This is a genomic window from Arenibacter latericius DSM 15913 (assembly GCF_000424985.1).
Lineage (GTDB): Bacteria > Bacteroidota > Bacteroidia > Flavobacteriales > Flavobacteriaceae > Arenibacter > Arenibacter latericius.
On the sequence record NZ_AUKX01000032.1, the window covers coordinates 1 to 57,671 of the forward strand.

48 protein-coding genes and 2 tRNA genes (1 of these 50 running past the window's edge) are annotated in these 57,671 nt (G+C 37.1%); 22 read left to right on the forward strand and 28 right to left on the reverse strand.

The window, feature by feature from the left end; all coding sequences use genetic code 11:
- The coding region (locus tag H344_RS21425) for a transposase (RefSeq protein ID WP_240484970.1) at positions 1-283 on the forward strand (283 nt) is incomplete at its 5' end.
- A 155-nt stretch (positions 284-438) separates the two neighbouring features.
- On the opposite strand, the gene H344_RS0110560 is transcribed toward H344_RS21425, so the two are convergent.
- Positions 439-510, reverse strand: a tRNA-Gln gene (locus H344_RS0110560).
- A 287-nt stretch (positions 511-797) separates the two neighbouring features.
- Between H344_RS0110560 and H344_RS0110565 the strand changes: the two genes are divergently transcribed.
- Positions 798-4,130: a glycosyltransferase family 117 protein gene (locus tag H344_RS0110565; protein ID WP_026810295.1), complete on the forward strand. Its 3,333-nt coding sequence runs from the start codon at positions 798-800 to the stop codon at positions 4,128-4,130.
- 72 nt (positions 4,131-4,202) lie between these two features.
- Here the strand turns inward: H344_RS0110565 and H344_RS0110570 are convergent, their stop codons facing one another.
- From H344_RS0110570 to H344_RS0110580, 3 genes are all read right to left on the reverse strand, one after another.
- Positions 4,203-4,499 carry a thioredoxin family protein gene (locus H344_RS0110570; RefSeq protein ID WP_026810296.1) on the reverse strand — a complete coding sequence of 99 codons (297 nt, stop codon included), beginning with the start codon at positions 4,497-4,499 and terminating at the stop codon, positions 4,203-4,205.
- Between the two features lie 91 nt (positions 4,500-4,590).
- Positions 4,591-5,820, reverse strand: coding sequence for a metallophosphoesterase (locus tag H344_RS0110575; protein WP_026810297.1), 1,230 nt, complete (start codon positions 5,818-5,820; stop codon positions 4,591-4,593).
- 54 nt (positions 5,821-5,874) lie between these two features.
- Positions 5,875-6,600 carry a copper homeostasis protein CutC gene (locus tag H344_RS0110580; RefSeq protein WP_026810298.1) on the reverse strand — a complete coding sequence of 242 codons (726 nt, stop codon included), beginning with the start codon at positions 6,598-6,600 and terminating at the stop codon, positions 5,875-5,877.
- A 42-nt stretch (positions 6,601-6,642) separates the two neighbouring features.
- Here H344_RS0110580 and H344_RS0110585 point away from each other — a divergent pair, with 42 nt between their 5' ends.
- From H344_RS0110585 to tsf, 6 genes are all read left to right on the forward strand, one after another.
- The gene (locus H344_RS0110585; protein WP_026810299.1) at positions 6,643-7,638 is read left to right on the forward strand and encodes an isoaspartyl peptidase/L-asparaginase family protein; all 996 of its coding nucleotides are present in this window, start codon (positions 6,643-6,645) and stop codon (positions 7,636-7,638) included.
- A gap of 42 nt (positions 7,639-7,680) precedes the next feature.
- The gene (gene polA / locus H344_RS0110590; RefSeq protein ID WP_026810300.1) at positions 7,681-10,527 is read left to right on the forward strand and encodes a DNA polymerase I; all 2,847 of its coding nucleotides are present in this window, start codon (positions 7,681-7,683) and stop codon (positions 10,525-10,527) included.
- A gap of 540 nt (positions 10,528-11,067) precedes the next feature.
- On the forward strand, positions 11,068-11,523 hold the full coding sequence (gene rplM, locus H344_RS0110595) for a 50S ribosomal protein L13 (protein ID WP_026810301.1): 456 nt from the start codon (positions 11,068-11,070) through the stop codon (positions 11,521-11,523).
- On the forward strand, positions 11,523-11,909 hold the full coding sequence (gene rpsI, locus H344_RS0110600; protein ID WP_026810302.1) for a 30S ribosomal protein S9: 387 nt from the start codon (positions 11,523-11,525) through the stop codon (positions 11,907-11,909). Before rplM ends, rpsI begins: the two co-directional genes overlap by 1 nt.
- Positions 11,910-12,146: 237 nt before the next feature.
- Positions 12,147-13,184 (forward strand): 30S ribosomal protein S2, encoded by a 1,038-nt coding sequence (rpsB, locus tag H344_RS0110605; RefSeq protein ID WP_026810303.1) that lies wholly within the window; start codon positions 12,147-12,149, stop codon positions 13,182-13,184.
- A gap of 96 nt (positions 13,185-13,280) precedes the next feature.
- Positions 13,281-14,105, forward strand: a complete 825-nt coding sequence (gene tsf, locus H344_RS0110610; protein ID WP_026810304.1) for a translation elongation factor Ts — start codon at positions 13,281-13,283, stop codon at positions 14,103-14,105.
- 290 nt (positions 14,106-14,395) lie between these two features.
- Here tsf and H344_RS0110615 read toward each other — a convergent pair whose 3' ends face one another.
- A complete protein-coding gene (locus tag H344_RS0110615) occupies positions 14,396-16,288 on the reverse strand; it encodes a M61 family metallopeptidase (RefSeq protein ID WP_051254259.1) in 1,893 nt (630 codons plus the stop codon).
- Between the two features lie 207 nt (positions 16,289-16,495).
- On the opposite strand from H344_RS0110615, the gene pyrH reads away from it, so the two are divergent.
- From pyrH to rpoN, 5 genes are all read left to right on the forward strand, one after another.
- Positions 16,496-17,203, forward strand: coding sequence for a UMP kinase (gene pyrH / locus H344_RS0110620; protein WP_026810306.1), 708 nt, complete (start codon positions 16,496-16,498; stop codon positions 17,201-17,203).
- 41 nt (positions 17,204-17,244) lie between these two features.
- Positions 17,245-17,799, forward strand: a complete 555-nt coding sequence (gene frr / locus H344_RS0110625; RefSeq protein ID WP_026810307.1) for a ribosome recycling factor — start codon at positions 17,245-17,247, stop codon at positions 17,797-17,799.
- Between the two features lie 281 nt (positions 17,800-18,080).
- Positions 18,081-20,498 (forward strand): efflux RND transporter permease subunit, encoded by a 2,418-nt coding sequence (locus H344_RS0110630; protein WP_026810308.1) that lies wholly within the window; start codon positions 18,081-18,083, stop codon positions 20,496-20,498.
- 75 nt (positions 20,499-20,573) lie between these two features.
- Positions 20,574-22,007 (forward strand): asparagine--tRNA ligase, encoded by a 1,434-nt coding sequence (gene asnS / locus H344_RS0110635; protein WP_026810309.1) that lies wholly within the window; start codon positions 20,574-20,576, stop codon positions 22,005-22,007.
- A gap of 40 nt (positions 22,008-22,047) precedes the next feature.
- Positions 22,048-23,505 carry an RNA polymerase factor sigma-54 gene (gene rpoN / locus H344_RS0110640; RefSeq protein WP_026810310.1) on the forward strand — a complete coding sequence of 486 codons (1,458 nt, stop codon included), beginning with the start codon at positions 22,048-22,050 and terminating at the stop codon, positions 23,503-23,505.
- Between the two features lie 599 nt (positions 23,506-24,104).
- Here the strand turns inward: rpoN and H344_RS0110650 are convergent.
- From H344_RS0110650 to H344_RS0110685, 8 genes are all read right to left on the reverse strand, one after another.
- Positions 24,105-24,794, reverse strand: coding sequence for a porin family protein (locus H344_RS0110650; RefSeq protein ID WP_026810312.1), 690 nt, complete (start codon positions 24,792-24,794; stop codon positions 24,105-24,107).
- A gap of 88 nt (positions 24,795-24,882) precedes the next feature.
- On the reverse strand, positions 24,883-25,365 hold the full coding sequence (locus tag H344_RS0110655) for an ExbD/TolR family protein (protein ID WP_026810313.1): 483 nt from the start codon (positions 25,363-25,365) through the stop codon (positions 24,883-24,885).
- Between the two features lie 21 nt (positions 25,366-25,386).
- Positions 25,387-26,016, reverse strand: coding sequence for an ExbD/TolR family protein (locus H344_RS0110660; RefSeq protein WP_026810314.1), 630 nt, complete (start codon positions 26,014-26,016; stop codon positions 25,387-25,389).
- A 14-nt stretch (positions 26,017-26,030) separates the two neighbouring features.
- Complete coding sequence (locus H344_RS0110665) at positions 26,031-26,474, reverse strand: hypothetical protein (protein ID WP_026810315.1); 444 nt, start codon at positions 26,472-26,474, stop codon at positions 26,031-26,033.
- A gap of 24 nt (positions 26,475-26,498) precedes the next feature.
- A complete protein-coding gene (locus tag H344_RS0110670; protein WP_026810316.1) occupies positions 26,499-27,248 on the reverse strand; it encodes a MotA/TolQ/ExbB proton channel family protein in 750 nt (249 codons plus the stop codon).
- A 76-nt stretch (positions 27,249-27,324) separates the two neighbouring features.
- A tRNA-Ser gene (locus tag H344_RS0110675) sits at positions 27,325-27,412 on the reverse strand.
- Positions 27,413-27,483: 71 nt separating this feature from the next.
- Positions 27,484-28,515, reverse strand: coding sequence for an asparaginase (locus tag H344_RS0110680; RefSeq protein ID WP_026810317.1), 1,032 nt, complete (start codon positions 28,513-28,515; stop codon positions 27,484-27,486).
- Between the two features lie 152 nt (positions 28,516-28,667).
- Positions 28,668-29,435 (reverse strand): TatD family hydrolase, encoded by a 768-nt coding sequence (locus tag H344_RS0110685; RefSeq protein ID WP_026810318.1) that lies wholly within the window; start codon positions 29,433-29,435, stop codon positions 28,668-28,670.
- Positions 29,436-29,472: 37 nt separating this feature from the next.
- Between H344_RS0110685 and H344_RS0110690 the strand changes: the two genes are divergently transcribed.
- Positions 29,473-29,913 carry a retropepsin-like aspartic protease family protein gene (locus tag H344_RS0110690; RefSeq protein ID WP_026810319.1) on the forward strand — a complete coding sequence of 147 codons (441 nt, stop codon included), beginning with the start codon at positions 29,473-29,475 and terminating at the stop codon, positions 29,911-29,913.
- 91 nt (positions 29,914-30,004) lie between these two features.
- Here the strand turns inward: H344_RS0110690 and odhB are convergent, their stop codons facing one another.
- On the reverse strand, positions 30,005-31,225 hold the full coding sequence (gene odhB / locus H344_RS0110695) for a 2-oxoglutarate dehydrogenase complex dihydrolipoyllysine-residue succinyltransferase (RefSeq protein ID WP_026810320.1): 1,221 nt from the start codon (positions 31,223-31,225) through the stop codon (positions 30,005-30,007).
- 93 nt (positions 31,226-31,318) lie between these two features.
- Positions 31,319-34,138: a 2-oxoglutarate dehydrogenase E1 component gene (locus tag H344_RS0110700; RefSeq protein ID WP_026810321.1), complete on the reverse strand. Its 2,820-nt coding sequence runs from the start codon at positions 34,136-34,138 to the stop codon at positions 31,319-31,321.
- 104 nt (positions 34,139-34,242) lie between these two features.
- Between H344_RS0110700 and H344_RS0110705 the strand changes: the two genes are divergently transcribed.
- Positions 34,243-34,773: a hypothetical protein gene (locus H344_RS0110705; protein ID WP_034256435.1), complete on the forward strand. Its 531-nt coding sequence runs from the start codon at positions 34,243-34,245 to the stop codon at positions 34,771-34,773.
- Position 34,774: 1 nt separating this feature from the next.
- On the opposite strand, the gene H344_RS0110710 is transcribed toward H344_RS0110705, so the two are convergent.
- The 3 genes from H344_RS0110710 to H344_RS0110720 all read right to left on the reverse strand — a co-directional run bounded on the left by H344_RS0110710 (position 34,775) and on the right by H344_RS0110720 (position 37,515).
- Entirely contained in the window at positions 34,775-35,131 is a 357-nt protein-coding gene (locus tag H344_RS0110710; protein WP_026810323.1) for a hypothetical protein, read from the reverse strand.
- Between the two features lie 150 nt (positions 35,132-35,281).
- A complete protein-coding gene (gene galE, locus H344_RS0110715) occupies positions 35,282-36,310 on the reverse strand; it encodes a UDP-glucose 4-epimerase GalE (protein ID WP_026810324.1) in 1,029 nt (342 codons plus the stop codon).
- A gap of 50 nt (positions 36,311-36,360) precedes the next feature.
- Entirely contained in the window at positions 36,361-37,515 is a 1,155-nt protein-coding gene (locus H344_RS0110720; protein WP_026810325.1) for a DegT/DnrJ/EryC1/StrS family aminotransferase, read from the reverse strand.
- A 93-nt stretch (positions 37,516-37,608) separates the two neighbouring features.
- On the opposite strand from H344_RS0110720, the gene H344_RS0110725 reads away from it, so the two are divergent.
- Both H344_RS0110725 and H344_RS22290 read left to right on the forward strand, forming a co-directional pair.
- On the forward strand, positions 37,609-38,844 hold the full coding sequence (locus H344_RS0110725; protein ID WP_034256437.1) for a 3-deoxy-D-manno-octulosonic acid transferase: 1,236 nt from the start codon (positions 37,609-37,611) through the stop codon (positions 38,842-38,844).
- A 201-nt stretch (positions 38,845-39,045) separates the two neighbouring features.
- Complete coding sequence (locus H344_RS22290) at positions 39,046-39,171, forward strand: hypothetical protein (protein WP_262482282.1); 126 nt, start codon at positions 39,046-39,048, stop codon at positions 39,169-39,171.
- A gap of 282 nt (positions 39,172-39,453) precedes the next feature.
- Here the strand turns inward: H344_RS22290 and H344_RS0110735 are convergent, their stop codons facing one another.
- Positions 39,454-39,747, reverse strand: a complete 294-nt coding sequence (locus H344_RS0110735; protein WP_051254260.1) for a hypothetical protein — start codon at positions 39,745-39,747, stop codon at positions 39,454-39,456.
- A 1,105-nt stretch (positions 39,748-40,852) separates the two neighbouring features.
- Between H344_RS0110735 and acnA the strand changes: the two genes are divergently transcribed.
- The 5 genes from acnA (at position 40,853) to H344_RS20055 (ending at position 46,056) form a co-directional block, all read left to right on the forward strand.
- Complete coding sequence (acnA, locus tag H344_RS0110745; protein ID WP_026810329.1) at positions 40,853-43,645, forward strand: aconitate hydratase AcnA; 2,793 nt, start codon at positions 40,853-40,855, stop codon at positions 43,643-43,645.
- A 49-nt stretch (positions 43,646-43,694) separates the two neighbouring features.
- A complete protein-coding gene (locus tag H344_RS0110750; RefSeq protein ID WP_026810330.1) occupies positions 43,695-44,111 on the forward strand; it encodes an OsmC family protein in 417 nt (138 codons plus the stop codon).
- A gap of 109 nt (positions 44,112-44,220) precedes the next feature.
- Positions 44,221-44,508: a hypothetical protein gene (locus tag H344_RS0110760; protein WP_026810331.1), complete on the forward strand. Its 288-nt coding sequence runs from the start codon at positions 44,221-44,223 to the stop codon at positions 44,506-44,508.
- 13 nt (positions 44,509-44,521) lie between these two features.
- Complete coding sequence (locus tag H344_RS0110765; RefSeq protein WP_026810332.1) at positions 44,522-45,190, forward strand: ferredoxin reductase domain-containing protein; 669 nt, start codon at positions 44,522-44,524, stop codon at positions 45,188-45,190.
- A 140-nt stretch (positions 45,191-45,330) separates the two neighbouring features.
- Complete coding sequence (locus H344_RS20055; protein WP_051254261.1) at positions 45,331-46,056, forward strand: class I SAM-dependent methyltransferase; 726 nt, start codon at positions 45,331-45,333, stop codon at positions 46,054-46,056.
- A gap of 112 nt (positions 46,057-46,168) precedes the next feature.
- Here H344_RS20055 and H344_RS0110775 read toward each other — a convergent pair whose 3' ends face one another.
- The 9 genes from H344_RS0110775 to H344_RS0110815 all read right to left on the reverse strand — a co-directional run.
- Positions 46,169-46,903: a sensor histidine kinase gene (locus H344_RS0110775; RefSeq protein ID WP_026810333.1), complete on the reverse strand. Its 735-nt coding sequence runs from the start codon at positions 46,901-46,903 to the stop codon at positions 46,169-46,171.
- A 412-nt stretch (positions 46,904-47,315) separates the two neighbouring features.
- Entirely contained in the window at positions 47,316-47,951 is a 636-nt protein-coding gene (locus tag H344_RS0110780) for a response regulator transcription factor (RefSeq protein WP_034256442.1), read from the reverse strand.
- A gap of 13 nt (positions 47,952-47,964) precedes the next feature.
- Positions 47,965-48,693: a sensor histidine kinase gene (locus H344_RS0110785; protein ID WP_026810335.1), complete on the reverse strand. Its 729-nt coding sequence runs from the start codon at positions 48,691-48,693 to the stop codon at positions 47,965-47,967.
- A gap of 28 nt (positions 48,694-48,721) precedes the next feature.
- A complete protein-coding gene (locus H344_RS0110790; protein ID WP_026810336.1) occupies positions 48,722-51,487 on the reverse strand; it encodes a PAS domain-containing hybrid sensor histidine kinase/response regulator in 2,766 nt (921 codons plus the stop codon).
- Positions 51,488-51,553: 66 nt separating this feature from the next.
- Entirely contained in the window at positions 51,554-52,984 is a 1,431-nt protein-coding gene (locus H344_RS0110795) for a hypothetical protein (RefSeq protein WP_026810337.1), read from the reverse strand.
- An 11-nt stretch (positions 52,985-52,995) separates the two neighbouring features.
- Positions 52,996-55,800 carry a hypothetical protein gene (locus tag H344_RS0110800; RefSeq protein WP_240484971.1) on the reverse strand — a complete coding sequence of 935 codons (2,805 nt, stop codon included), beginning with the start codon at positions 55,798-55,800 and terminating at the stop codon, positions 52,996-52,998.
- A gap of 8 nt (positions 55,801-55,808) precedes the next feature.
- Positions 55,809-56,600, reverse strand: coding sequence for a fimbrial biogenesis chaperone (locus H344_RS0110805; protein WP_240484972.1), 792 nt, complete (start codon positions 56,598-56,600; stop codon positions 55,809-55,811).
- Positions 56,601-56,686: 86 nt separating this feature from the next.
- On the reverse strand, positions 56,687-57,259 hold the full coding sequence (locus H344_RS0110810; RefSeq protein ID WP_026810340.1) for a hypothetical protein: 573 nt from the start codon (positions 57,257-57,259) through the stop codon (positions 56,687-56,689).
- Positions 57,260-57,598: 339 nt separating this feature from the next.
- Positions 57,599-57,671, reverse strand: partial view of a hypothetical protein gene (locus H344_RS0110815; RefSeq protein WP_034256446.1) — the 3' end only. It continues 485 nt past the right edge of the window; only the last 73 of its 558 coding nucleotides appear in the window; its start codon lies off the right edge, out of view — the gene reads right to left on this strand; the stop codon is at positions 57,599-57,601.

Consider the following 57,671-nt stretch of genomic DNA (forward strand, 5'->3'; position numbering starts at 1 on the left):
GAATCTATCTTGGATATTCAACAATACAAAAGACAAAACCTCGGCACTCATAAGATTAGCGAAATGGGACGAAAAAGTGAGGCAGGCCAGCTTCAAAAGCTTCAGCACCATATCCAGGACAATGTCGATCCATTATCAAAATATCCTGAACTACTTTGACAACAGAAGCACCAACGCCTCGGCAGAATCATTCAATGCCAAGATAAAAGCATTTAGGGCACAGTTCAGGGGTGTCAGGAACGTAGAATTCTTCTTATATAGGCTGACAACTATTTTTGCTTAAATCCTTAATCCCACAACTTTTTGACTTGATCCTAAATCCTTAATCCCACAACTTTTTGACTTGATCCTAAAAAGCACACTACCGAGAATACACTCAACAAAATACTACAGAAAAGAAAAACCCTCTGACTTCAATGAAATCAGAGGGTTTACTTGTTGGCCTACTAGGACTCGAACCTAGAACGACTGGACCAAAACCAGCTGTGTTGCCAATTACACCATAGGCCAGTGCCTTATTTGAGCGTGCAAATTTAGAACAAAGTTTCACTTCCACAAATTATTTTACATCATTTTTTCAAAAAAGTTTAAAATTCTTTTTCACCCCCCAGAAATGATCTACCTAAACCTCTCTTAACCCATCAATAATCCCCCTTAAAAGACCCACTACTTTTTATCTAGAACAGTACTACATCCATCAGAACGATAGTAGGATACACATGTTAAAGGTTTTTGAATTTATATCCATATATCTTATTTAATTCTTAAATTCGCCTTTTTCTCAAACAGCGAACCAAATGTTTTCAACAAACTTTAAAAAATGGGACACCATCACAGGATGGTTTGTTTTTTTTATAGCCCTAATAGTCTACACACTTACCCTAGAACCCACTGCTAGCTATTGGGATGCAGGGGAATACATATCTACTTCGGCAAAGTTACAAGTAGGGCATCCACCAGGAGCCCCTCTTTTCCAGATTATAGGAGCATTTTTCGCCATGTTTGCCTTGGAAGCAGATCAAGTAGCAAGAATGGTAAACATGGTTTCGGCCTTTTCTAGCGCCTTCACTATCCTATTTATGTTCTGGACCATTACCAATCTTACCAAGAAACTTATCGATAAAAAAGAAGAACTTACCAATAGTAAGGCTATAGCAATTTTAGGCAGTGGACTAGTAGGCTCCTTAGCCTTCACGTTTTCCGATAGTTTTTGGTTTAATGCTGTAGAGACCGAAGTGTACGCTATGGCCAGTTTAATTATGGCACTACTCCTATGGCTTGGGCTTAAATGGGTAGATGACCTTCACAACCCTAGAGGCCATAAGTGGATAATTCTAATTTCTTTTGTAGTTGGACTTACCTTCGGAATACAATTTATGGGATTCCTAGCTATTCCTTCTATTGCATTATTATACTATTTTAAGACCTATAAGACTACTACTATAAAGAACTTTCTATTAGCTAATATTGTAGCAGTAGTTATATTATTACTAGTTTATAAGTTCTCCCTTACCTATGTATTAAAGCTTTTTGGATGGAGCGAGGTGTTTTTCATCAACACTATTGGCCTACCATTCAATTCGGGCACTATAATAATGGGCCTTATATTCATTGCTGCTTTTTATTTTGCCTTACGATATACTAGAAAAAACAATTACACTAGCGCAAACACTATAGTGCTTTGCCTAATGTTTTTATTCCTAGGATTCTCTTCATGGCTAATGCTCCCTATTAGAGCCAATGCTCATGTGGTGATTAACGAAAACGATCCTTCTGATGCTAGATCACTTTTAGCATATTATAACAGAGAGCAATATCCCGGTGTTGATAGCCCCATTTACGGTGCCTACTACTCCAATGGTTTTGCTTCCCCAGGTGAGGAAATAGACGAAAAACCCAAGTACGAAAAAGACCTAGCTACAGGAAAATATATTATTGTAAACAAATACAAAAATGCACTTCAAGGCCCCAACCCGGACCATGTTGGATTACTTCCTCGTTTATGGAGCGATCAAAATGCGGAGAATTACATGAAGTATTTTTATCCGCTAGATTTTAGAATTAAATCTAGCTACCTAGGCAACAGCGAACTAAAGGCAGCTGTAGACCAATTTAGAGAAGGCTATGCTAGAGGCGAAATAGATACTAGTCAATACATACGATTCCTAAGGGAATTTAGCGAATACATAGACGTTATACCTCCTACATTGATGCAGAACCTTAGCTATATGTTCAAGTTTCAGTTCAATTATATGTACTGGCGTTATTTTATGTGGAATTTCGTAGGAAAACAAGACGACATACAAGGGAGATATGACAACCATGGAAACTGGCTAAGCGGCATTAACTTTGTAGACAGCGTTAGACTAGGAGATCAAAACAACTTACCTAGCGACATTAAAAATAACAAAGGAAGAAATACCTACTTTTTTCTACCCTTGCTTTTAGGTATTATCGGTCTTGTATTTCAAATCAGTAAAAACCGAAAGCAATTTTGGGTACTATTTGTATTCTTTATGTTTACCGGCCTGGCCATCCAATTTTATACCAACCCTGGTATCTTTCAACCCAGGGAGCGTGACTATTCCCTTGTGGGATCGTTCTATATATTTGCCATATGGATTGGACTTGGCGTATACGGACTTTTTGAGGAATTTAGAAAGCTTCTGAGCCCAAAAATTCTGGCTCCAGCAATTACTATGGTCTGCTTATTAGCAGTACCAACAGTTATGGCAGTCCAAAACTGGGATGATCACGATCGATCTAATCGATACACTGCAAAAACCACTGCAATGGCCTACTTATCCTCTACACAGGAAGATGCTGGTGCCATTCTGTTTACTATTGGAGATAATGACACCTTCCCACTATGGTACGTACAGGAAATAGAAGGATACCGAACCGATGTTCGCGTGGTAAATACTAGTCTTTTTGCTACAGACTGGTACATAGACCAAATGAAAATGCAGGCCTATGAGAGCGAACCCATCCCATCTCAACTTACTCATGAGCAGTATAGATTTGGAACTAGAGATGCTATTTACTACCACGGCTTATCGGAGAACCGATGGAATATTAAGGATTTCATGAATTATATTGGTAGTGATAGGGATGAAACAAAGTTCAAGAGCATACTTCAGCGACAAGGCGCCGACCTAAGTCAGTATTCTGAAAACAACCTAGATGTTGTGTTTTACCCCACCAACAAGATTAGAATTCCAGTGAACAAGAAGAACGTTTTGGAAAGCGGTCTTGTTAAACCCAAAGACTCTGCTCTTATTGTAGATTACATAGATATTGACCTTCCAAAAAGCGCCCTGCCTAAAAACAGGATCTTAATGCTAGACATTATCGCTAACAACGATTGGAAGCGTCCTATATATTTCTCTGGCGGAAGTTTTGATCCAGCCGAATATATTTGGATGAAGGACTACTTACAGCTTGATGGATTGGCATATAAGTTAGTTCCTATAAAAACCCAGAATAGAAATAGCTATGAAATGGGAAGGATAGATTCTGACTTAATGTACGATATTGTAACAAAATGGGAATGGGGCAACTCGGGCAGCTCAGACATCTATCACGACGTTCAAACCCGTACCCAGTCTTTGTCTTTCCGTGGTAATTTAGCTCGATTAACCGAGACCTTAATTCAGGAAAATAAGATAGAAAAAGCCAAAGACATTATTAATATCGCCATGGAAAATATGCCCGTGGAGCACTTTGGATATTATGCATTTGTAGAACCTTTTGTAGACGGCTATTATAAAGTAGGCGAAACCCAAAAGGCACGAGAGCTTTACAATAAACTAAGGACTATTTATAGGGAACGACTAGATTATTACGCCGGACTTCCTTTTGAACAGCAACGTTTATTTTTAGACGACATTATAGCTGATTTGGAAGGTTACAGTAGAAATATAGACATACTAATCACTAACAGAGACAAAGATCTAGCAGAAAAGGAGACTACTACCTTTAATGAATATATAGCTAAGTTTGACCGCTTTTATAGAGACGACTCTGTTGAAGACCTGTTACCTCCTTCCGATGATCCAAAGGAAACAGACTCTAGTTCCATGGACGTTATTCCAGAACAAGAACTAGACAGCATACCAGCTTTTGATTAAAAGATAGAACATAAAAAAACCGGGAAGTTAATTCCCGGTTTTTTTATGCTCTATTTAAAATTAAAATAAGAATTAGATGTATTCATTTAAGATTCCAATAAGCGTATTAGCATCTTGCTCACCACTCTGACGCCACACCATTTCTCCCTTTTTATAAATCATTAAGGTTGGAAGCCCATTAACTCTAAGCGCCTGAGATAGCTCTTTATTCTTATCCACGTCTATTTTTATCACCTTTCCCTTATTCCCTAGCGCTGCAGCAACATCCCTCAATACCGGTTGCATTAAGATAGACTGCTCATTCCATTCAGCGTAAAACTCCAGCAAGACCGGACCGCTAACGTCAATTAATTCTCCAAACTTCGACATATAGTTTTCATTGAGTTATAATTCAAAAATAAGAAAAAATGTCAGAATACCATCGGCAGCACTGCAATAGTATTTATACACCCTATCTATTTTAGGATATGGCCTTCTTTTTTAAGGTAATCACAGTAATCTCTGGCCAAATACCAACCCTCCCCGGATATCCTAGAAAACCAAAACCACGATTCACATTAATCAATTGCCCCATTTCCTCATATACTCCAGCCCAATATTTATATCGCCATTTTGCCGGACTCCATTTTACCCAACCAGGAATCTCTATTCCAAATTGCATCCCATGAGTATGCCCGCTTAAAGTAAGATGGTAATGATAAGGATGCTTCAGCACTTCATCCTCCCAATGTGAAGGATCATGACTCATTAAAATTTTAAAATCCTTCTCTTTAATATTTTCAGTTGCTTTATTAAGGTCACCTGCTTTTTTAAAGCCTCCCCTACCCCAATTTTCTACCCCAACCAGAGCTATTTTATCGTCTCCTTTTGTAAGGTACCTACTTTCATTTAGCAATAGATGAAACCCCATTTCTCGCTGAAAATCCTTAAGCTCTTCCAAGTTATTACTTTTTAGTTCTTCGGAATCCCATTCTACATAATCCCCATAGTCATGATTCCCTAAAACAGAATATTTTCCATCTTTCGCCTTAAGAGAGGCTATAAGGTCTTTCCAAGGCAGCATTTCTTCAGCCTTATTATTAACCATATCCCCAGTAAATAACAAAAGATCACTGTTTTGCTTATTAATAAGATCTACCCCATATTCTATTTTCTTCCTACTATCGAAACTACCACAGTGCAAATCGGAAATCTGAGATATCTGATAACCATCAAAACTATCTGGTAAATCCTCAAATTCCAATTGATATTTTAACACCTTAAAATTGTACTTACCCTTATACATCCCATAGAGAAGAGAAGAGAAAGGCAAGGCTGCAATTCCAAGTGCCAACATACTTAAAAAGCGTCTTCGCTCTGGTAAATTAAAAACTTTTGGGGTTCCATTTATTTTTAAATAAAGCCCAGAAAGCAATCGGAAAATATCCTCTGAAAAAAGGAAAATAATAGTAATAGCTTTAAAGGAAAGCATGGCCAACAAGAACCCAAATGCATAACTCTTTGGAACATTTAGCACTCTGCCCGAGTTATCTCCTACCGTAAACTGATAAATAAAATTCCCCAACACCAAAAGAGAAAGGAGCATATACCCATAATACACTACAGGAAACCTAGTTACCGTTCTTAGCGCCTGAAGAGTATAGATTCCCAGTGTAACATATAGAATAACAAATATAATCCATCTTAACATAGAGTAATTTTTACTCAAAGATATTGGTTTCCAACCACTACACCTTTCTTTTACCTATTCTTTAACTACACGCATTACATTTTTCAACACCTCTAAATTACTTACTCCCACCTCATTATCTCTTAAAAAACTAGGGGTACTCATAGGAATTTCTGGAACCTCTTCCAAAGTCTTATGAAAACGGATTCCTGATAAGTGGACTGCTCCAAACCCATTTTCTTTAAACTGATGCACGTTGGTATCTCGTATTCCACCCCCAGGCATAATAACAATTCGATCCGTATTATTGTGAAGCTCCAACAACTGATTCATGCCTTCAACAGATGATTTCTGTTGTCCACTACTTAGAATGGCATCTACCCCAAACCTTTCTAACTGCTTTAAAGTAGCAATAGGGTCTTTCACCCAATCTATAGCTCTATGAAAAGTAAAATAAAGTGGTTTAGAAAGCTCAACCAACTCTTTTGTCCGCTCCACATCCAAGGAAAAGTCCGACAACAACACTCCAGAAACAATACCGTTAAATCCTAACTCTTTACACATTTCAATATCGTGCTTCATTATTTCGAACTCCCTTTCCGTATAAGTAAAATCACCACTTCTAGGTCTTATTAGTACATTTACGGGAATAGTGATATACTTTCTTATCGCTTTTAACAGGCCATAGGACGGGGTTACCCCTCCCACTCCGAGTTCTGCACACAGTTCAATTCGGTCAGCACCAGCTTTTTGGGCGTTTAAAGCAGATTCTAAGGAATTGGCGCATACTTCTACAATCATATTTCTTATATTTAGGACCTTAAAAATAAGTAACAAAATCCAATGAAAAGAAGAAACTTCCTCAAAAACTCTACCCTTACTACAGCGGGTATGATTTCTGTTCCCTTCCTAGCCTCTTGTCAGGAGAACCCGAAACAAAAAACTGCGGGCACCGACAGCAATAAAACAATTAAACCTATTGCTATTTGCACTTGGAATTTCATGAATGCCACCGCAAAAGCATGGGAAGTGTTAGAAAAAGGCGGATCATCATTAGATGCCGTAGAACAAGGAGTAATGGTAGAGGAAGCAGATCTTAACAACGAAACGGTAGGTAATGGAGGAAGACCAGATAGAGATGGACGCGTTACCCTAGACGCATGCATTATGGACAAAGACGCCAATTGCGGGGCGGTACTATGCATGGAAAACATAGCACATCCAATTAGTGTGGCTAGAAAAGTAATGGAAGAGACCCCCCATGTGATGCTAGTAGGGAAAGGAGCAGAACAATTTGCCTATGAGCAAGGTTTTAAAAAAACCAATCTACTTACCGAAAAAGCTAAAAAAGAGTGGTTAGAATGGAAGAAAGACTCCCAATATGAAACCATTATAAACATAGAAAATCACGACACCATTGGAATGCTAGCTATTGACAAAGACGGGGATATTGCCGGAGCATGTACAACTAGCGGAATGGCTTATAAAATGGCAGGTCGTGTAGGCGACTCCCCCATTATTGGTGCAGGGCTATTTGTAGACAATGAAGTTGGTGGCGCTACTGCTACCGGAGTTGGAGAAGAAGTAGTTAGAACAGTAGGTAGTTTTTTAATCGTAGAATTAATGCGTCAAGGAAAATCACCACAAGAAGCCTGTGAAGAAGGGGTAAAACGAATTATGAAAAAAAACAAAGACCGTGAAGATTTTCAAATCGGTTTTATCGCTATCAATAAAAAAGGGGAAACAGGTGGCTATTGCATCCATCCTGGATTTACTTATCGCACTTACTCCGAAGAAGGGCATATTAACAACCCCGCAGAATCCTTTTTAAAGGGGTAATCATTAATCATTATAATTTCACTTCGGAAACAAACCAATAAAATGGCAGAACAAAAAAGACTTTTTCTATTAGATGCTTACGCCTTAATTTTTAGAGGATATTACGCCCTAATTAAAAACCCAAGAATAAACTCCAAGGGAATGGACACCTCTGCAATTATGGGGTTTATGAATTCTCTATTAGACGTAATAAGAAGAGAAAAGCCAGATCACTTGGCCGTGTGTTTTGACAAAGGGGGCAGCGTAGAGCGCTCAGATTTATTTCCTGAGTACAAAGCCAATAGGGATGCTACCCCAGATGCTATAAAAATTGCCGTACCCTATATTCAAGAAATCCTAAAAGCTATGCATATCCCAGTGATAGAATTAGAAGGATGGGAAGCCGATGATATTATAGGAACCCTAGCAAAACAAGCCGAAAAAGAAGACTACAAGGTATATATGGTTACTCCAGATAAAGATTTTGGACAGTTGGTTTCCGAAAATATTTTTATGTACCGTCCAGCCAGAATGGGAAATGGAATAGAAATATGGGGTATCCCAGAGATACAAAAGCGTTTTGGTGTAGAATATCCAGAGCAGGTGATAGATTACTTGGGGATGATGGGAGATGCTAGTGACAACATCCCAGGACTCCCCGGGGTAGGAGATAAAACTGCAAAAAAATTCATTGCAGAATTTGGCTCTATGGAAAACCTCTTAGCAAATACCGATAAGCTAAAAGGCAAAATGAAGGAAAGAGTTATAGAGAATGCAGAATTGGGATTACTCTCTAAGAAACTAGCTACCATTCATACAGATTGTGATGTTACCTTTAACGCCACCGATTTTGAACTTATCATGCCCGATGGTGACAAGGTCCAAGAACTTTTTGAAGAACTAGAATTTAGAAGACTAAAAGATCAATTCATAAAACTCTTTTCCACAGAAGCTTCTGAAGAGAACTCCCCCTCAGAAAAAGAGAAGAAGGAGAATACCCCAAAAAAGGAATCAGCAGTGGCCGGAAGCGGTCAATTTTCCCTATTTGGCGGGAGTAGTGATAATACCGGAGGCACTATAGAAGAATTCTCTAGCAGAACAACTATAGAAAATACTCCACACGTTTACCAAAGTGTACTCCCAGGTATGGCCATGAAGCTTTTCCTGAAAAATCTAATAAAGCAGACTTCGGTTTGTTTTGATACAGAAACTACTGGTCTAAATCCGCTTACCGCAGAATTAGTTGGAATTGCATTTAGTTGGGAAGCTGGTAAGGGCTTTTACATTCCTTTTCCAGAAGATAGATCTGAAGCACAGGAACTAATAGAACACCTAAGACCTTTTTTTGAAGCAGAAGAGATCGAGAAAATCGGTCAAAATCTCAAATACGACATTAAAGTATTACATAAATATGGGATTACTATTAAAGGAAAATGCTTCGACACTATGTTAGCTCATTATCTAATTAATCCAGATATGCGACACAATATGGATGTCTTGGCAGAGACCTATTTAAATTACACTCCCGTCTCCATTACCGAGCTCATTGGAAAAAAAGGAAAAAACCAACTATCCATGAGAGAGGTACCTTTAGAAAAACAAACTGAATATGCTGTTGAGGATGCCGACATCACCTTTCAATTAGCACAGCATTTTAGGCCAGAACTAAAAGATGCTAAAACAGAGGAGCTTTTTAATGATATTGAAATTCCACTGCTAAAAGTATTGGCCGACATGGAATTAGAAGGCATCAATCTTGACGAAGCTTTTTTAAATTCTCTAGCCAAAGACCTAGACAACGATATAAAGGTACTAGAAACAAAAATATATAAGGAAGCAGGAGAAGAATTCAATATTGCCTCTCCAAAACAATTGGGAGACATTTTATTTGACAAGCTTAAACTAGTCAACAAACCTAAAAAAACCAAAACAGGTCAATATTCTACTGCAGAAGAAGTGCTTTCCACCTTAGCAAAGGATCATGAAATTATCCAATATGTGTTGGACTACAGAGGACTCAGCAAACTTAAAAGCACCTATATTGATGCACTTCCACTACAAATAGAAGAAAGCACAAACAGAATACATACAGATTATATGCAAACTGTGGCTGCAACAGGGCGCTTAAGTAGCAATAACCCCAACCTGCAAAATATTCCCATCCGTACGGAACGAGGTAGACAGGTTAGAAAGGCCTTTGTACCAAGAAATGAAGAATACACCTTATTGGCGGCAGATTACTCCCAAATAGAACTGCGCATCATTGCAGCACTAAGTCAGGAAACCACCATGATTGAGGCATTTAAAAACGGAGAGGACATTCACGCTTCCACCGCCTCCAAAGTATTCAACGTGCCTTTAGAGGAGGTAACCAGAGAACAAAGAAGCAATGCCAAAACCGTGAATTTCGGAATTATATATGGGGTATCTGCTTTTGGACTAAGCAATCAGACCGACCTATCTCGTTCAGAGGCAAAAGACCTTATCGACACCTATTATAAGACCTATCCTAAATTACGAAATTACATAAGTGAGCAGATCAATTTTGCACGCGAAAACGGATATGTTCAAACGGTACTAGGAAGGCGCAGATACTTAAAAGATATAAATGGAAGCAATGCCATAGTAAGGGGTGCTGCGGAAAGAAATGCTGTAAACGCCCCCATACAGGGAAGTGCTGCAGATATTATTAAAATTGCCATGATCAATATTCACAAAAAACTAGTGGAAGAGAATTATAAAAGTAAAATGCTCCTCCAGGTACATGATGAATTGGTATTTGATGTCTACAATCCAGAAATGGAAGCGATAAAAACCATGATAAAAACAGAAATGGAAAATGCCCATAAATTATCTGTACCCCTAGAAGTTGAACTAGGCACAGGAAAAAACTGGCTAGAAGCTCATTAACATAAAATATAAATAGGGCAAAGAACAACATGCCTACGATGACAAAGCACATCATAAAATAAACAAAGAACCTCATAGCTAATTAGTCTATGAGGTTCTTTTCTCTTTAAGCTAGACTTAAATTTAAAGCAACCTACCATGGCAAGAGCTTTTAAATTAAAAACTATTACAATCAAATAAGCTTAAAACTAATAAAAGCTCAGTTCTTAAAAAAAACGATATAATTAGGTATTAAATTCTACCTAAAAAAATTCTTTCTTTATATATTTAACCACAGTAAAGCATTTAAAATAATTCACCTCCAAAACCACTACTTACACCATTATATAATATGGTATAGAAACTAGGTAGATCTATCATTTATGATTATAAAAAGAACACCTTCTTTATCAATAAAGAATCTACTAGATACAGATATTACTTACAAAAAATTAAAATCTACAAAATAATAATAAGCAAGCATTTGTAATTCAACTTAATAATTGTACATTTGCAGCCCGTTAAACGGGATTTTAGTGTTTAATAAATAAATATATTAGTGTGGATACATTAAGCTACAAGACGATTTCGGCCAATAAGGCAACCGTTGACAAAGAATGGTTACTAGTTGATGCTGAAGGAGAAACATTAGGCCGTCTTGCTTCTAAGGTAGCGATGTTACTTAGAGGGAAGTACAAGCCTAGTTTTACGCCACATGTTGATTGCGGAGATAATGTTGTTATTATCAATGCAGAAAAAATCAACTTGTCAGGCAAGAAGTGGGATTCAAAAACCTACATTCGCTACACCGGCTACCCAGGAGGTCAGAGGTTTACATCAGCTAAAGAGATGTTGTCTAAAGACCCAGCCCGTATTATCGAGAAATCTGTAAAAGGAATGCTACCTAAGAACAAATTAGGTGCTGCGCTTTTCAGAAATCTGAAGGTATATGCTGGAGCAGACCACAATCAGGAAGCGCAAAAACCAAAAGCAATTAACTTAAACGACCTAAGGTAATGGAAATAATTCATAAAATCGGTAGAAGGAAAACAGCGGTGGCTAGAGTCTATCTTTCTCAAGGAAGTGGTAACATCACTATCAACGACAAGGATTTGAACAGCTATTTTCCTACTAAAACATTACAGTACAAAGTAAATCAGCCATTTACTTTAACTGACAACGTAGACAGTTTTGATGTAAACGTAAATGTATTTGGTGGTGGAACAACAGGACAGGCAGAAGCGATTCGTTTAGCATTGTCTAGAGCATTATGCGAATTAGATGCAGAGCACAGATTAACTCTTAAGCCAGAAGGTCTTTTAACTAGAGATCCAAGAATGGTTGAGCGTAAGAAATTTGGTCAGAAGAAAGCTCGTAAGAAATTCCAGTTCTCTAAACGTTAATATTACATTATCAAAACCGATACTGTCAGCAGTTCGGAATTATTACAAATTGTTCATTGGAAGCCTTCTTATAGAGGGCAATTAAAAAATACCGATCCAACTTGTTTGGAGACTTGGCTCAGGTAGCCCCTGACCCAAGCAACGGGAAATTAGTTTAGCATCTAAATATTAAAGGCTCCCATATTTGGGTACCACTTTAATATTGCTAATTCAAAGGAACGTAAACTAAGAAATTAAATGGCAAATAAAATTGAAGTAAAAGACCTTCTAGAGGCAGGTGTTCATTTTGGTCACCTTACCAGAAAATGGAACCCTAACATGGCGCCCTACATCTACATGGAGCGTAATGGAATCCACGTTATCAACCTTTATAAAACTGTTGCAAAACTAGATGAGACCAATGAGGCTCTTAAAAAAATTGCAGCATCCGGTAGAAAAATTCTTTTTGTAGCTACCAAAAAACAAGCTAAAGATATAGTTGCAGAAAAAGCAACAAATGTTAATATGCCTTACATCACAGAAAGATGGCCAGGTGGTATGTTAACAAACTTCGTTACTATTCGTAAAGCAGTCAAGAAAATGGCTACTATTGATAGAATGAAGAAAGACGGAACTTTCAACACTCTTTCTAAAAAAGAGCGTTTGCAAGTAGACCGTTTACGTTCTAAATTAGAAAAGAACTTAGGATCTATTTCTGAAATGACACGTCTTCCTGCAGCAATCTTTGTTGTAGATACTATGCGTGAGCACATTGCAGTAAAAGAAGCTAAAAAGCTTAACATTCCAGTTTTTGCAATGGTAGATACCAATTCAGACCCAAGAGAGATCGATTTTATCGTTCCATCTAATGATGATGCTTCTAAGTCCATTAACATTATTATGGAGTCTGTAACTTCTGCAATTGCAGAGGGTCTTGCAGAGCGTAAAGCTGAAAAGCAATCTGGAAAAGAAGGCAAGGAAGATGCTAAGCCAAAAGCTAAAAAAGCAGCTCCAGCTAAGGAAACTACTGAAGCTCCAAAATCTGCTGATGATCTTACCAAAGTAGAAGGTATTGGTCCTAAAATAGCTGAAATTTTCCAAGAAGCTGGTATTAAAACTTTTGCCGATCTAGCTGCTAAATCTGAGGAAGACCTAACGGCTATCCTTACAGAAGCTGGACCTGCATATGCTTCTAAAAATCCTGGATCATGGGCAAAACAAGCTAAAATGGCTGCCGATGGTAAATGGGATGAGCTAAAAGAATGGCAAGACAGCGTTAAAGGAGGAATAGAATAATCCCTCTTTTATCTATAACTGAATATCAATTTAACCCTACCCTATAACAGGATCTATCTAATGATCCTGTTTAGGGAGATTTAATTCAAAAATAAAATGGCAAAAATTACCGCCGCAGAGGTAAATAAGTTAAGAAAAACAACAGGTGCAGGCATGATGGATTGCAAAAAGGCACTAGTTGAAGCTGAAGGAGATTTTGACAAAGCAATTGAAATTCTTCGTAAAAAAGGACAGAAAGTAGCTGCAAAAAGAGCTGACAGAGAGTCTACCGAAGGTGCTGCTATTGCAAAAGTAAATGCTGATAATACTTCAGGTGTTATTATTTCCTTGAACTGTGAGACTGATTTTGTTGCCAAGAACGATACTTTCGTAACCCTTGCTAACGATTTAGCTGACCTAGCATTGAACTTCGACTCTAAAGAAGATTTCTTAAATGCAGATTTCAACGGAGTAACTGTTCAGGAAAAACTTACTGAGCAAACTGGAGTAATTGGTGAAAAAATAGAAATAGGTAGTTTTAACCGACTTTCTGCTCCATTCATTGGTTCTTATATCCACGCTGGAAACAAAATAGCTACTTTAGTTGGACTTTCAGCTGCTGTTGAAGGTGCTGATGTTGTTGCTAAAGATGTAGCGATGCAAGCTGCTGCGATGAACCCAGTAGCCCTTAATGAAGATGGTGTTGACCAAAGCGTTATCGATAAAGAAATTGAAATCGCTAAAGATCAATTACGTCAAGAAGGAAAGCCAGAAGCCATGTTAGACAATATCGCTAAAGGAAAAATTAAGCGTTTCTTCAAAGACAATACTTTAGTTAATCAAGATTTTATTAAAGACAACAAACAATCTGTTGCTCAATACGTAAAAACTCTTGATGCTAACTTAGAAGTTACCGGTTTTGAAAGAGTTGCTTTAGGGTAATCTCTAATAACCCAAATTATACGACCCGCTTTTTTTAAAAAAAAGCGGGTTTTTTTATTCCCCTACCCCAACCAAGGAACCTATTAAAACTATCTCTAAATATTAGAGCAGGTCCTTTTCTAAGGAAACTAACAGCTATATAAATTTTAGTTCCAAAAATTTGATATTAGACACCATACCGACAAGCGATTTCCTAATTCGATATACCCTCTAGTAATATATTGCCATCTATAATAATAAAAAAGGCGCTATATGATATAGCACCTTTAAAACAGATTAATTTAATTTAACTATCCCTTAAGCCACGAAGTCCTCAGCGCTTGCTGTTCACCTGTTAACCCTTCTACAGGCACTAACTTTTTCACTTCAATAGTAGGCCTACCTACTTGCCCACTTACCTCAATCTCTTCACCATCCCTTACAACCACAAGATTAATTTCCTTTTCTGGTGTCCAACCAAAACTTTGTCCAATAATGGGCCTTATACTTTCTAAAGTAATTTCAGTACCATCAATATTTTTTAAGATATCACCCCCTTGAATTCCAAGATTCTTAAAAAATGAACTCAGAACAATCCCCTCTCGTACAAATACCTCATTAGGGTTTTTGGCATTTACATCGATCATCGGGATCTCCCCATTAAAGAAATATCCTGTTGGCTGCATTTCTGAAACCACATGTAGTCCTACTTTATTCCAAAACTTCTCATAATCTAAAGGCGTATTTCCAACAACATGAGCGTTAAAAAATTCGCGTATTTCAGGATAAGTCAATCCTACAATTTCATCTATTAATTTATCATCTTGGAAAGGCCTATGCTCACCGTACTTTTTAGAGAGCTCTTTCATCAACCAAAGCACACCTTTTTCCCCACCACTCAACTCTCTAAGTCTAATATCCAATGCCATATTTACCAAAGCCCCCTTCTCATAGATATTAACGAAGTTATCCTTATAAGGCTCAATTAAGACGTTTTTACTTAATTCTGTCAAAGACATCTCATCATCAAAAGCGCTAGAATTTGCCACCTTATCCATTAATCGCTTATAAAACTCCTCCTCCGAAATAAGCCCTTGTTGAATTTGAAAAAGATTAGCGAAATATTCAGTAGTTCCTTCATACATCCATAAATGCTGCGACATTTTAGGATCATTAAAATCAAAATTCCGTATTTCTTCGGAATGCACACTCAAGGGAGTGACGATATGAAAGAACTCGTGAGAAACAATATCTATAAGCGCCTCCTCTAATCGGTCTTTAGGCATCCCCTCTGGCAAAACCACCACTGTAGAAGTGTGGTGCTCCAACGCCCCATAACCACCGGCGTCCTTATCTTCCATAGTAGAAAGGTATAACAAAATGGCGTAGTGTTTTGTACTATTAATATCTCCCAAAAAGTTTTTCTGTCCCTCCATCATTTTCTCCATACTTTCCTTAAGACTAGAGGCAGTATACACGCCATTAGGAGAATATACACTTAGGGTCACCTTAATATCATTAACCAAAAAAGTTTCCGTATTGGGTTTTGCATATAAAATAGGATTGTCTATTACCTCAAAATAGCGATTTGCTTCAAAGACTTCCACATCTGGTTTATTGACATTTACAGTTCCTCTATTTAAAGTAGTAACGGACTCTAGTCCTTCTGGAGCAGAAATTTGCAAGCTATAAGACACTTCCTTCAAATCCTTAAAATACCCTACAAACCCATGCAGATTCAACATAAAATTCTCCCCTTCCAAAATATTAGTCCCAGCCGGAGAGAATATCACTTCCTCAACTTCAGATTCTGTATCATAAGTATCGTTTACCCAATAAGACACTTTATCTAACTCCTGAGCATTGCTAATATGCCATGTGTTATCATCTACCCGCTCAAATGGCAATTCCTTACCCTTATAATCTAAGGCCTTAAATCCTTCAATATACCTACCATAATTATCCAAACTATAGGTTCCAGGAACAATTTTAGGAATATAGAAAGTAGTTTTGTCCGATGAAAACGGGGCTGGATCTATCGTGACCATCACTTTATCGTCTACCACATTTACTAAATCCATCTCTACGATAACAGGACCCAGACTAGAAGCGGGTGTTAATTTTGCGGAGCCACAACTGTAAATTAATACAGCAACCAATCCCATTAAGAAACTGTTTTTAATATTCTTTAATTTATGAACCATATTACAAATTGTTATAGTTAATTAGCCTTAGCAATATAGTATGCGTATAGGCGAAGAAAAAATGAAATTCCAATAAAAAATCTAGATTAAAAAATAAATTCCACTCCAACTCTTCAAAGCAAAGCATATAGAAAAGACGAATCATGGTTTTCCAGTCTGCTTCATAAATAATTTTGATTATTTTTGCTTTGAATTAATTAAAGCAACATGCAATACAAAAGAATACTATTAAAACTCAGTGGTGAAGCCTTGATGGGAGAAAATCAATACGGCATTGACCCAAAACGGTTATCTGAATATGCCGAAGAGATTAAAGAAGTGGTAGATAAAGGCACTGAGGTAGCTATTGTAATTGGTGGCGGTAATATTTTTAGAGGTCTAGCAGGAGCCAGCCAGGGAATGGATAGAGTGCAAGCAGACCACATGGGTATGTTAGCAACGGTTATCAACGGACTAGCGCTACAAAGCGCTTTAGAATTAAAAGGAGTACAAACTAGACTGCAATCTGCCGTGCAAATAAATGAGGTTGCCGAGCCCTTTATTAGAAGAAGAGCAATGCGTCACTTAGAAAAAGGTAGAGTAGTTATTTTTGGAGGCGGTACTGGGAATCCCTATTTCACTACAGACTCCGCTGCGGTTTTACGCGCCATAGAAATAGAGGCCAATGTAATTCTTAAAGGAACTCGTGTAGATGGAATTTACACCTCTGATCCAGAAAAAGACGAAACTGCTACTAAGTTTGACACCATCACATTTAAGGACGTCCTTACAAAAGGGTTGAAGGTAATGGATACAACAGCATTCACCCTTAGTCAAGAAAATGAATTACCTATTGTAGTTTTTGACATGAACAAAAAAGGAAACCTTGTTAAATTGGTTTCAGGAGAAAACATAGGAACCGTTGTAAACTTATAGTTCTAATAATTTTTGAATTACATCTAACTAACATTTAGCATATGAACGAGGATATTAAATTTATACTGGACACCGCCAAAGAAGGAATGGATAAAGCTATGGATCACTTAGTACGCATGTTCGTAAAGATCAGAGCCGGAAAAGCTAGCCCCGTAATGCTTTCTAGTGTAATGGTAGAATACTATGGTTCCTCTACCCCTTTATCACAGGTAGCAAATGTAAGCACCCCTGATGCCAGAACCATTTCTGTTCAACCATGGGAAAAAAACATGCTCCAGGAGATTGAAAAAGCTATTATGAATGCAAATTTGGGCTTTAACCCCATGAATAATGGCGATGTTGTAATCATCAACGTACCACCTCTTACAGAAGAGCGAAGAAAAACACTAGTAAAACAAGCTAAGGCTGAAGCTGAAGAAGCTAAAATCGGTATTCGAAATGCTAGGCAAGAAGCAAACAAAGACATCAGAAACTTAGACCTCTCCGAAGACCTGATAAAAACTGCTGAAACAGACGTACAAGCATTAACCGATAAATACATCAAAAAAATTGATGACGTGTTAGAGCGTAAAGAAGCAGAAATAATGACTATATAATTTCTGACAACAAATAGCAAAAAAGCGACCCTAGGTCGCTTTTTTTGTTTAGTGAATACACTTACCTATATAGGCCAGCTGATCTTACATTTCCCCTAACAAGACCCACATCTATAGTCTTTCTCATTTTTGACTCAGCATCCTAGGAACAAAAGCAATCATTCTCTACCTTTGCGCCCATGTAATTTAAATTCCGCGTAGAGCTATTATCCAAGCGGAGTTTCTTGCAGAAATGATTTTTTTGCCCCTATGGGCTAAGTGATAAACGAAGTATCTACTACATGGTTGCAAAGCTAACACAAGGTTTTTGGGCAAAAACCGCAAGAATTATACTTAGAAACAGAATCCTTATCCTTTTATTATTGGCTTTGATAACCATTTTTATGGGCCTACAATGGGATAAGATGCAATTTTCTAATTCTCAAGCCAATCTCTTACCAGACCACCATCCGGTTAACCTAGAGTATCTTGATTTCTTAAAGAAATTTGGAGAGGAAGGCAATGTGATGGTACTAGCAATTAAAGATAGCTCCCTCTTTACGCCAGAAAATTTTAATCGATGGAATAGATTAAGTAAGCAAATAGAAGCCTTCCCAGAAATAGATTTTGTTTTATCTACGGACAACCTTCAAGAACTAGTGAAGGATTCAGTTAAACAGACCTTTGTAATGCAGCCCCTTATTAAAGATATCCCACAAACAAAAGCGGAGATAGACAGCATTACTAACCATCTATTTAACAACTTACCTTTTTACGATAATTTAATTTACAATAAAGAAACACAGACTATTCGTACTGTTGTTTACATGGACAAAGACATTGTAAACACTTCTGTACGTAAAGATTTTATATTAGGGGATTTCACCACATTAATCAAAAATTTTGAAAAAGAGACGGGTTTAGATGTAAGGGTCTCTGGAATGCCCTATATCCGAACAATGAATTCCCAAAATATTATAGATGAAATAGGGAAGTTTATCTTAGCAGCATTAGGAGTTACCTCCTTTATTTTCTTTCTCTTCTTTAGAAGTGTTAGAGCCACTGTTATTTCCATGTTAGTGGTGATTATCGGGGTAATGTGGGCATTTGGAATTTTAGGCCTTTTGCAATACGAAATAACAGTTCTAACCGCGCTTATCCCACCATTGATTATTGTAATTGGAATACCTAACTGTATTTTCCTAATTAATAAATACCAGCAGGAAGTAAAAAAACACGGCAACCAAGCCCTTTCTCTACAAAGGGTTATTTCTAAAATTGGAAATGCTACCCTCATGACGAATGTCACTACCGCTTCGGGTTTTGCCACCTTTATTATTACCGATAGTAAACTTTTAAAGGAATTTGGTATTGTAGCTTCTATAAATATTCTAGGGATTTTTGTGCTTTCCCTACTGATTATACCGATTATCTACAGCTTTATGCCTCTTCCAAAAAACAAACATCTTAAACATCTAAACACCAAATGGATAGAGACCTTTGTGAATTGGATGGAAAGAATTGTAAGAGAACGTAGAATAGCAGTCTATAGTGTATCCATAATTTTGCTAGTAACTAGCATCATTGGTATTTATCAAATTGAAATTTCAGGAAGTCCTATTGAGGACATGCCCAAAAAAGAGCAATTCTTTAAAGACATAAGGTTTTTTGAGGAAGAGTTTGATGGTATTATGCCAGTAGAAATTGTAGTAGACACAAAAAGACCTAGAGGTGTTTTAAGACCTAACAACCTTAAGAAAATGGACGAGCTAGGAAATCATATTGTTGATATCCCTGAGCTATCTAGGCCTATTTCAGTTGTGGATCTGGTAAAATATTCTAAGCAGGCGTTCTATAATGGAATTCCAAAATACTATCAACTGCCCACCTCCCAAGAAAACACTTTTATAATGGATGTTGCCCGGAAGTCATCAGACAATGGCGACCTCCTTAAAAGTTTTGTAGACAGTACAGGTCAAGTAACAAGGATTACAACCTATATGAAGGATGTGAATACCGAAAAAATGGAGGAAATTGAAGGCACCCTTCAGAAACATATCGATAAAATTTTCCCTGCCGATAGATTTAAAGTAAACATGACAGGGAGCGCCCTTTTATTTTTAAAAGGAACTAAATACCTAGTTAAAAACCTTATACTATCCCTAAGTTTAGCAATTGGACTAATTGCACTATTTATGGCTTACCTATTCCGCTCTTTCCGAATGGTAATAATATCACTTATACCTAATTTGTTACCATTGATAGTTACCGCTGGAGTTATGGGGTTTGCGGGAGTCCCGATTAAACCATCTACTATCTTAGTTTTCAGTATAGCCTTTGGTATTTCTGTGGATGACACCATCCATTTTTTAGCAAAATACCGGCAGGAGCTCATTGCCAATAAGTGGAAAATAAAAAAATCGGTCTATGCCGCATTAAGAGAAACTGGTGTAAGCATGTTCTACACCTCCATAGTATTATTCTTCGGGTTCTCGGTTTTTGTTATTTCTAATTTTGGAGGAACGGTTGCTCTAGGGTCTTTGGTATCTGCGACCCTTTTATTTGCCATGTTAGCCAACCTTATCCTTTTGCCCTCCCTATTGCTTTCTTTAGAGAGAAGTATTGCCAATAAAGAGGTATTAAAAGAACCACAAATAGACATCCTTCCAAAAGAAGATTTAAACGCTTCTAAAGAAGAAATAGAAGAAGACTCAAAATAAAAATAATGGTCCTATAGGATCCATTCATAATATGCAAATTGGCTATCTTTGCCACTTAAATCACAAGCAACTAGTATGAACACATATAGCGTAAAAGAATTACTTTCAACAGATCTCCTACATAAGGATGTAGTTATTAATGGCTGGGTAAGGTCCTATAGAAGCAACAGGTTTATTGCCCTTAATGACGGATCTACAATAAATAACATACAATGTGTTGTAGATTTTGAGGAATTTGATGATAAAATTCTAAAGCAAATAAATACTGGTGCCGCATTAAAAATATCGGGTACCTTAGTAGAAAGTCAGGGTAAAGGACAGAATGTAGAAATACAAGTAAAGGAAATTGCTGTACACGGTGGCGCAGATCCAGACACTTATCCTATACAACCCAAAAAACACTCCCTCGAGTTCTTGCGATCTAAAGCACATTTAAGAGTGCGCACCAATACTTTTGCTGCAATCATGCGAGTACGCTCTGCTTTGTCTTTTGCAATACACCAGTACTTTCAAAAGAACGGTTTTCACTATGTGCACACCCCAATTATTACAGGTTCTGATGCTGAAGGAGCTGGAGAGATGTTCCGCGTATCTACCTTAGATATGACAGATACCCCCCTAACCGAAGATGGTAAAGTAGATTACAGTGAAGATTTCTTTGGAAAGGAAACCCATTTAACCGTTTCCGGACAGTTAGAAGGAGAGGCATACGCTATGGGATTAGGTAAGATATACACCTTTGGCCCTACTTTTAGAGCAGAGAACTCTAATACTTCTAGACATTTATCTGAATTCTGGATGATTGAGCCTGAGGTTGCTTTTAACGATTTGGATGCCAATATGGATTTGGCAGAAGATTTCATCAAAGAAATAATCAACTATGCTTTAGTAAACTGCAAGGACGACTTAGAATTTTTACAGCAGCGTCTTTTAGATGAGGAGAAAAGTAAGCCTAAAGCTGAACGAAGCGAGATGCCTCTTATAGAGAAGCTAAAATTTGTATCAGAAAACACCTTTAAAAGGGTATCTTATACCGAGGCAATAGAAATTTTAAGAAACAGCAAACCTAATAAAAAGAAGAAATTTAACTACTTAATAGATGAGTGGGGCGCCGACTTACAGAGTGAGCACGAACGCTATTTAGTAGAGAAGCATTTTAAATGCCCTGTAATTCTCTTTGATTACCCCGCACAAATTAAGGCATTCTACATGCGTTTAAACGAAGACGGCAAAACTGTAAGAGCTATGGATGTTTTATTCCCTGGTATTGGTGAGATTGTTGGTGGATCACAGCGAGAAGAGCGTTTAGACGTATTAAAGGATAAAATAAAAGCACTTAACATAAGCGAAGAAGAACTTTGGTGGTATTTAGAGTTAAGAAAATTTGGTACCGCAACCCACAGTGGATTTGGTCTTGGTTTTGAGCGTTTGGTACTATTTACCACAGGAATGGGTAACATTAGAGATGTCATCCCTTTCCCTAGAACACCGCAGAATGCAGAGTTCTAATCTATATTCTTTAACTTTATAAGAAAGATTACAACCCATTATGCTTAAACAACATCTACAATTTAAATTATCGCAGAAATTATCTCCTCAACAAATCCAGTTGATGAAGTTAATTCAATTGCCTACGCAGGCATTTGAACAACGCTTAAAACAGGAGTTAGAGGAAAATCCAGCCCTTGAAACTGGAAAAGATGAGATAGAGACCGATCAAGATGAGTTTGACGATCTGTACGATAACGAAACAGATAGTGAAAGCATAAGTGCAGAAGACATCAATATTGATGAATATTTAAGTGATGACGAGGTTCCTGACTATAGAACGCAAGCCAGTAACTATAGTCAGGACGACGAGGAAAAGCACGTGCCCTATGCGGCAGGAATTTCCTTTAATCAATATTTACTAAATCAACTAAACACCGCATATCTAGACGAAGAGGAGTGGTCTATTGCCAATTTTTTGGTTGGTAGTGTAGACGAAAGTGGATACATAAGAAGGCCTTTAGAGGATATTATGGACGACTTGGCCTTTACGCAAAACGTATATACAGACGAAAAGACTATAGAAAAGGTATTACGCATTGTACAAAGTCTAGATCCTGCCGGAGTAGGCGCCAGGTCTTTAGAAGAATGTCTTCTCATTCAACTAAAAAGAAAGGAAGCTACCGCTAGTATAGAGTTAGCCATTGAGTTGCTGGAGAAATCTTTTGAACAGTTTTCAAAAAAACACTACCAAAGATTAATCCAAAAACACAATATTACTGAAGAGCAATTAAAGGATGCTATTACCGAAATAGAACGTCTTAATCCTAAACCAGGAGGCTCCTATTCTGGTAACAACAGAATTGCAGAGCATGTTGTTCCAGACTACACCATTCGAATTGTAGAAGGTGAGCTAGAATTGAGTTTAAATGGGAGAAATGCTCCTGAATTACATGTTTCTAGGGAGTACAGCAATATGCTAGAAGGCTATAAACATTCCAAAGAAAAATCCAAGTCACAGAAGGATACGGTAATGTTTATTAAGCAAAAGCTAGACTCCGCAAAATGGTTTATAGATGCTATAAGGCAACGCCAGCAAACCTTGTTTGTTACCATGAATGAGATTATGCACTACCAAAAGGAATATTTCCTTACTGGAGATGAGCGTAATCTACGCCCAATGATTTTGAAGGATATTGCCGATGCTATAGATATGGACGTCTCTACGGTATCTCGTGTAGCCAATAGCAAGTATGTAGACACACCTTATGGCACCAAATTAATTAAGGATTTTTTCTCAGAGTCTATGAAAAATGAGCAAGGAGAGGATGTTTCTACAAGAGAAATAAAAAAGATCCTAGAAATGGTAATTACCGACGAACCTAAAAAGAAACCTTACACCGATGATAAGCTGGCAAAAATATTAAAGGAAAAAGGATACCCCATAGCACGTAGAACAGTGGCTAAATACAGGGAACAATTAGACATACCGGTAGCGCGACTTCGTAAAGAAATTTAATGAGGATCCTCTATCTAATAATATCTTACGTACTACACCCACTTTACATTCCATTTGCAGGGACTTTGGCCTATTTCCTAATTACACCTAAACATAGCCCTTTTGAGACGCAGAGCAGCATTATTACCCCTATTTTTATCCTAACGGTAATAATTCCTGTAATCGTCTATTTAATATTTCAAAACTTAGCTATAACCAGTACATTAAAATTACCTAACTTCCAACATAGAAAATACTCTATATACCTAATATTAGCTCTACTACTGCTTGTATTATTTAGAATCACCCCTTATGATTTCACTATAGAATTACACTTCTATTTCATGGGGTTAATTGCAGCACTATTATGCGCACTACTATTGTTATTCTTAAAGTTTAAATGTAGTTTACATTTATTAGGGATGGGTAGCATACTCATGTTCTTAATACACCTAAGCATACATTATGAAAAGAACCTAATAGTTCCTCTAAGCATCATTACGTTTCTCTCAGGGCTATTAGCAACATCTAGACTATACCTAAACCCAAAAAGGAAAGCAGAAGTCCTTATAGGCTTTTTATTGGGTATATGCACTCAGCTATTTACCATTAAATTTTGGCTATAAAATATAAAAGATGAGTCCTATTTGCAATGGTTGTAAATCTAAGGGCGTCCCCGAAGGCAGCGCCACCCCTTCTTTAAATAAAGAGGTTAGAGAATAATAGCTATGTATATTAAAGGTATTAAACCCAATGTTTAGAGTTAAACCATAGTGAAAATCTCTAATGTCTGAGTTACTAAACCCAATCTTAGCAGTATTATCCACAAATTTAGATCGACCTCCAATTACATATCCAAATTTCATCCCGGCATACACTCGCCAAAATTTATATTCTTCCGGAGTAGAATTTCGCCATCTAATTTGTAGTGGCATTTCAATTACGTGAGTTTCTATTTTGTTCCTCTTATAGGAGGTAGTCCCATCAAGCAATTCATATTCTATACCAGAATTAACCTTATTGGCACGTACATTAGAATAATAAGAATTAATGGCGTAGCCCAGCCCTATTCCCAATCCGAAGGTTCTATCCCAGTTTACTGGAATATCCTTTATAAACCCACCTTGAAGACCGTAAGATAGGTTTCTCTGCTCTACATCTTCAGGTAAGTTTCTTAGAAAATTATAGGTTACACCAGCATAAAACTGATCTTCTAAATATTTCCTATCCTCCTGATCATATAAGACAACTTCCTGGGCAGATATCCCGAAGCTGATTAGCAAAAACAATAAAATTAAGCTTCCCTTCATATGGAATAAAGGTAATTAATTAAACATAAAAAAACCGCTTCAAATGCGTGCATTTGAAGCGGTTTATTTCTCTAATCCTTTTTACTAACTATTGTAAGTTCCGGAACGCATCACCTTCATAGGTGGTGTAGTTCACTTTTAAGGCATTTACTTTTCTAAGTTCTTGTTTAATATCTGAAATGATACCCATATTGGCATCTTTATCCACTTTAAGTGATGTGGTCAATACATTTTGTAATTCTTGAGGCTTTTTAGCTCTCTCCATTAAAATGTAATCTCCTACTTCAGAAGCATCAGCGAACTTATCGTTCAATTGAATTTTTGATTCAGTTCCATAAACCTTCTCATACTCTCTGGTAGGCTTCCCCACATAGATATAAATTACCCTATCCTTTTTCTCCAGTTTTTTGATTTCAGTAGCGTTAGGCAGGGTGTTTTCTACCTTTAAGGTACTATCTTTCATTACGGTAACTGTCATAAAAAAGAACAAGAGCATAAAAACAATATCTGGCAAGGATGCTGTGTTCACAGCAGGTACAGCAGCGTCCTTTTTCTTGTTAAATTTTGACATAGTAATTCTGTTTTTTAACCATTAATTAATTGAAGCTGATGCGGTTTCTGCCTCAGACAACTTCATTGGAAACAAATCCTGAATTCTCTTTACCTTCTCCTTTAATTCGTCCTTCACGTCAGAAGGGGTTTCAGGATTAAGATATTCAGCTTCCATATCCGTAAAGTTCGTCTTGTACAAGCGCTGGGCTTCACGGTTTCTTAGCTCATTATAAGCTCCAACCAATTCGTTTTGTACCGTAATGTAGGTAGAGTATTTAGTCTCTCTATCATTCTTCAGAGATATAATCGCCTTGGATGGGCTATCCGATGAAGAAGCATCTCTAGCTCCCTTACAGTAGTTACAAAAATCATCACTACCGGAAGGTGCTCCCCCATTATCTAAAAACGCAATGGCTTTAGCTCTGAGGTCAGTGATATTTACCAATTCCTCATCGACTAACAATTGTCCTTCACGGTTAATATTAACCTGGAAGATATTCTTTTGCTTAATAATAACATCTTGCTCTGGTGGCTCTATTGGTGGCAACATACGATCCAATCCTGCATCCGTCTCAATAGTGGTAGTCACTAGAAAAAAGATAAGCAATAAGAACGCAATGTCTGCCATAGAACCTGCATTTACTTCTGGTGGTGCTCCTCTTTTTGACATAATATTTTATTTAATTATTTACTGATCATTTTCTTAACGCCAGAAAACATCATGGCTGCAACAGCTATTATTGTCAAAAGGAAGAACACGTTTAAACCGGTTCCGATAGCCTTCACCGTATCTTCGGTAGTAGGCACACCTTTTCTAGCCATTTCATCCAAGTTTACATCTGTACCACTGGCCATTGCGTAAGAAACAACAACAACAATCAAGAGTCCAACTACAGCAAACAAGGCTTTCTTTAATCCTCCTTTAGAGGTTATAAGGTTCATCAATCCGAAAAGGACTGTAGCAACTACTGCAATTCCCAATAGCGCGTAAGTGATAATGAACATGAAGTTCATCGAACTATTGTTAATCGCTTCCGTCGCCGGAACATCTGAACTGGGTAACTGGAACCATAATATGGCTCCTACTACACCGAGTATAACTAATATTATTTTAACTATTTTATGCATGATACTTTAAGTATTTAGTCCAACTTATTTTTTGTGATCTGCCAACATATCAATCAAAGTGATTGATGAATCTTCCATATCATTTACAATACTGTCGATTTTTGCAATGATGTAGTTGTAGAAGATCTGAAGGATGATCGCTGTAATAAGACCAAATACCGTAGTTAATAATGCTACCTGAATATCACCTGCAATAAGTGAAGCACTCAAGTTACCTACAGCTGCAATTTTCTGGAAAGCCTGAATCATCCCGATTACAGTACCCATAAATCCAAGCATAGGTGCAATAGCGATAAATAGAGACAACCAAGAAACGTTCTTTTCTAATTGCCCCATTTGAACACCACCGTAAGCAACAACTGCTTTCTCAGCAGATTCGATGCTATCACCAGCTCTTTCCAAACCTTGGTAGTAGATAGAAGCAACTGGACCTCTAGTATTTCTACATACTTCTTTAGCAGCTTCAATTCCGCCTGAAGCCAAAGCATCTTCTACTTGCAACTTCAACTTAGTGTTGTTGGTAGTCGCTAAGTTTAGATAAATAATCCTTTCAATAGCTACAGCCAAGCCTAGGATCAAACATAAAAGTACGATACCCATAAATCCGGCACCACCTTGAATAAATTGCTCCTTTAACACTTGCGTAAAACCTTTTTCAGCAGCTGGCGCCGCGTCTTGCAAAACTGCCGCCGCAGCTACAACTTTTGCACTTACAGTATTTGTACCTGCTACAAATAACCCAGCTGTTGCTAGGATAGAGAATAATCTTTTCATTTTCTAAACTTAATTTTAGTTAGTTAATAAGGGTTAAAGATAAAAAAAATACACAATAAAAAAATAAAACTTAAAGCAGAGAGGAAGGGATTCGAACCCTCGATACCCTTTTGGGGTATACACACTTTCCAGGCGTGCGCCTTCGACCACTCGGCCACCTCTCTAGTTCGCATTAAATTAACTAGGTGCCAAATAACAAAAAATATATTAGTTAATAAAATTTCGCACCTAATTTTTATTGCATTTCTCCTCTCAGAGATGTTTCAAATATGGTTTTGAACAACTTAGGAGAAATATTATTTCCCAAAAGATACATCATTTTGGCAATTGCTGCCTCTGTAGTGATATCTTTTCCGTTAATCAAATCCAATTTTCGGAGATGTTCACTGGTCTCATACTGTCCCATTAGCACACTTCCTCCTGAACATTGTGTTACATTCACTACAAATATACCGTTTTTAATAGCGCCACCAAGCTCTTTTTTAAACCAATCTTCCATTGGGGCATTACCCGCCCCATAAGTTTCTAATACCAAAGCCTTTAAATTAGGGGTGTTTAGCACACTATTTAGCAAAGGTTGACCAATACCAGGAAAAATCTTCAAAATAGCCACATTTCGATCCATTTGCTTATGCACTTTAAAGCTTTTCCCCTTCTTTCCTCTATATAAAGCTTCTCTATTTACCTTTAAATGCACACCAGACTCCGCCAAAGATGGATAATTCATAGACGCAAAAGCCTCAAAGTGCTCCGCATTAATCTTAGTAGTGCGATTAGCTCTATAGAGTTTATATTCAAAATAAAGGCAAACCTCCTGAATAACCGGTTTATTATTTTCTTGCAAGGCCGCAATCTGAATAGAAGTAATCAAGTTTTCCTTAGCATCTGTTCGCAAGTCACCGATAGGAAGCTGAGATCCAGTAAAAACTACAGGCTTTCCTAAATTCTCTAACATAAAACTCAATGCAGAAGCAGTATAACTCATAGTATCACTCCCATGCAACACCACAAAGCCATCATATCTCTGGTAATTACTTTCGATTATTTCAGCTATTACTACCCAATCCTCAACGTTCATATTAGAGGAATCTATAGGAGCATCAAAAGAAATATTATCAATATCACAATCTAACTGATTCAGCTCTGGGATATTCTTCTGCAATTTTTTAAAATTAAAAGCTTTTAATGCCCCAGTATCATAATCTTTGACCATCCCAATGGTTCCTCCTGTATAGATCAGGAGAATTTTTGTTTTTTTGTTTGTCACGGTCAAGTTTTTAATATTAATTCAAAATCCATGTACTGATTTTATAAAGGAAGACTAATGCATAATAAGTCATTATACAATTCTGCACTCAGAAGATTATCTTACCCCTCTAAGGTTTAGTTTTTTTTAACAATATAAACCTTCAAAAAAAACTACACTCCAAAAACGACTTTGGAATTAGCAGTGGTAATAGCTGCAACTTCAGCAACCTCCATATTATATAAGGACGCTACTTTTTCTAACACCTGCACCACATAAGAACTTTCATTTCGTTTTCCCCTAAAAGGAGTAGGCGCTAAGTAAGGTGAATCTGTCTCTAGCACTATATGCTTAAGATCTATCTTATTTAAAAAGGTATCGATTTTACCATTTTTAAAGGTAACCACTCCCCCAATACCCAACTTCATATTATAAGAAATAGCCCTTTTTGCCTGCTCGTAATCCCCAGTAAAACAATGAAAAATTCCAAAAAGATCATCCCCTTTTTCGGATTCTAGAATGTCGAAAATCTCATCAAACCCATCCCTACAATGGATCACTATAGGATATTCATATTTTTTCGCCCACTGAATTTGCTGCTTAAAAGCAATCTTTTGTTGCTCTAAAAAACTTTTATCCCAATAGAGATCTATACCAATTTCCCCAACTGCATAAAATTTTCTAGAGGCCAACATTTCCTCTACATGAGCCAGTTCTTCTTTATAATTCTCTTTCACAGAAGTAGGATGCAATCCCATCATTAAAAAAACGTGGTCTGGATAGTCTTTTTCCAACTTTAACATAGAATCCGTATAAGTGGAATCTATAGCGGGAATAAAAAATCGCTCCACGCCTAACTCCAAGGCTTTACTTATCACCAATTCCCTATCCTCTTCAAAAAGCTCACTATATAAATGAGTATGCGTATCCGTTATTATCATGCAACAAAAATAAGATTATCTTTGACAAAAAAAGTACATGGCTAGCCTGAAATCATTTCTCAAAAAGAAAAACTATATCTCTATTCCCCTCACCCTTACAGCCACCAATCATTTTGAAATAAAGGTATCTATCAATGGAGTAGAAGGACTCTTTATCTTAGACACCGGAGCTTCTAACACCTGCATCGGAATGGATAAAATAGAGCACTTTAAATTAAACTCAAAAGACTCAGAAATAAAGGCAGCAGGGGCTGGAGCTACTGAAATGCTAACTAAGCTATCCACAAAAAATAAAATTGAAATTGGGAAATGGGTTAAGAAAAAACACAAGATAGTTCTCTTTGACCTTGTACACGTAAATGAGGCATTAACCTCACATAACGCCATGCCCGTAGACGGTATTATTGGGGCCGACTTACTACAAAAAGGGAAAGCCATCATAGACTATAAAAAGACAAGACTTTATTTAAAACAATAAATCGCTACTTCAAAATATATTGTTCTCTAAAAAAATAAGGCCCGCCAGATTTATAATCTAGCGGGCCTTTTATAATTTTCTTGGTAGATTATTACATCTCCAAGGCTTTCTTAACGTTATTATCCATCAACAATTCTTCTGGATTCTCCAAAGCTTCTTTAACGGCAACCAAGAAACCTACAGACTCCTTACCGTCTATAATTCTGTGATCATAAGATAATGCTACATACATTATAGGCGCTATAGCAATTGCACCATCTCTAGCAATAGGACGCTCTACAATATTGTGCATTCCTAAAATAGCGCTCTGTGGAGGGTTAATAATAGGAGTAGACAACATAGAACCGAACACCCCACCGTTAGTAATAGTAAAAGTACCTCCAGTCATCTCATCAACAGTAATATCTCCCTCACGTGCTCTTAGAGCTAATCTTTTAACTTCAGCTTCTATACCTCTAAAGCTTAAATTCTCTGCGTTTCTAATTACAGGCACCATCAGTCCTTTTGGACCAGATACTGCAATACTGATATCACAGAAATCGTAAGAAATCATCTCATTCCCATCTATCATGGAATTTACTGCAGGGTACATTTGCAAAGCTCTTATAACCGCTTTGGTAAAGAAAGACATAAAACCAAGCCCTACATTATGCTTATTTTTAAAGTCTTCTTTATACTGTGATCTCAAATTAAATATAGCAGACATATCCACCTCATTAAAAGTGGTTAGCATTGCTGTTTCGTTCTTTGCAGACACTAATCGCTCTGCCACTTTACGACGCAACATAGACAATCTAGAACGCGATTGCTCTCTAGAACCACCCGTTGGCGTCCCCATAGATGGAACCGCTTTTATAGCATCTTCCTTGGTTACCCTACCATCTTTACCTGTACCTTTTATAGTAGCAGGATTTATTTCTTTTTCTGCTAAGATTTTTTTTGCTGCAGGCGATGCTGTTCCTGTGGCATAAGTATCCTTAGTAGATTTTTCTGCTACAGGCTTTTCTGCAGCCTTCTTTTCTTCTGGCTTACTTTCCGGCGCCTCTTCTTTCTTAGCAGCACCTTCTGGCTTGGCTGCACTGGTATCAATTAAGCAGACAACAGCCCCTACCGCTACCGCATCACCAACCTCAGCTTTTAATGTAATAACCCCACTTTCCTCTGCAGGTAACTCCAAGGTAGCCTTATCAGAATCAACCTCAGCGATAGCCTGATCTTTTTCTACATAATCCCCATCACTCACCAACCATTCCGCTATCTCTACTTCAGTTATAGACTCCCCTGGGGAAGGAACTTTCATTTCTAAAATCATTTGCTATAATTTTAATTTTTGATTTGTCTTATTTTCTCTCCAATAATATAATAAATTATCAGAATTATTTTAGCTGCATATTACCGCAGTTCCTTATTTCTTTTTTGCTTCTTTTCTTGCCTCTTCAGGATTCCTACTCATATTGTTCTTTTCAATATCGAACACGTAATCTATCACCTGCTGATGGCGACGCTTAGAACGCACTGCACTACCGGCAGACGGGGAAGCGTAAAACCTTCTAGATGCTACTCTAAACTTATGAGCTTCACTAAAGTGCATCACAATATGCCCCCAAGCTCCCATGTTTCTTGGTTCTTCCTGAGCCCACACAATATCATCGGCAAATTTATACTTTTTCATGATAGCCTTAATCTGACTAGAAGGCATAGGGAACAGTTGTTCTATCCTTACCAAAGCCACATCATCCCGGTTATTTTCTTCTTTAACCGCCAAGAGGTCGTAGTAAAACTTACCAGTACAGAATACTAAGCTTTTAATCTTTTTCACATCAGCAGTAGCATCGTCTATCACTTCTTGGAACTTACCATCGTAAAATTCCTCCACGGTAGAAACAGCACGCGGATGCCTTAAAAGACTTTTTGGAGTGAAAACAATTAACGGCTTTCTAAAATTCACCTTCATCTGTCTCCTTAACAAATGGAATAAGTTTGCAGGAGTTGTAACATCAGCAACATACATATTATCTATAGCACATAGTTGCAAATAGCGCTCCATACGTGCCGATGAATGCTCTGCACCTTGACCTTCATAACCATGTGGCAATAACATTACCAAACCATTTTGCAACTTCCACTTATCTTCAGCAGCAGAAATATATTGGTCGATCATTATTTGAGCACCATTACTAAAGTCACCAAACTGAGCCTCCCAAATAGTTAATGTATTTGGACTTGCCATTGCGTAACCATAATCGAAACCTACCACTCCATATTCCGATAATAGGGAGTTATAAATTTGGAAATCGCCCTGATCCTTAGAGATGTTATTAAGCAACATCACCTCTTCTTCACTCTCTTCTACTTTCATTACCGCATGACGGTGAGAGAAAGTACCTCTTTCTACATCCTGACCAGACATACGAACACCATACCCTTCCTCTAGCAAGGAACCATAAGCCAATAATTCTCCCATAGCCCAATCCAAAGAATTCTTTTTAAAGAACATATCTTTTCGGTCTTGAACCAATCGTTCTACTTTTCGCAAGAACTTCTTACCCTTAGGCAATTCTGTTATTACTTTCGCTATTTCGGTAAGCTTCTCCTTACTATAGGTAGTATCCACTGGATCTAGCATCTCCCAATCCCTAACATATTGGAATCCTTTCCATTCATCAGCCATAAATGGTGTGATGATTGTTTTGTCTTCCTTTCTAGAGTCTTCTAATTCCTCTTCTAGATCAGCTTTATATTGTTTTTCTAATTCTTTTACATAATCTTCACCAATAACACCTTGCTCTATTAAAGATTCCGCATAGATATCTCTTGCGTTTTTGTGCTTAGCGATTGCCTTATATAATTTAGGCTGGGTGAATCTAGGCTCATCCCCTTCATTATGCCCATACTTCCTATATCCCAAAAGATCTAAGAAGACATCCCTTTTAAAGCGCATTCTAAACTCCAGAGCAAAAGTAGCAGCATGTACTACCGCTTCAGCATCATCAGCATTTACGTGCAACACTGGACTCAAAGTTACTTTAGCTACATCTGTACAGTAAGTAGAACTACGAGCATCCAAATAGTTAGTAGTAAATCCTATCTGATTATTTACAACTACGTGTATAGTACCATTAGTTTTATACCCGTCTAAGGAAGCCATTTGAACCACCTCATAAACGAGCCCCTGACCAGCAATAGCTGCATCTCCGTGAACTACAATAGGTAATATCTTAGAGAACTCGTCCGGGAAATGAACGTCTTGTTTTGCCCTAGTAATCCCTTCTACCACTGCACCTACAGTTTCTAAGTGCGAAGGGTTAGGAGCGATATTCATTTTAATTTTCTTACCACTTCTAGTCTTTCGTTCGGATGTCCAACCAAGGTGATATTTTACGTCGCCATCAAAAATCTCCTGATCATAATCCTTCCCGTCAAACTCGCTAAAAATATCTTTTGCCTCCTTACCAAAGATATTGGTAAGTACATTTAATCGACCTCTATGGGCCATCCCCATAACAAATTGCTCCACTCCCATTTCGGCAGCCTTTTCTACCATAACATCTAAGGCCGGAATCAATGATTCGTTCCCCTCCAAGGAGAAACGTTTTTGACCTACGTATTTGGTATGGAGAAATCCTTCAAAAGATACCGCTTCGTTCAGTTTCTTTAGGATATGCTTCTTTTCCTCTGCATTAAAATTAGGATGGTTATCATTTACATTCAACCAATCTTGTATCCATTTTACCCTTTCTGGGTTTCGGATATACATATATTCTACACCAATAGCATCACAATAGATATTGGTAAGATGCTCTATGATATTTTCAAGTGTGCTTGGACCAATACCCAATATCTCCCCTGCTGTAAATACAGTTCCTAAATCGGATTGCTCTAGACCAAACTCCTCCAAATCCAAGGTAGGGAAGTATTGTCTTCTCTCCCTTACTGGGTTAGTTTTAGTAAAGAGATGCCCTCTAGTCCTATAGCCGTCTATTAAACGGACCACCTGAAATTCCTTTTGCAAGGCCTTGGGCACATCTATCGATTGCCCCTCCACATTGGAAGACGGTGGCGTTTCTAACGCAAGTCCATCACCAGCACTCTCCGCTCCAAAATCGAAACCTTGGAAGAAAGCTCGCCAACTAGGCTCTACACTATCGGGGTTAATTAAATACTTGTCGTATAATTCTGCAAAAAATGAAGTATGTGCAGCGTTTAAAAAAGAATATTTATCCATGAAAAAATTCTCTGTCTTTTGATCAAAATTTAAATCAAAAATACAACTTTTCACATATCTAAGCTTATCTTAGGCATAATATTGACAAATATTTAGGATTCACTATGAAAAAAAGAGCCTATTTACAATCACTGAAATATTTTTTACTGTTTTTCAGCTTTTTAACCACGCTTTGTCATTCTCAACAAAATCAGAATCAATCTAATTTTTGGAATAAAGTACAGATTGGAGGAGGTTTAGGTCTTGGAATTGGAAATAAAAGCTTTAACGCTTCTCTATCTCCTTCAGCAATTTACAGAGCAACTAATGAATTTAGTACGGGAGTAGCACTCAATGTTAATTATGCAAAATTTGATAACGCCAAACTTATGGCGTATGGTGGATCTATATTAACCTTCTACAATCCAATTCCAATAGTGCAATTCTCTGCAGAATTAGAACAGCTAAGGATAAACAACAGCGTTAAAATAAACGGTGAAAATCACACTTCTTCCTATTGGTCTCCTGCCTTATTTGCGGGGATTGGGTATAGCCTACCGAATATTACCATGGGAGTGAGATACAACCTTTTACACGACAATCAGAAAAGTATTTATTCCAATGCCTGGATGCCATTTGTTAGGGTGTACTTCTAATTCACGATCCGTATTTCTTTCGGAACCACACTTTCTGCCATTCTCTTTTTAGAATCTCAAAGCTCACTTCCCCAGAAATTTCTACCACATCATTACTCTTAATGGCTTTTACCACCTTTTCCGGAACATCTACAATGTAAAGAAGGTTTAAATATTCCGTAAACCTTTCCATCATCAGGTAGTAAATTTTTTCATGGATTATTGTCTTTAAATCCATGGGCAAAACATCATCAGGAAAATCTACATATACGTTAGCAAGGGTAAAGTCTTTTTTCAGCTGAATTACAAGCTCGTTATATAGACTATTATCCTGAGCATATTCCAAGAGTGTCGCAATATTGGAAAATTGTTGAACCATATGCTTTTTATGAATTTTCTACATGGTGTTTAATGCAACCTTCATTAACCCTCACGCATCTTCCTCTGCAAAACTTACCAACTATCCCTAGGGGTTATATCCCATACTTTAGTGGAAACAACCCCTTAGGTAGTAATTATTTTTGATATACTAAACCGACTCTTTCCTAACTCTTTGCTCCCAAAGCCAAGCAGATTTCATTGCTTCATCCAAAGAAGACTCCGCTTTCCATCCTAGCACTTCATTAGCTTTAGTAGTATCTGCATAGGCGGTCATAATATCCCCTGGCCTACGCCCTACAATTTTATAGTTCAATTTCTTACCAGAAACTCTTTCAAAACTCTGAATCACTTCCAAAACGGAGCTTCCTTTTCCAGTCCCTACATTAAATACTTCGTAATTCTCTTCATTCTTACCATCTAATAGACGTTCTAAGGCAACAACGTGTGCTTTAGCCAAGTCTACCACATGAATGTAGTCTCTAATACAAGTACCGTCTTCTGTTGGGTAATCCCCACCAAAGACAGATATCTGCTCTCTAATTCCGGCTCCTGTTTGGGTTACAAAAGGCACTAAGTTTTGAGGCACCCCTATTGGCAATTCCCCAATCTCTGCAGAAGGATGTGCTCCCATTGGGTTAAAATACCTTAGAGCAATAGCATTAATAGCAGGAGTTACCTTGCAAGTTTCCTGAATAATCTCTTCCCCTATCTGCTTTGTATTTCCATATGGCGATTCCGCTGCCTTTACCGGTGCATCCTCGGTAATAGGCATTTTATCGGCCTGACCATAAACCGTACAAGAAGAACTAAAAATAAAACTAGCACGCTGCTTTTTAGATAACTCTTTTAAAAGGTACACTAGGGTACCAATATTATTTTCATAGTACAGCAAAGGCTTTTCTACACTTTCACCTACTGCTTTAGAAGCGGCAAAATGGATTACACCAGCAATATCTTGATGCCTTTTAAAGAAATCTTCCACCTTGGATTTTTCCTTAAGATCTATTTTTTCAAATTCAGGTCTTTTCCCAGTAATAGCCACTATTCCGTCTAATACCTTTTCTGTAGAATTGGAAAGGTCGTCTATGATAACCACTTCAAAACCTTTCTTCTGTAATTCTACTGTTGTATGAGACCCAATAAACCCTAGACCTCCTGTTACTACTATTTTCATTATCTTATTATTGTAATTGATTAGTTATGGCTGCGCAACTCTTTATACTAAGCCTACGAATTCACAAATTTTATTAGAGTCGATGTAATATGCGCTATCTGCTCATCATCTAACTCTGTATGCATAGGTAAAGAAATTACTTCTTTCACCAATTGATTAGTTACTGGAAAATCCGCTTCTTTATAACGTTCGTCCTTATAGGCCTTTTGCTGGTGAAGTGGAATTGGGTAATACACTCCACATGGAATCTGTAGGTCTGCAAAGTGCTTTACCAAAGCATCGCGCTTTCCATTAGTAATTCGTAGCGTATATTGATGAAATACATGACAATCGCATTGTGTATCTTCTTTTCCACAAGTATGAACAATACTAGGGACTATTATATTCTCTTGACCTTTAAAAGCTTCGGTATATTTCCTTGCAGACTCTGCTCTTCGCTGATTATATTGATCTAAATGAGGCAATTTAGCACGAAGTACTACTGCCTGAATGGAATCTAATCTGGAGTTCACTCCTACTACATCGTGATGGTAACGCTCATACATCCCATGATTAACTATACCTCTTAAGGTATGCGCCAAATCGTCATCATTAGTATAAAGCGCTCCTCCATCCCCATAACAACCTAAGTTTTTAGATGGAAAAAAAGAGGTAGCTGCAACATCACCAAAAGCACCAGATTTTTTTCGAGTCCCGTCTTTTAGGGTATAGCTAGCCCCTATTGCCTGAGCGTTATCTTCAATTACATAAAGGTTATGCTTTTTTGCAATCTCTAGAATAGCGTCCATATTTGCACATTGCCCAAACAGGTGAACGGGAACAATTGCCTTGGTTTTTGGAGTAATGGCCTTTTCCAGCGCATCTATATTAATATTAAAGCTATCTGGCTCTACATCTACCAAAACAGGAGTTAGATTAAGTAAAGCTATCACCTCTACTGTCGCCGCAAAGGTAAAATCTGCAGTAATAACCTCATCTCCGGGCTTCAGCCCCAACCCCATCATTGCTATTTGCAAGGCATCTGTACCATTAGCACATGGAATAACATGCTTTACACCAAGATATTCTTCCAATTCTTTCTGAAAGGCATGTACTTCTGGGCCGTTAATAAAAGCAGTAGTTTCCATTACGTTAGCAATGGAACTGTTTACTTGATCTTTAATTGCCTGGTATTGACCGCTTAGGTCTACCATTTGTATTTTTTTCATCCTCCTGATTTATCAAAATATTATTGCAAAAATAAGGATTCGCAGCTAATGGATATTATTTAAAGAAGTATTTTAGCCCCAAACCTAATTAACGTGTCCAGGATTTACAATTTTGCCATTCAAATAAGTTCTTTGGCTCTAAGACTAGTTGCCTTATTTCACCCTAAAATAAAACTATTCGTTAACGGCCGTAAAGAAGTTTTTCCTTATCTAAGAAAAACCCTTTCCAAGGAAGACCAGGTACTTTGGGTGCATACAGCCTCATTAGGAGAGTTTGAACAGGGGTTGCCTGTTATAGAGCGATTAAAACATACCTACCCTTCCTATAAAATAGTGGTTACTTTCTTTTCTCCCTCCGGTTATGAGGTAAAGAAAAATAGCGATGCGGCTCATGCAATTACCTATCTCCCCTTAGACACTTTTAAAAACGCACAGCAGTTTGTGGATTTGGTGAACCCCAAGTTGGTCATTTTTGTGAAATATGAAATCTGGCCTAACTATTTAAAAATATTGGCAGAACGAAAAATACCGACCTTATTGATATCCGCTCTTTTTAAAGAGGAGCAAATCTATTTTAAGGGTTATGGAGGCTTTATGAGGAAGGCCCTACATCACTTCTCTCATATCTTTGTTCAGAACACCAATTCGGTACGACTTTTAAACGAAATAGGAATTACTGAGGTTACCCTAGGTGGGGATACCCGCTTTGATCGTGTGATGGAAATTGTAGAAAGGGATAACCACTTACCTTTTATGGAGGAGTTTAAAATTGAATCGCCCGTAATGGTTGCTGGTAGCACGTGGCCAGAAGATGAAGCGGTACTAGTCCCCTACATTAATGCGGACAACTCCAATTTAAAATATGTGTTGGCTCCGCACAACATTAAACCAGAACAAATTAGTAAGTTAAAAGCTTCTATAAATAAGAAAACCATACTCTATTCCGAATTAGACAATGAGCCTTTGAGCGATTACAAGGTGTTGATTATAGATACTATTGGAATACTAACCAAAGTATACAGTTATGCCAATATAGCTTATGTTGGCGGCGGCTTTGCCACTGGTTTACACAACACACTAGAACCAGCCGTTTTTGGAATTCCTGTAATCATAGGGAGCAACTTTAAAGGCTTTAAGGAAGCCGAAGATTTAGTAGAGGAAGGCGGCGTTATAGTAGTGAACAACAAAGAGGAATACCATAATCTGATGAATAGATTGGTGTCTGATAAAGAATTCCTAAGCCGTACAGGAGAAATCAACCTCAACTATGTAAACAAAAATAAGGGGGCAAGTGTCCAGATTATGGATTACATCAGCACACTTCTATAACCTCTGAACAAATTTTCATAGCACTTACGAACATCATGGGAAAAATCTAACCGCATCAACTACATTAAAAATCAGCTTTTTAACGGAAATTTTTACAGTTCATCAAATAAATACAATAATAGGCCTATAGCTCATCGAAATACCCCCAGAAACGTTTTAAAATCGATAAATATTTCTTAAATTGTAGTAAAATCGTGAATTATGGAAGACGTTACTTTTGGCACACGAGTGCTTAATGGGTTTCTAAGCGTAATGGTAGTGGTATTGGTTGCGATACTTTTAGCGGTAATAGTAACTCTTATATTGGCCGGATTAGGCTTCTTTTAAGTCGAACTAAAACGTGCAACAACACTGAATTTGAAAGCTTAATTTCTTGATGATCTTTTCATCGTAAAATGCTTATGTTTTTTTTGAAAATATCAACCTCTTCTTTTCCAATTACAAAGTCACATTACCTATCCATTAAAATACTTTAACCCTAGATTAAAGGAAGACTAGCTGTTCGTATTACTACGAATAGTAATTATTACTATTAAAGATGAAGAATACTAAAAGAGGAATTCAAAAATTTAATAATGCAGTGTTCGGCAGAGCGCTATAATAAAGCTACTACTTATCCTTCTTTTTAATTGCGTTTAAACTATCTACTTCCTTACGGAATCTCAAAATCATTAAACTATCTAGTTGTTGTCCGATACTATCCCTCATATACGACCAATTACTCTCGTTCATTTCCCCAGTAAAACGCATTATTTTATTAAACCTAGCCACATTAAATCTATTAGCTTCCCAGGCAGCCTTAGTGCTCTCCTGATGCTTAAGATCCTGTAGATATATTCCGATTATAAAACCAAGGATGACAATCACCATTGCAAATACCCAACGAGTATTAGTTCTAGACATTATTACGATATTATTTTAAAACAACAATTATTCTTAAAAATAGGACAAAAAAATATTCAAATTTACTTAAAGCCTACACCCAAAAAATGGACTATACGCAGAAAGCAATTAAGCTAAATTACATTCCCCAAAAAAATTTAGATAACACCAAAAGTAAGATCACCAAAACGACCGCTCCACTAAAAGTGAGAACAACCTCTATAAACTTGAATTTTCCTTTCATTCCTCAAAAAGTATATCTTATTAACTTATCACTTCCCACATCTATCTGAAAACCAAATTATTTTTTGACGGATATCCCCCTTTGATTAACCAATTCCACTAAATAAATTTTATCTAGATGAAATCTCAGTAGCCCTCTTCAAACGAAAAGTTGGAATTAAATTATGCAGTACTAGATAAACAAAAAAAAATCCCCGACCAATGTTCATAAACTCGGCTAAATTGCTCAAAAGCATCATAGAATTGAAAACAAAATATTGAAATCGTAAAAAACCAAGTGCTCATCCTTAAAGGAACTAAACAAATAATATATGTATTTTCTACAGTTATAAGGAAACTTTTAAGAGACTATTTGCTAAATCTACCCTTCCAATTCTTAAGAGTTTAGGCAAAATTCCCCCCTCCTCACCTAGCACTGTCAAAACAACCACAAACCTAAGGCAACCTTAAAACCAAGGTCTACTTAACAGGATAAAAACGAGGTATTTAACTTAACAAACTCTTATTTAAGATAATTTCCTCCTAAATAAAATATTGCGTATCTTTATGATAGACAGGTATCTTGTAATTGAGCTAATACTATTGCACCCTTAACTATAAATCAGAATAACCTCATGGACTCTATTTTACAGTTAATGTAGACGTACACCAAAGCGCATTATATGGAGTAATATTTTAGAGAAAGTTAAGTCTATTTATCACCTTCTTACTCTAAATAGGCTCTTAGATAAGCCCTTTGCCCTCCCCCAAAAAAAGAACACCATATTCTCCCAATTAGCTAAAAGTCTAATTAAAAATAAGTTCAATTAATACAATTACCTAAATAAGTAAGATTAGTCTCATTACATGCATTAAACCCGTACTCACTAAAAATAAAAACGACATGAAAAAAGATCCTTATAAAATTAAAAAGACAATCCCAATAGCAGAGAAAACTTTCACCTACTACAGTCTTACCGAATTACATAATCAAGGATTTAAAATAGAAAGTCTGCCTTTTTCCATTCGGATTCTTTTAGAAAATATGCTTCGTAATTTTGATGGTTTCGCTATCACCAAAGAGCATATTGAAACCTTATTACACTGGCAGCCCACAGGATCCGAAAAGGACATCCCTTTTAAACCCGCTCGGGTATTAATGCAAGATTTCACGGGAGTCCCGGCAGTGGTAGATATCGCCTCCCTACGTGCAGAGGTAGCCAGAAAAGGGAGAAATCCAGATTTAATTAATCCTTTGGTTCCTGTGGACTTGGTTATAGACCATTCCGTACAGGTAGATTATTTTGGCACCAACTATTCCTATGAGCGAAACATGGAAAAGGAATATGATCGTAATAAAGAACGATATCAGTTCTTAAAATGGGCTCAAAAATCTTTCGATAATTTCAGTGTAGTACCTCCTGGAATGGGTATTTGTCATCAGGTAAATTTGGAGTATTTCTCTAAAGGTGTTATTGAAAGGGATGGAGAATTATTTCCTGATACCCTAGTGGGTACGGATAGCCATACTCCTATGGTAAATGGAATTGGTGTAGTAGCTTGGGGTGTAGGCGGTATAGAAGCAGAAGCCGCCATTTTGGGGCAGCCTATTTATTTTATCACTCCAGAAGTCATAGGACTTAAACTCACGGGGAAACTTCCCTTGGGATCTACTGCTACCGACCTTGTTTTAACTATTGCCAACCTACTGAGAAAACAAGGTGTAGTAGGTAAATTTGTAGAGGTGTTTGGACCTGGGCTAGACCATCTTTCCGTACCAGATAGGGCTACTATTGGCAATATGTCCCCAGAGTTTGGATGCACTATCACCTATTTCCCTATAGATGACAAGACATTAGAATACATGCGAAAAAGCAATCGCTCGGAAGAACATATCAACCTAGTAGAAAAATATTGCAAGACCAATATGCTTTGGAGGGAAAACGAGGAAAAAATAAAGTATAGTGAGGTTGTAGAACTAGAGGTTTCCTCAATAGAACCTACTGTAGCCGGACCTAAAAGACCACAGGACAAAATTTTATTACGAAATTTTAAACCTACCTTTATCAATCTATTAAATGATTCATTTGAACGCGAATATATAGAGCAAAAAGATCGAGAAACGCTAACCTCCCTAGCTAGGTGGAAAGGGGAAGGTGGCAATCAACCTGAACCTCAAACCCAGCATCAGCCTCACAAAGCAGTAGTTGAAACCAAGGAAAAAGACGGACTTAAAACGGTTTGGATAAATGAGGGGGACGATAAATTTATGCTTTCCGATGGCTCTGTAGTTATCGCAGCAATTACCTCCTGTACCAATACCTCCAACCCATTTGTAATGATTGGAGCAGGTTTAGTTGCCAAAAAAGCCCGTCAACATGGTATTGATGTGAAACCTTGGGTAAAAACTTCTCTAGCTCCAGGCTCTAAGGTGGTGACCGATTATTTAAAGAAAGCCGACTTAATGAAAGACTTGGAAGCCTTACAGTTTCATTTGGTAGGATATGGATGTACTTCTTGTATAGGAAATTCGGGTCCTCTACCTCCAGCAATTGCCAAGGCTGTAGATGATCATGATTTGGTGGTATGCTCTGTACTATCGGGGAATAGAAATTTTGAAGCTAGGGTACATTCCCAAGTAAAAATGAATTTCTTAATGTCGCCCATGTTAGTTGTTGCCTATGCCATTGCAGGAAGGGTAGATATAGACCTCACCAAGGACCCTATTAGCTATGACAAGAATGGGTTACCAGTATATCTTAAAGACATCTGGCCTTCCGATGACGAAATAAATGAGATTCTCGCACGCGTACTATCACCTAAAGATTTTGCAAAAAATTACGGGGAGATATTTGAAGGCAACGATATATGGAGAAACCTAGAAATCCCAGAAGGCAGGTTGTATAAATGGGACGATGAGTCGACTTATATTAAAGAGATTCCGTTTTTCAAAAATATTTCTGAGAAGGCTCCTGCCTTGCGAGACATAGAAAATGCCCGTGCTCTATTAGTGTTGGGAGATAGTATAACAACCGATCATATCTCACCAGCCGGTGCTTTTGACGAACATTCGGCTGCGGGGCAATACCTGATCTCCCGAGGAATAAAAAAAGAAGCATTCAATTCCTATGGGAGTCGTCGCGGGAACGACGAAGTAATGGTACGCGGTACCTTTGCAAATGTTCGTATTAAAAATAAACTGGCGATAAAAGAGGGGGGATTTACTACTCACCTCCCCACAGGAGAAGAAATGTCTGTTTTTAATGCTGCGCAAAAATACCAAGCAGACAATACCCCATTGATTGTACTGACCGGGAAAGAATATGGAAGTGGATCCTCTAGAGATTGGGCAGCAAAAGGCACCTTCCTACTGGGAATTAAATCTGTTCTGGCAGAAAGCTATGAACGCATCCACCGAAGCAATTTGGTAGGCCTTGGAGTATTACCCTTACAATTTAAAGAGGGCGACACCGCAGAGAAACTAGGTATCACCGGAACGGAAACTTTTACTATTACCGGAATTGCCCAGGATATTACTCCTTTAAAGGAAATTAAGGTGATTGCCAAAAACGAGAAAGGAGAAGAAATTAAATTCGGAGCAATTGTACGACTAGACTCACCCATAGATATTGAATATTACCGTCATGGTGGAATTTTACAATATGTATTAAGGCAATTCTTAGAGAAAGAAAAATAATAAACAGAAGATATTACTTCTACAATATAAATCTATAAAACCATTTACTATGAAAAGAACAGCACATGCCCTTTGGAAGGGCTCCCTTAAAGGTGGGGAAGGAAAAATAACTACCCAGAGCAAGGTGTTAGACAATTCTAAATACTGCTTTAACTCTCGTTTTGGGGATGGCAAAAGCACCAATCCGGATGAATTACTAGCAGCAGCACATGCAGGCTGCTTTGCCATGGCACTGAGCTCTATCTTGGGAGAGGCAGGTTACACGGCAGACTATCTGGACGTTGCTGCTACCATTACTATGGATGTAGAGAAATTAGACCTTACCGAGTCCCATTTAACCTTGAAGGCTAAAATACCCAATATCAGTATAGATGATTTTAAGGTATATGCTAAAACAGCTAAAGAGAATTGCCCAGTAAGCAAGGCCTTAAGTTTTAAGATAACCATGGATGCCCAATTGGAATGAGGCATCTATTTAACAGTAATGTTGGAAAACAATTAGATCATATCAAAATGAATGGTGGGCTGCTTATGCCCACCACACATTTACCTTTGATGAAAAAAACCACACTATTATGGACCTAATAGAAAACATAGTACGCTTTTTTGATAAGCCCCAAAAAGAAACAGAAGGGAAATCTCCCGAAGGAACCTGTTCCCTGTGTTGGGGGCGTCAGGAATATGACCATAAAATACGTCAATTGTTCAAAGACAAACAGATAGATGTAAACAACCATCGCGCTAAGTATATGAAGATTCAAAAATTTATGGTGAAGTATATAGATGGCATACGTTTAAAACAGGGAGAGATTAAAGACTGCCCCAACTGTTCTTACCACTCAGATTTAGAGAAAAAATCATAATATCCTATGAATTATGGAAAAGCATGTCGTTAAAATCAGAGCTATTAACCACGCCACCCATGACGTGTTACAAATTGTCACCGAAAAACCCAAGGAAGTGAAATATGTTCCTGGACAGGCGACGGAAATTTTCATAAACCAAAGGGGTTGGGAGAAAGAAGGAAGGCCATTTACTTTTACCTCACTTCCTAATATGGATCATTTAGAGTTTATGATAAAGACCTATCCGAGTCATGATGGAGTTACCAAGGAGCTACTAAAATTACATGCCGGAGACCAATTAATCGTCAATGATATATTTGGGGATATCAATTATAAGGGAGAGGGAACTTTTATTGCTGGAGGCGCTGGCATCACCCCTTTTATTGCCATTCTTCGGGATCTAAAAGCTAAAGGTAAACTTGGCAACAATACCCTTCTTTTCGCCAATAAAACAAAGTCCGATATTATCTTGGAAAAGGAATTTAAGGACATGTTAGGACAGCACTGTGTTAATATTCTATCTGAAGAAAAGACAGATGATTATCAACACGGTTACATTACCGCAGATACGATAAAGAAAAACGCCAACTTAAATGGCTATTTCTATGTATGCGGGCCTCCAAAGATGATGGATGCCATTGAAAAAGAACTAGCAGACCTACATATAAATAAGAACATGATAGTAAAAGAAGCGTTCTAACATATTACAGAAAAATTGCGATTCAGACCCATTTTTCTAAAAGTTGCTATTCCTCACTTTTAAAAGCCACAGTAGAAACAATAACAAATGGTTATATAAAGTAGGTTGCAACCGTTATCTTTAGGGGTAAAATAATGATTATGAGTTTTTACCAGCAGATTGCTCCCTATTATCACCATATTTTTAAAATTAATGACAAACAAATCGATTTTGTTAAGTCTACACTACCAACAAGTGACTCAAAGCTTTTAGATATTGGATGTGGTATTGGAACACTTTCCTTGGCGTTGAGCAATTATTACCAGAATGTAGTGGGAATTGATATGGATGCTGAAATGATTAGAGTAGCTAAAACCAAAGCGAAAGATGCGTTAAACTCTGTTCAATTTCACGAACTAAGCATGCTTAAACTAGACCATTTCCTGGCTAAGCATTCTATAGATGGAATTATATGTTTTGGAAATACATTAGTTCATTTGAACTCCCTAAGTGAAATAAACAATTTTCTACAACAATCTAAAGCAGTCCTTAAGCCCAATGGAAAGTTATTGTTGCAAATAGTAAATTACGATAAGATTCTTGTGAAGAATATTAGGCAACTACCAACTATAGAAAATGATGAAATTATATTTGAACGGAACTATAATTATCACTCATCAGGAAACAAAATTGATTTTAATACACGATTAACGATAAAATCTACACAACAAATAATTGAAAATAGTATTCCATTACTCCCTCTTTTAAAAGAGCAATTGGCTAGTTTATTGAATAAGGCAGGATTTAGGAATTGTAGCTTTTATGGGAATTTTAATATGGAAGCGCATTCTATAGATAGTCCAGCTTTAATTATAGCTGCAGAATAACGACTAAAAAGGCTATCTAAGCAAGGTTAGAAGTAAACTACCTCGCGGCAGGCCCGCCTGAAAGATTCGGGCAAGCTAGCTAGGAGTATTCATATCACGATTATCCAGTAAATTAGGTGGTTATTTCGGGGAAGGCAATAGTTACTTTTGTCCCCTTATGTTCTGTGGAAACCACTTCCATTTCTCCTTGCAATAAACTAAGAAACTGTTGTACGATTATTAAGCTTAATCCTGCGCCTACTTCTCCATTTGTTCCCTGAAATACAGGCCCCTCAAAAGAGTATAACAATTTTTGAGTTTCTTTTCCCATTCCTAATCCATAATCTATTACAGAGATAACGATGTCATTTTCACTCCTTAACACCTCAAAATCGACCGATTTACCAGATTCTGAGAACTTTATAGCATTATTCACCAATTTTTTCAAAATGAACAAAATCAAAAAAGAATCATTAGAAAATGTCAGGCTTTCATCCCCCTTAAATGTAAAGTCAATTTTCTTTTCAGTCAGCGCTTCATCAGACCCTTCCTTAAGCGCTATAAATAAATCATACGCCGTCAGCTCCGTTTTTTGAGGTTTGTACTTATCTAATTGTGTTTTAAGCCAAGTACTAGTATCATTAACAGTTTGGAGGCTTTTTTCTGCATCTTTCGTTATCCGAGGCCACAAATTAAAAAAATCTTCTTTGCTTACGAACTCACTTTCTAAAGATTGAATTAGCCATAATAAATTTCCAAAAACCTCTTTAAAATCGTGCGAGAGTAATGAAATCCACCCCTTCTTAAGTTCAATTTCTTCTTGTAACCTTTTTTTCTCTTCCCTAAGCTCCTTTATCTCCTTACTCATTCTTTAAATTTATCTAGGCACTTATCGCATTAATTCTTTATGTTCACTGATACCCAACCAAATAGTATTTACCTCAATAAAATTTGTTTATAAAGGAGGGATCTAAGAAATTCATCATTCCTAAATCTAGGCATTTTTCTATCCTACAAGAACCCCTCTAACCTTTGACAACTACTATACTATTCTCCTCTCAGGTTCTTATTATTCTAATAGCTTAACATCTAAACTACTGAAATTATCTTAATCTAAGCTACCCGCATTAACAACGTCACTCAAAATCAAAGATAATATTTAACGTCATTCTGATTAGAAGCAATCTTAAGGCAAGGAATATCAGAAGGTTTGAGTAATGGTTCTCCTAGGTATGATGAAATAGTGATAAGCGACAGCAGAGGCACTGCTGAACTTCAAATCAATTATAAACCCGCATAATAGCGATAAGCTCGGGAATAGATTGAACGTTCAGTTTCTCGAATATTCTATTCTTATAGGTACTAACCGTAGAAACGTGAAGATTTAACTGATTAGACAGCTCTTTTAAGGTAAGCCCCTCTATTAATTTATGCGCAACCTCTAATTCCCTGTTAGATAATGCTTCAATAGATGCAGCATTCTCCTGATTATTTAATTTACTAAAAACCAATTGTTCTTTCACCTCATCACTTAAATATCGGCCTGTCTTTAATATAGTAGTAATGGCGTCATCTATTTGCTCCTTGGGCGACAATTTGTTTAAAAATCCATCTGCACCCATTTTAAGATAACGCAGGGCGTACAAATGCTCTTCTTGAGAAGAAAAAATTAAGATTTTTAGCGATGGTTGCTTTAACTTTATAAAATCAATGGCCTGTTGCAGCGTACCATTAGGCATATTTACGTCTAGGATAACTAGGTCGAATTTTTCCTTAGAGACCAGAGCCATAAGAGACTTATAATCGTCAACTTCAGAAAGAACAGCGTTAGGCCTCTGTTTCTCAATCATTTGAACCAATCCCATACGTACTATAACATGATCATCTGCAACTAAAATACGAGAGGCGGTTAACATAATGTATTACTTTTCAATTCGGGGGTAAGGAAATAGTAATTTTAGTCCCTACATTCTCAGTAGTGATAATATCTATTTTTCCTGCGAGCAAGGATACGAAATTTTTTACAACCTTCAAACCTAAGCCCGCACCAATTTCACCTTTTGTTCCTTCAAACACTGGACCTTCAAAAGAATATAGTAAATCTTTAGTCTCCTTGCTCATTCCTACACCACTATCTTTTATGGATAAACTAATAGTATCATCAGACGCTAATGCCTTAAACTCTATACATCCATTCTCATGGGAAAACTTTATAGCATTGTCTAAAAGCTTTTTTAAAATAAACAAAACAAGAAACTCATCGCTATAAAAAACTAGGCTTTCATTTCCCTTAAATTGAAAGTCCATTTTCTTATCTTCTAATTTCTCCTCAAATTCTTTTTTAAGTTGAATAAATAGGTCTAAAACAAATATTTTAGACTTTTTAGGTTCAAAACCGTTAATCTGACTTTTTATCCAATCGCTAGTATCCGTAACCGTTTGAAGGTTCTTTTGGGCATCCTCCTTTATTCTTGGCAATAACTTAAAGAAGTCATCTTTACTCATTCCCTCGTTTTCCACTGCTTCAGTAAGCCACAATAGGTTTCTAAAGACTCCTTTAAAATCATGGGAGATTAAGGAAATCCACCCTGTCTTTAATTCACTTTCTTGCTGCAGTTTTTGGATTTCTGCTATTAGCTCTTTTGTTTCTGTACCCATAGCCTAATTAATACTAGTTGTTTTATACTTAGTTTTTATCATAAATTGGTTCTCCTAACCATTTGGCAAGCATATTACCCAACGACTGCTGTAAGATAGGTTTCGCCAAGAAATCTGTCATCCCCGCATCCAAACATCTTTCTTTCTCTCCTGGTAAGCTTCCGGCAGTTAGCGCTATAATTGGCACTTCTACCTCCTCTTCAGAAGCTCTAATAAGTTGAGTAGCCTCTAAGCCGTTCATTTTGGGCATTTGCACATCCATTAAAACGATGTCTGGTTTTTCATGGGTATATTTCTCAACCGCTTCTTTCCCATTTAAAGCCTCAATAACAATAACGTTAGGAACAAGTTCTAGCAAAAACAACTTGGTTAGATGCATATTAATCTCATTATCCTCCGCTATTAGAATTTTTAATTTGGGACTACTTGGTTCTAAAACAATATCTTTAGGCGCTTTAGGTTTCTCAGAAGCAATATTTTTAAGTCCAGCCAGGGTTGCATACATTTGCCGCATCCTAATTGGCTTTACCAATCTACTTTCTATTTCTAATTCCTCACAGGCAGCTTGTAATTGATTGTCATCAGAAGAGCTATACAGTACAATAAATGGTATTTCACAAGATTGAGATGGGGCAAGTCCTTTAATTTTCCGAATAGTCTCTATCCCATCCATTACCGGCATGTGATAATCCATAATAATGACATCAAACTCCGGATGATCCATCATAATCAACAAAGCTTTTAGACCACTGTCTGCTTCCTCTACTTCAATGTTTTTAATTTCTAACATCCGTCTTAGGATTTTTCGGTTGTTCTCATTGTCATCAACAATAAGCACCCTCTTAATATCCTCTAGGCCATTATCTGTTTCCTCATGTTCTACTTTAAATTCAATATCAAAATAGAAGTCACTTCCTTTCCCCTGTTCACTATCTAGTTGCAAGATGCTATTCCCTAAGGCCAACAACTTATTAGAAATTGTAAGTCCCAGACCGGTACCCCCATATCTTTTGGTAATACTCCCATCCTCTTGGGTAAACGGACTAAAAACTTCTTCTTGTTTATCCTTATGAATCCCAATACCAGTATCACTGACTCCAAAACGCAAACGCATTTTATTGTTGCCGTAATCTTCTAAAATAGTTACGTACAACTTAATTTCACCTTGCTCGGTAAACTTTAAAGCGTTGCCTAATAGATTTACTAAAACCTGTTTTAGTCTCGTAGCGTCTGCCCAGATATATCGGGGAATGTTATGGTCTATATCCATCAACATCTCCAACCCTTTTTTATTTATTCCAAAGGAAACAATATTGAAAGTTTCAGAAATTAACTCCTCCAGATCTACCCTATCTAGATCTAACTTCATTTTGTTACTTTCAATTTTGGAGAAATCTAGGATATCGTTAATAATACTATACAGTGCAACACCAGACTGATTGATAATCTCTAGGTATTGCTTTTGCGTATCATTTAGTTTTGTGCCTAGCGCCAATTCCGTAAAACCAATAATCCCATTTAAAGGAGTGCGAATTTCATGACTCATATTGGCTATAAACTGCGACTTCACTTTTAATGCTTCTTCCGCTTCTTCCTTAGCTTTTAAAAGCTCATCGGACAATTTCTTTTGCTCCGAGATATCTATTACGCTGGTTAAAATTCGCTTATTTCCTTTCTCATCCTCATCTAGGTTGCTCATAAAATACCAAACAGCCTTTTCCCCAGATTTCTTAACAATAGCCATTTCTCCCGAGGCCTTTCCGCATTCACTTACTGCAGACAAATACTCCTTTACTTTCTCCTTCCTATCTGCAGAAATCAAATCAAAAATAGTGGACTGCTTCATCTCTTGCTCAGTATATCCGGAAGCCTTCAAGCCTGCAGGATTAACGTCTATAAAGTTTCCTTCAAGATCATGAATACTTAAAATCCCTGTTACATTATTAAATAAATTATGGAATTTTTGTTCGCTTTTTTCTAGCAGTTGCTCTCTTTTTACAAACTCGGTAACATCACGACCAATAGTTAATATAATTTCTGCATCCATAATTGGAGTACTGGTCCATTCCATCCATTTAATCTCACCATCTTTTGTCTTAAATCTATTGGTGAAATTAACAACGGATTCTCCAGACTTAAGTTTCTCCATTGACTTCGCAGTTTTCTCTAGGTCTTCTTCAAGAATAATATTTCCTAAAGGCAATCCCAAAAACTCTTCTATACTCCACCCCAATGTATTTGTAAATGAGGGGTTGTGCGAGATTAAAACCCCCTCAAAGGAGATAATACCAATTAAATCCCTAGACAGGTTAAATAGCGTATCCTGATTTTCTAAACGTTGGTCTCTAAGCTTACTCGCTACTAAAAAGTTCACCTGTTTAATAGCTTTAGCCAGAAATGTATTTTCAAACTCCGTTAATTCTTTTTCTTTATCATAAAAAATATTTAGACTCCCTACTAGGGAACCATTAAAATGAAAAATAGGGAGTGCTTTGCTAAACCTTACCTCAAATTTATCTGTGGAGTGAGGCGCTAAATTCAACGCCTTCCCGCTTTCCTGTTCAACAATTTTTAATTCAGGATCTAGAGACCATATTTTTTCTATGGAATCATCGTTTGTTGCTACTACATACACCTCCGACTCTTTAAATATAGTAATGGTACATAGCGGTACACCTAGCACTTCTGAAACGGAATAGATTAGGAAGTCAAAAACATCTTTATAAATGGTATTGAGTGTCTTTAATCTACATAAAGATTGATATTGCTCTGAACTATTGTTATGATTGTTCATTTTAATTTTTCACTTTAATAAGTATCAATGCTATTATGGCATGGACAACGAAAATAACTTTACGATTTATTGAGCGGTAAAGCTATAAATTACATTAATAGAATAGGTAGTTTTTTCCTTTTCTATTAAGGATTGCGCAGCAGATGGAGAGATTAAATATTTAATATCAAATTCCTGATCTAAAACAGGGGCCCCTGCCGAAATAATTTTTTGCGGGGTAGTCGTTAAGGGTACGGTACTAATGCCATTTACACCTACTTCTAAAATAGTAGAATTTATGCTGGATTGTACTCCTTCTTTATTGAAGAAGGCCGCGGCAGATTTTACATACAACTCATAATTTTCGTTGTTAGACAGCTTAAGTTGAGTTGGAATTACTTTAGATTGCCCTTGCTGGTAATGTGTTGCACTATTAAACTCGAAGTTTACTTCCCGTTTAGAGGGGGCAATAGTTAATTCTGAGAGGGGAGGTACCTCTAGTGTAACATCTGTTAATTGTATTGCAGAATGAACATTGTCTGGACTCTTAGCATCTAATTCTAACTGAAAGGTATAGGCCCCTGCTTTAAAAAAGTAATTTTTAAGATCTAAATTTGAAATTGAAAAATTAAGGTCAAATGTATTTTGATTCCCAGGCGCTACTGCAAATGGACCATTTGGGGTATAATTTGTCCAGTTTTCTTGAGAAAGAGGAAGTTTTGAAATTTTTGAAGAATTAGAGCTTTCTAATTTTATAAATACAGGTGATAATGTGGATTGTACTGCTTTAGATGATATAAATTGTATTGCAGAAGTGGTTTTCCCAAAAAGATTAAATTCAACAGCATTTGAAATTTTTGTTTGCCCGATTGAAATTTGTCTTCCTGTAAATGCCCTATATGCATTTAAATTTGAAATGGTATGATTTACCATGGTGTTATTAGACATCCAATTAATAGAGGAGGCAGAAGTAGAGGGAATTACAAGAATAACATCAAAACTATCTGGAGTAAAATAACCTCCATAATTATGGTTGATGGTTAACTTATATTCTCCTGGAATAAAGATATTATTGGCAAAATCGGAAGCTGATATTTTAAAATTGAATACTACCTCTCCTGGATTAAAACTAGATCCCCCTCTAGAATGGGGTTCGTACCAATTTGTTTGAGTAGTGGAAAACCATTGATACCCTGGATAGACGTCATGATCATGAAATTTGGGTTGTTTACCTCCTATATTATCTAGACGCCACTGTAATATAGAAGAAGGAAGTTTGTTAATGTTGTTTGTATGTGTAAATACATTGCTTGTAGACATCATATATGGAGTGATATCATGATTTCTCCATTTATCTTGACCCCCAGTGTTTAAAACAGTGAGCGTTGTGGAGAACTCAGTGCCATTAATAATATTACTAGCCGGAATCTCTATTCTAACTGGTGCTTGGGCAATTAGCGAAGTTAAAGTACCTAATAAGGTAACTCCTCCTAAAATAAATCTTATAAACGCCTTCATAATTCCCAAATTTAAAATCTTTTCACCTTTATTTCGGTGTCTTTCTTCTTATATTCAAATAATAAGGACTCCACATTCTCTGTATTTCCTATTACTATAGTTTGCTTAGGATTGATGAAGTTGTACTTGTCATTTTTAATATAGATGTCATATTGCCCATCTTTCAAGAAAAACTCGAACTCATCATTCTGATTTACCACAGCGGTATGCACCACCCCCTCTTCACTTTTAGCATAGACGACAATTCCTGTGACCGTGGTTTCCTTAAAATCGTACGCTTGTCTAATCTCAGTTAATTTCCCCGTTACCCTAATGTTCTTTACTAAGCCCACATTCATTTTTACGTTCCTATCGACCAATATCATAGGATCCATCCTTAATCTGGAGCCTACACTCTGGTTTACTTCTAACTTATAAGTGCCTTGGGGTACATTTAAAAAGGTAACCTTTCCTTTTTTATCGGTTATGGCTACATATCTATCTAGTTTTACCATTTCATTGGCAAGGACACGTTCGCCAGAATCTAATAATTCATTGAAATTTGCATCTTCAAAAAGTTGGAAACTTACTTTGTGGTTACCGATAGAAGTAGCCGCAGTAAAGTACTTCTTAATTCCCACCCTAAACTGATAATTGTAACCACTATACCCGTTGGATTGTATGGACTCATAATCGGAATAATTAAAATATCCAGTAGTAGCCCAACTATTAGAAATCTTATATTCTAAATTTCCAGTTACCGTCTTATTTAAGTTTTGATACAACTCGGAGTAGTTAACACCTGCTGAGGCTGATCCCGAAAGAGCACTTTTAAAGGCCTGAAAATTATAGGAAGAATATACATTATAGTTAATAAACCCCTGCCCACTAATATCGTAAGAGTTTAGTTCGTACACATTAATTGGATTCCTTTGCACCGTTCCATTTAAGGAAAAGTTTTTAAAACGATAAGACATAGTAGCCCTAAGACTGTTAAACCAATCTATACTATTTTCTTGTTTGGATCTAGAATATTCTCCTGAAAAATTAATTCCATAGTTTCCAAAGGTGGTGCCAAAATTGGTATGAAACCTATAAGAAAGAAGTCCACGTGCAATAGTATTACTCTCGTTTTTCTGATGCTCTAGCTGAGGAGACAACAAAACATTCCAGTTTCTGAAAGCGAATTGATAGCCCAATTTTACGGCTTCTGAACTACTATAGTAAAAAGGATACATAGTATACCCGTTAGAAAGATTGCCCGTATTCTGAAAACTTAGGTATTCCGGTTGCACCTGAGAACGCTGATATAATAAGAATCCTCGTTTGCCTTTAGTAAATTCTCGACCAATACGTTGATTAAAATAGTAGGACCCTCTGCTTAATCCCGCGTAGGACTTAGTTGAATAGGAGTTTAAAGATTGAAAATTCCAATCCCCAATGTTGGCATCATAATTCAGTTCTGCAGAAGCGCCTGTATTGTTATCGTTATTTACTAGTCCTTTCTCATGGCTTAATCCTGCCTCTAGGCTAAAGTTATGTTGCTCATTCAAAGAAAAGGAAGTAGTTAGGTTAGTCAACTGTGTGTCTGTAGACAGCCTAGGATCATTCTCAAAAATATAGGATAGCTTCCCATGAAAGCTATTGGGATCTCCAAAACTGTACTTTGCCCCTGTCATTTTAGAGCCTCCTGTTTGCTGATAATAGGTACCATAGAGGCTGTAATTGTTCTGCAATGCCAACACCTCTATCTCCTTATTAAGACCAAATTTGGTTGTAATTACCCCTCCTCTACCAGAAACGGAATAATCATAATCGCTGCCTTGCACATTTCCTAATCTCATTACCGCATTGCTGTGCTCCAATTCTAACCAAGTATCATAGAGATTATAGAGACCGTCTTGCTGGTAATAATCCGTGTTTATATTAAAGCGCCCATAAACATTTTCGATTGGAGAAAATTCGGTATTTCCTCTTAGCTGTAGGTAGTTATATCCAGAACTATTTTCATTATAAGCAACTTCTGCATAGTTACTTCTCCTTCCAGATTCTACCCCTCTAGCAATTTGCCGGTTAGAAGATAGCACCACAAGTTGAATACGGCTACTTCCCACTCGCTCATTATCAAGTAGATCAGTGGCTTTCACCTCAATATTATAATCTGGAAAAAGCACATTCTGATTTCGAGTAGCTACCCTAATCTCCACCATTCGCTTTTCTAGACCTTCTAAGGTCACCGTTTGCTGGTTAGGTATTATAGTCAACCCATCTGGCAGGGATTGAAATTCCAGTTTTATATTCCTTTTAGCATAACCCCTGTTTTCCACAAAAACCATTAGGGACGATTCTGGTGTAGCGGGATTGAGGTAGTTTTCTCTAGAAAACGGGTAGATAGCAATAGAACGGTCTTCATCTTTTTGGGCGATAAAAGCAGTTTCCATTTTTTGGGAAGTGCTAGCGGTCTTATAAGAAAAAGAAAATGCGATCTTATTAGAGGGCATTTTCATAAAATCTAAATTGGCAATAAACTTTAAAGGCAGGCGTTTTTTCGCTCCTGCAGCCAAGGTGAAGTTTTGCTTAGGATAGAAAAGTAGACCAGGGTATTTTTCCTGTGGGGCTAATTCCTGAACGGTAATTTCTGCGTCGCTAGTATTTTTCACTACTAAGAAATTAGTGAAGGTAGATCCTTTTACTACGGCTATACTGTCCGTTTCAAAATACGCCTCAATATCCACCTCTTTCTGACTATATACATAGGAGAAATTTAGAAAAACTAGAGCAAAGAAGAAGCCTGCTTTTCTAAAAAAAGGGATTGATATAGAACAGTGATTGCTCAATTTTTAAACTAGAAACTGAAGTGTTTTTCTCCCACGCGAAGATCATTAGAGCCTGCCATTTTAATGATAGCAACTCCTAGGAATTCTCCAGAAATTCCTTCTGGAAGGTTAAACTGAACTACTTGATGAGTGTCTGGCATCATGGAAATAGATGTGGGATCTAATTTAATTTCTTCCCCCGTTTCGGTATTGGTAAGTTCAAATTCTACTGTAGCATCATTTACTACATTCCCGTCATTAGTAATGCTTATGGCTGCTTTTTTACTAGCTGCATCCGTAATCTCTTCTATATTGGTAATTTCTAAACTCTTATTATTATTGGCTAGAGGCGTGTAATACACATGCAGTCCAAACTCAAACAACGTAATAATCCCTAATCCAGTACTGCTAGAAGTGGTTTTATCTTCTTGCGTAGGCAGCTGCGTAAAAAACAACATGCTATTAGTAAGTTCAGATGTAGAGGCGTTTTCTGGAATCTGCATAGTAACTAGCACTTCTTTAGTAGCCCCTGCAGCAACACTAACCGTGTTTTGTAGGGTAGAAAGCCAAGAAGCGTTAGAATTATCTAAAGCACCAGATTCAAAATAAATTTTATTGCCATCTAGTTCTCTCTTCCAATCCTTGTAATTAATAGAAAGGACATAATCCTTGTTAGAACTATTGTGCAAAATCACTTTCTCCGTAACAGTTTCTCCAGGAGCACCGGTAAAAAATAAACGGGTAGGCGACATGGATACACCCTGTGCAGCAACTGATGTCATTGCTATAATGGAAATAAAAAAGAGAAAGAAAGTACGCATAATTTATCTAACGGTTTAAATTAAAAAGATTCCCAAAATTACGGTAAAAACGCAACTATGGGAATCTTAAAGAGTTTAAATCTATATTAGTTTGCGGTAGCAGTATAAATTACGTTTTGAGTATAAGTACCTGCAGGTTTTCCTAAGATGTCAGATGAAGAGGCTTTAGCAGCAGGAATTTCATAGTCTAACTCCAATACAACTTCACTCCCTATATCCGCACCTTGAATTAATTTCTGATCAATAGTGGACAAATTCACATCTCCTGTAGCTCCAGTCATAGTTGTTGTTCCACCTTTTACTGGTTTTATTGTTAACACATTAACAGGAATAGTAGAGGTAGAGGGCCCTTCAAAATTCGCTCCACCAGCCTTAACAGCTATATTGAAAGTTTTTGTTGAAGTAACAATCAATGCATTTGGCTGATTTTTTGTTTGAACACTGTGGTAATCTTCAGCAGAATTATACTCAAAATTAATTTCACCTCCGTTAGCTGCACTTGAAGGCAAAATTGAAATTACATCTGCAAGTTTTATATTAACAGTTGTAGTTGCTGGGTTAGCATCTCCAGTTATTTGAGTTGCTTGAGCCTGTACATTATTCATTCCTAATAAAATTGCTCCAAGAGCCAAAGTTGCACTGATAATTTGTTTTTTCATAATTGAGTTATTTACTTTAATTTTTGTTTTCGTTTATTATTCAACACTGCAAAGGTATGTAGGAGATGTAGTTTTCTTTGTAGTAGATATTGGATTCGCACGTAGTAAATAAACTACAAGAGTTACTACGTTATACCTATAAGATTAGGTGAGAAAAAAGAAAAGGGTCTAATCTATAGCTAATTAGACTGATAGTATTACAGGTAGATTGGGTAATATTACTACAGAACTATAAACAGTAACGTAATAATACCGAAAGCACTACAACTTATATTAATAAAGCAATCGCTTAAAAAGTCAATGCACTAGATTGAAGAGAATAGGTAAGAAATAATATTATTAAAGTGCGGTGGCTGTATAGGTCACCTTTTGGGTGTATTTGCCCGCTGGTTTGCCCAGAATATCTGCGGAG

What these genes read in the sequence shown, in the direction of transcription:
- acnA (WP_026810329.1), top strand. Translation starts at nt 40,853, where the DNA reads ATGAAAAAAGATCCTTATAAAATTAAAAAGACAATCCCAATAGCAGAG.
- H344_RS0110655 (WP_026810313.1), bottom strand. Translation starts at nt 25,365, where the DNA reads ATGTCAAAATTTAACAAGAAAAAGGACGCTGCTGTACCTGCTGTGAAC.
- rpsI (WP_026810302.1), top strand. Translation starts at nt 11,523, where the DNA reads ATGGAAATAATTCATAAAATCGGTAGAAGGAAAACAGCGGTGGCTAGA.
- polA (WP_026810300.1), top strand. Translation starts at nt 7,681, where the DNA reads ATGGCAGAACAAAAAAGACTTTTTCTATTAGATGCTTACGCCTTAATT.
- H344_RS0110750 (WP_026810330.1), top strand. Translation starts at nt 43,695, where the DNA reads ATGAAAAGAACAGCACATGCCCTTTGGAAGGGCTCCCTTAAAGGTGGG.
- H344_RS0110765 (WP_026810332.1), top strand. Translation starts at nt 44,522, where the DNA reads ATGGAAAAGCATGTCGTTAAAATCAGAGCTATTAACCACGCCACCCAT.
- H344_RS0110615 (WP_051254259.1), bottom strand. Translation starts at nt 16,288, where the DNA reads ATGGTTCATAAATTAAAGAATATTAAAAACAGTTTCTTAATGGGATTG.
- H344_RS0110580 (WP_026810298.1), bottom strand. Translation starts at nt 6,600, where the DNA reads ATGATTGTAGAAGTATGCGCCAATTCCTTAGAATCTGCTTTAAACGCC.
- H344_RS0110690 (WP_026810319.1), top strand. Translation starts at nt 29,473, where the DNA reads ATGGCTAGCCTGAAATCATTTCTCAAAAAGAAAAACTATATCTCTATT.
- H344_RS0110685 (WP_026810318.1), bottom strand. Translation starts at nt 29,435, where the DNA reads ATGATAATAACGGATACGCATACTCATTTATATAGTGAGCTTTTTGAA.
- H344_RS0110780 (WP_034256442.1), bottom strand. Translation starts at nt 47,951, where the DNA reads ATGTTAACCGCCTCTCGTATTTTAGTTGCAGATGATCATGTTATAGTA.
- H344_RS0110790 (WP_026810336.1), bottom strand. Translation starts at nt 51,487, where the DNA reads ATGAACAATCATAACAATAGTTCAGAGCAATATCAATCTTTATGTAGA.
- H344_RS0110565 (WP_026810295.1), top strand. Translation starts at nt 798, where the DNA reads ATGTTTTCAACAAACTTTAAAAAATGGGACACCATCACAGGATGGTTT.
- H344_RS0110585 (WP_026810299.1), top strand. Translation starts at nt 6,643, where the DNA reads ATGAAAAGAAGAAACTTCCTCAAAAACTCTACCCTTACTACAGCGGGT.
- H344_RS0110760 (WP_026810331.1), top strand. Translation starts at nt 44,221, where the DNA reads ATGGACCTAATAGAAAACATAGTACGCTTTTTTGATAAGCCCCAAAAA.
- rpsB (WP_026810303.1), top strand. Translation starts at nt 12,147, where the DNA reads ATGGCAAATAAAATTGAAGTAAAAGACCTTCTAGAGGCAGGTGTTCAT.
- H344_RS0110705 (WP_034256435.1), top strand. Translation starts at nt 34,243, where the DNA reads ATGAAAAAAAGAGCCTATTTACAATCACTGAAATATTTTTTACTGTTT.
- pyrH (WP_026810306.1), top strand. Translation starts at nt 16,496, where the DNA reads ATGCAATACAAAAGAATACTATTAAAACTCAGTGGTGAAGCCTTGATG.
- H344_RS0110810 (WP_026810340.1), bottom strand. Translation starts at nt 57,259, where the DNA reads ATGAAAAAACAAATTATCAGTGCAACTTTGGCTCTTGGAGCAATTTTA.
- H344_RS0110575 (WP_026810297.1), bottom strand. Translation starts at nt 5,820, where the DNA reads ATGTTAAGATGGATTATATTTGTTATTCTATATGTTACACTGGGAATC.
- H344_RS0110570 (WP_026810296.1), bottom strand. Translation starts at nt 4,499, where the DNA reads ATGTCGAAGTTTGGAGAATTAATTGACGTTAGCGGTCCGGTCTTGCTG.
- H344_RS0110650 (WP_026810312.1), bottom strand. Translation starts at nt 24,794, where the DNA reads ATGAAGGGAAGCTTAATTTTATTGTTTTTGCTAATCAGCTTCGGGATA.
- H344_RS0110630 (WP_026810308.1), top strand. Translation starts at nt 18,081, where the DNA reads ATGGTTGCAAAGCTAACACAAGGTTTTTGGGCAAAAACCGCAAGAATT.
- H344_RS0110805 (WP_240484972.1), bottom strand. Translation starts at nt 56,600, where the DNA reads ATGCGTACTTTCTTTCTCTTTTTTATTTCCATTATAGCAATGACATCA.
- frr (WP_026810307.1), top strand. Translation starts at nt 17,245, where the DNA reads ATGAACGAGGATATTAAATTTATACTGGACACCGCCAAAGAAGGAATG.
- H344_RS0110775 (WP_026810333.1), bottom strand. Translation starts at nt 46,903, where the DNA reads ATGAGTAAGGAGATAAAGGAGCTTAGGGAAGAGAAAAAAAGGTTACAA.
- H344_RS0110720 (WP_026810325.1), bottom strand. Translation starts at nt 37,515, where the DNA reads ATGAAAAAAATACAAATGGTAGACCTAAGCGGTCAATACCAGGCAATT.
- odhB (WP_026810320.1), bottom strand. Translation starts at nt 31,225, where the DNA reads ATGATTTTAGAAATGAAAGTTCCTTCCCCAGGGGAGTCTATAACTGAA.
- H344_RS0110735 (WP_051254260.1), bottom strand. Translation starts at nt 39,747, where the DNA reads ATGTCTAGAACTAATACTCGTTGGGTATTTGCAATGGTGATTGTCATC.
- H344_RS0110660 (WP_026810314.1), bottom strand. Translation starts at nt 26,016, where the DNA reads ATGTCAAAAAGAGGAGCACCACCAGAAGTAAATGCAGGTTCTATGGCA.
- H344_RS22290 (WP_262482282.1), top strand. Translation starts at nt 39,046, where the DNA reads ATGGAAGACGTTACTTTTGGCACACGAGTGCTTAATGGGTTTCTAAGC.
- rpoN (WP_026810310.1), top strand. Translation starts at nt 22,048, where the DNA reads ATGCTTAAACAACATCTACAATTTAAATTATCGCAGAAATTATCTCCT.
- H344_RS0110785 (WP_026810335.1), bottom strand. Translation starts at nt 48,693, where the DNA reads ATGGGTACAGAAACAAAAGAGCTAATAGCAGAAATCCAAAAACTGCAG.
- asnS (WP_026810309.1), top strand. Translation starts at nt 20,574, where the DNA reads ATGAACACATATAGCGTAAAAGAATTACTTTCAACAGATCTCCTACAT.
- H344_RS0110700 (WP_026810321.1), bottom strand. Translation starts at nt 34,138, where the DNA reads ATGGATAAATATTCTTTTTTAAACGCTGCACATACTTCATTTTTTGCA.
- H344_RS0110670 (WP_026810316.1), bottom strand. Translation starts at nt 27,248, where the DNA reads ATGAAAAGATTATTCTCTATCCTAGCAACAGCTGGGTTATTTGTAGCA.
- tsf (WP_026810304.1), top strand. Translation starts at nt 13,281, where the DNA reads ATGGCAAAAATTACCGCCGCAGAGGTAAATAAGTTAAGAAAAACAACA.
- H344_RS0110710 (WP_026810323.1), bottom strand. Translation starts at nt 35,131, where the DNA reads ATGGTTCAACAATTTTCCAATATTGCGACACTCTTGGAATATGCTCAG.
- H344_RS0110795 (WP_026810337.1), bottom strand. Translation starts at nt 52,984, where the DNA reads ATGAAGGCGTTTATAAGATTTATTTTAGGAGGAGTTACCTTATTAGGT.
- H344_RS0110665 (WP_026810315.1), bottom strand. Translation starts at nt 26,474, where the DNA reads ATGCATAAAATAGTTAAAATAATATTAGTTATACTCGGTGTAGTAGGA.
- H344_RS20055 (WP_051254261.1), top strand. Translation starts at nt 45,331, where the DNA reads ATGAGTTTTTACCAGCAGATTGCTCCCTATTATCACCATATTTTTAAA.